The following is a 57,671-nucleotide window of genomic DNA, read 5'->3' on the forward strand; positions in this document are numbered from 1 at the left end:
AAGTGACCTAAAATTAAATGACCTTTTGACCTAATTTTCAGTTGACAAATACAACAGCTCTATTTATTGACTAAAAGTAATTTTTGTTTCTCCGCTGGTCTCCATTTACCTGTATAAAAAATATATAAAATTCTTACTATTCGTTTTTTGAGTAGACCTGGAGGTGAGTAAATTTTTCTTGACATTAGTCTCATAGGACTATATACTGTAATGAATAGTCTTATAGGACTAAATAAGAAGGGAGAAAAAAATATGAGTAAAGGTATTAAAGTAAACAAGGAATTTGAAAGAGAAGTTATCAAAATGGAATTGCAGATTAATTTTAAAAATAAGCCTTTAGGGGTTAATTCTGATTATCTTATTCCTTTTGTTGATGATTGTCTTAGTGATTATGGAAGAGGTTTATTGATAGATTTGATTTGCGGGTTGTCTGTTGCTGGTGTTATTGATTATGCCGAATACAATCGTTTGTGTTCTGTTGTAGACCGTTTGTAAATAATTATGCGATTATATGGAGATTGTAATGTATATTATTATCCAAATAAGGCACAAAATCCGTATAAGATTGTATTTCATAAGCAACGGTTTATATCACCTGAGGAACAATTAAAATTTATTGAGAATGAAGAAACTGAAAAAAAAGAAAGTTTATTTGAGTTAACGGAAGGAGAAAAGCTTTTGAATAATATAGCGCGTGTTAAGTCTAAGGTCAGAGATTATGCATTTTGTAACGATTGGGATTATTTTGTTACTTTAACTTTTTCAAAATTTAAAATAGATAGATATGATTTGAAAGAAGTAAAAAAGCGAATGGGTAAATTTTTTAATAATTATAAGAATCGCAAAAATCCGGATTTTTGTTATTTGCTTATTCCTGAGTTCCATAAGGATGGTGCTATTCATTTTCATGGGCTTATTAAGGGTCTCAGAAATGAGGATTTAAAGCTTTTTAGTTTAGATGATGTGATACCTGTTTATATTCAGTCTCAATTACGTAAGGGTTTACCTGTTTTTGATTGGGTTGATTTTCATAGTAGTTTTGGATATACAACTATAGAGCCTATTCGTAATGCTGATGCTGCTTCTAATTATATTTGTAAATACATAACAAAAGATTTGATTTCTCTTCCTCTTGGGACATGCTGTTATTTAAATAGTAAGGGTTTAAAAGTTCCTGATTTAATACATCAAGATTTTGGTGGAATAGTTCCTCAATGTGATTATGAGAATGATTTTATAGCTATAAAGTGGATTGATTCACTTGATTCTTATAATAGTGTTATTTTTAATCTTTAAAGTCTCATGAGACTATTTCGACGGAAAAGTAGTTATTTTGCGACATAAAATAAATATATCACAGTGGGGTTTTTATCTACTCCCCACTGTAATTACATGTCGATTAAAGTGAAACTTGCAATAATTACTTTTAGTTATGAAAATATGTAATTAAGCTCGAAAATATTAAAGTAAAACATTTATATATTGAAAAAATATCTTTATCAAAAGTTACTATATATTGAGGAAGCTTAATTTTATATGGCTATTCGCTGCGATTAAATCCATCTCCTTCATGCCATTGTTCTTTAATTTGTTTATGTACAATGCCTGAAATTCTACGTGCTATTACGGTTGAAATATACTGATAATAAAAGCCATCATGAGTATAACTTTCATTTTCTAATGGTTGCAAATAAACATAATGTGGTTTTCTCATATGAAGTTTTTTAGCAGATGGCCATATAGATTTAAGCTTAAAAAACATCTCATCTTCAAATATTGCAAGTAAACAACTACTGGTAATCATAGATATATACTTATCTTTATCATTTAAATTAATATCTTGTTCATATCTAAGATTATAACTTAATCTATGTATTTCACTTTCCCCCAAAACTCCTAATATTTTCTGAACATAATCTCAGTTGAACTACAATTTTCAATTATATCTTCATAATCATCATCTGTTATTCCTATATAGTCAGATATTTCATCAAAATTTGTATATTCAAATAATTCTTTTTCCTTATATTTTTTTAATAACATTGTATTATAAGAATTTCTTACTATAGAGACCATATAAGAATCCATTTTGCAACAATTTATTTTTTTGACTGCATCAATATATTTTATTATCTTTTCAAAAGAAATTTGAATCAATTCATCTGCTTCAAATGTGTCTTTTGTTAAAAACATTGCATATTTCCACATAGTTTTTCCATGCTTAATATAGAGATCTTCAACAAAACTTCTTTCTTCCTCATTTTGTATTGCTGTAATAATTGCTAAAATATGAATCCCCTCTCTGACTATTGCATTTTATTGTTAATAATGTTAGTTGCAAAAAATGTCTGTAATTAATTTTTTATCAATTTATATTATTTAAGACAATAAAAATCATATTAAATAAACATAATACACTTAACACAGAAAACAATGCTTTATTAAAACTCCAAAATCATATCATACCACTCAGCTCCGCCGTGTTCGGATTTTGATATACCTTTATTTTTGAACCCAAACTTTGAATAGTAATTAACGAGATATTCTTTACATGTTAAAATAACTCCTTTTCGCCCATTTAATTTTGACACATCTATCATATGATCCATTAATTGCGCTGCGATTCCTTTATTACGATATCCAGGAATCACATCCAGACCGAATATAGCCTGGTATTCCCCATTCGGAATGTGTAAAGCAGCATCACTGAATAATTCATCATATATAGTAGTTTCATTGGTTATGCACCCGTTAATAAAACCAATTATTTTTCCACCATCTTCTGCTATAAAAAAACTTTCCGGAAATGTTTTGATTCGTTGTTTGAATGATGCTTTAGTAGCTGCTTCTGCCTCCGGAAAACATACTGCTTCAGCTTCTGATACTGCATCTAAATCTTCTGTCATTACTTTTCTTATATTGATTTCCATTAGATTTCTCCTCCTTTATTTATAGATAACTATTCAATATACTTTATTGATACTAACTCGGCTGTATCAACAGCCTCTGTTGCAGCAAAATGTATATTAAAATCTTTAATTGTTATTTCGCATTCCTTAATGAAAGGTGCTTCGCCTAAAATTTCCTTTAAATTTTCATTAATAAATCTAAATCCTCCCTGCCCCCTTGTATCCTCAATATGAAGAGGAATTTTTTCTATACTTTCTTTATCTGCAACAAAATATACTTGGTATCCAAAATCATCATCTACACTTACATATATTTTTCCTGTCAATGTTACTTCTCCAGTAAATTGTATTCTAATTCTTGCTAATTCTTCCGGTAAGTTTTCACTACAGTGATAAAGGACGGAAATATCTTCAGCAGCCATGCCTAAATATGTATCACCTTCAAATATTTCAACAGTATTTTCTCTATCCTTAAAAACCCCATAATTTACATCCTTCGTTAACAAATCACTACTACCGGTATTTTCTTTACTAAAATATCTAAAACCTAAAACATGAGATTTTTCATTATCTGGTGAATAACTATATATACGACTTGACAATTTAAAATGCGTACCATTTTTATCTGACATATCATCATAAGATTTTTCAAATAAATATCCGAATTTATCATCCGAAGATGCAATTAGTATCTTTGAAGGTTTTCTTCTGTTAACAAAATAGTATTTACTTTCAACTGTTTGAAAGCCATCCGTTTTATTTTCAACTACAATTAAATAGTCCTCATCAAATCCCGTTATTCCTATGTTAGAATTTCCCCAGGTCCTGGGCCAATGCCATAGTTGTAAATTATATAGTAATTAGATGTTTTAAATTTTCCCCTTCCTATAGCTGAAAAATTAGCAAGTTCATCATATAATTTGTTTGTTTCAGTAAACCAAACAGAAAAAATATTGCTGGTTCCTTTATATGTAGGGAAATTATTTTTATATTCATTATCCACTATTATTTTCCCAATTTTTCTGTATTGAAATACATCTCCTCCGGGATAAACATTATAAAAACCTTCGCTTTCAATTTCACCTTCAAAACTGATTATCACGCCGCCATCATTGTATCTGCGTACATTTTCTACAATTAATCCGCAAACTTTGTCTTTTGGCTGCACATTTTCATCCAAATCATTAGTAGCATAAACCTTACCTTCATATTCAACAGTTCCAATGGTATCTGTCAATTTAACATTTCTTAGATAGGCTGCCTCTGTATTAGCTGTAAAATCTGCTTCAATCTCTACTTTATATATGCCTAATTCTTCAGGTAAATCTTTAACACTATCTAAATTGTTAAATTCCAATGGTATGCTGTTGTCTCCAATTTCAAAGGGATAATAATTGTAAAGAAATTCTCTGGTTTCTTTATCAGGAATAAAATACAAAAAGTATGCACCTGAATTACCGTAAATTCCATCAGTTATAATTTCACCTGATAAAATACCGTTTCTATCTATCTGCACATCTTTTGGCTCTTCTTCAATGCTTTCATTTTCCTTTACGTAACTATCAGAATTATTATCACTTACGTTATTTGCGCATGCGGTTGACAATGTTAATATTAAGATTATAGTTAATAAGTTAATTATTTTCATATATCCCCCTGAAATTAAATAACATTTGCACAATATTCATTGCCTTATTATACCATATATGAGTATATATTCTCAAGTCAGCTGTTCATGTTTTTGTAATTTTGACATTAAGAATATTATTGCCGGTATATAGATTAATGCAATTACTCCAAAAGTTAATGTAAGCCCTATTTTCTCTGCTATAAATCCGAACAACGGAAACACTCCTATCATAAATATGCTGAACCACAAGCTTTCAAATGACAATATGGTTGCTCTTGATTCTGATGGTATTCTTCCGTTAATGTAATCACTTAATATTGTAAATGCTAATCCCCCTGTTAAATTTGTTAACAGGTAAAAACCTATAGAAAATTCAACTATAAATGCCAATCCTGCTAATGCAATCATGTTCAATACGGATAAACTGATTAATATTTCCCTGATATTCAATCTGTTTTCTATTTTATATGCATACTTTGAGCTAAATGCTTCTATGACGCTTCCTATGGCACAAATAACAGCAATTATGGTCTTTGTATAACCCATGTCTGAAAAAAACTTCTGACTGTAGAAAAATACCGTTGTTTGCAAGCTTCCCAGCAATGCTGAAAACATAATAATATATAAAACAACTTTTCTGTATTTAAGTACATTGATACTTATTTTTAACTGATTAATAAATATATTTTCTTTTTGTCTTTTTAAATTGCCGATGTTAAACTCTCTATTATTAACTCTTGGCTCTGTAAAACTTAAAGACACTAACAAAGCTAAAAGCTGTATAATTGCACCAACCATATAAGCGTACAGGAATTTAACATCAGCTAATATTCCTCCCAGTAAAACTGCTATACCTTGGGAAATCGACATAACAAAAGCCATCTGTCCCCATATTTTTTTATATTTTCCCTCTTCGCCTGATTCTTTTAAGCTGTCGTAAATCAATGCTTCTGCAGCACCTGAGTTCAGGTTCATTGCTGCACTGCTTAAAATAAAGGAGATAGCAAATTCAAGAAAACTATTTGCTGTAATCATCAGGATGCATGAAATTAAATTCACCACCCTCCCTACTATTACACTAAATTTCCTTCCGTATAAATCTGCAATTGCACCGGAAGGAATTTCTAAAATCAACCCTGTGATATGATAGATTGATTCAAGGATACCTATTTCAATTAATGACATCCCTTTAAATGCAAGATAAAGTACCCATATAGCCGATGTCATATTCAATTGCAAGAAAAAGTTATATATATAACCTATAGATATATTTCGTTTTAATTTAATACTCATTGTTCCTCCAAAATATTATGTTTTAAAATTCAAAAAATAAAATAAGCTCTCTTAATGAAAGCCGTATGGAAGAATGAGTATCCTTAATAAATAAAAAAACTCAAGTAAAACCCGAGTCAGAATTCATAATTTAAAAGAACCAGAACATGGATTTATACATTTGCTGTTTTCATACTAAAAATGGATACACTTCTCCCGTAAAATTGAGAAATTCCATTTTTTGAAACAGAACTGCTGAATTTACATTGCTTATTCAAAGTAAGATTTGCAGTATCAAATGTTATTACCATTATATCCTCCTAAAAAATTATGGTTAAATTATATAATAATTATTAATAAATTACAACCTTTATTTATATTATCGCGAATTGTTTATTAAATGAATATAATTTAAATTAACCTACGCAATAATCACTTTGTTTTGTTGTCAGAATATTATATTAAATAATAAAAGAAAGGAGGATTTGATATGATTCAGGTTATTTATACGGTACAACCCGGAGATACACTTTATAAAATAGCTCGTCTGTATGGCAGCACAATAGAAGAAATTGTAAATGCAAATAATATAACAGATCCTGACTTGATTTATCCCGGTTCTGTTATATTAATACCTGTTAAGGAAGAAGATTTAGAAACACCGCCCGGCAGCATTATATATACAGTGCAGCCCGGAGATACTCTATATATTATTTCACTGCTTTTTAAAGTCAGTATACAAGATATTCTGTCATTAAACAATATTACTAACCCATCATTAATTCATCCGGGTATGAAAATTATATTGCCAAGGGATGCCGTAAACCCCTTTGTGCCTGTCGAACCCGGAATTATACATTATACGGTACTACCCGGAGATACTATATATAAAATTGCAAGCAGATTCGGAACTACTGCTCAGTCAATTTTAAATGTTAACCCGGGATTAGAACCACGACAATTAAGACCAGGTATGACCATAACAATTGCACTTCCGGAAAATGCTGTTGCCATATATATTGGGAATCCATCCAGAAAAATGGTCGCTTTAACCTTTGATGCAACCTACGGTGATAATCAAACATATGAATTGTTAGAAATATTAAGAAATAATGACATAAAAGCAACGTTCTTCCTGACGGGTATCTGGTTAATCAATTTTCCTGAGCTTGCAAGAGCTATAGCAAATGAAGGTCATGAAATAGCAAATCATAGCTATACTCATCCTCATATGCCTCTGATATCATTACCGGAAGTCAGAAACCAGATAGTCAGGACCCATGCTCTTATAAATAATGTTACCGGCTTAGGTTCATATTTATTCAGACCGCCACACGGTGAATACACTCAGGCAATTCTTAACGAATTAGCCTCTCTTGGTTATATAACTATCATGTGGACTATAGACTCATTGGACTGGAAGAATCCGGGAGCTGATGCAATAGTCACTCGAGTAGTTGAAAATGTCGAACCGGGCGCTATTATTTTAATGCACCAGTCTGCACCTGATACACTTAAAGCACTTCAAACGATGATAACAAAATTAAGAGAAAAAGGTTACGATTTTGGAACAGTCACTCAAGTTATAGATCCTCTATAATCTAAAAAAGGGATATACCAGCTTGTTGGTATATCCCATATAATATAAACCCCTTAATAATTCATATTTCTTTCGTATCTTATGGTTTCATTGTTAACTACTAATTTAAAATAGTCTAAAACTCCTGTTTCCATTAAACCATATAATCCAATGTTCACAACTAAAATAATCGTCACAATAAAAATTGAAAATAAATCATATTTTATAATTATGTTTTCCGTGCCCTTTTTTTGCAATTTCACATAATAAAGTATTTCTGCACCTATTAATATCAGTATTGCCGGCCATAGCTTGATTGCTATTTCAGTAGCTGATAGCATACTGAATTGTGCAACAAATATGATAATTCCAAAACCAATCAGAATTATAGCCATAGATATGGTGCCTACTCTTTTAGTCTTCAGTATAATCACTCTCCTCCTCTATCACTATCTCATTATCTTCCTGAAAAGTATTCTTTTCTGAATCATTTTCCATAATATTCTTTGACTCTTTCTTGTTACTCTTTAACAATACTAATCCCATAACAATAAATATTAATGATACTATGGATGTTTGTATATATCTTCTTAATTCATAAGGTATAAGCGGGTATAGTATTCTTTCAAGTATTATTACTATACCTATTCCAATTAATCCATAACCAATCCATTCATGTTTTATATTCGGCAGTTCTATCTCTTGTTCCTTAATATTATTTTTAAAACCTTCTGCTATATGCATTGCATCAAAAAAACTATAAAACCATATTAGCGGTAATAAAAATAACAGTAACGATATGCCTAACCAGCCCATGAAAAATATAGAGAAGAAAAATGAGCCCATTAACATCAATCCTTTTTTCTGGTACCCTATATACATATGACCTGCTCCGGGAACAATCGATAAAGCCATTGTTATGCTTTTTTTGCTGCTTATTATTTCCTCTTTATTTATATAAGTTTTTTCCTGACTGCCTGTTGCCGTGTTTTCATAAAATCTTCTTTCTGCTAATCGCCATGATGAAAACAAATCCAATACAGCTATCAGCCATAATACTGAGTACCCAAACATAAATAATAATATAATTTGACTTGTACTATATGTTATAAATTCAAGGAAAATTGTCGCCAAAACACCTGCTCCAAGCATTCCTAAAAATATAATCCCTCTCTCTCTCAATCCTATATACAAATGAGCCAACCCCGGTATAAAGGATAATATAAATCCTATAAATTTACTCTTTTCTATCAACATTATTCCTCCTCAATCATATTTTTTTCATTATTCTCAATACTTAACAACAAGCTTGATGTTGAATCTATTATTCTGTCAGAAAAATTAGCTATTAAATTCTGCCGAACCTGAACTTCCTGTATAGATGATGTTATCTTAGGAACTGAATCTACCAAATTAGTGTAAAATCCGCCTAATGTTAAAAATATCGTTACGGAAGCTACTGCAGCATAGTAACCTAATTGATATTTTATGGATTTATTAACCTTATTGGCATTAAGCTTTACAATCCTGGATTTAGATATATTTTCTAATACCCTTGACGTAAAGTTTGATGGAACCATGTCTCCGACATAATCTTCCTCTTGTTCATTTATTAAAGAGAGAAAGATATCCAAACAAGTTTGACAATTATATAAATGCTCTTCCATTTCATTCATTTTTTCATTTGATATTGCTTTATTTTTATAAAGCAACCACTCAACATAGTCATAATGATTCATCTTCGTACCTCCACTTCTCTCTTAATAACATCTTTGCCCTATACAATCTGGATGCAATTGTTTTTATAGTTACATCTTCCTCTTCAGCTATTGTTTCATATGATTTTTCTCGAAAATAAAATTTTTCTAATGTAACTCTATAAATATCCGGGATACTGTCTAATGCTTTTTTTAACTTATCATGTTTATATTTCTCTAATAATATCATTTCCGGATTAGCGTTTAAATCAACATTATTATCGAGCTCCTCAATTGCTTCATCCTTGAATTTAGCTCTTTTCTTCCGCAACCAGTCTATTGATTTATTAGTTGCTATACGACCTATCCAAGCCTTAAAATTATTTTGATCATATTTGGGAAGAGAGACATAAATTTGGAAAAATACTTCTTGTGCAACATTTTCTGCTTCATCATAATCTTTAATAAAATTCAGAATAATAGCAAATACATAATTCTTGTAATTGTTAATTAATATTGAAAATGAATCTTCATCTCCCAAAGCCGCTTTTTCAATTAAAAGACTTTCATTTTTCATGCCTCCCCTCCTCTCTACATAATAATAACGAATAATATTGATAAAGTACTGCAAAAATAATAAATATTTTTTCAACATTTACTTTGAATATATCATCATTACAACAAAAAAGCACCAATTAATGGTGCTGATATACGAGACGACCCAAATCTATGATTTGGTGTCGGTCGCTTATACTGTAAGTGCAACTATATTTTTATTTCTCTATAATCCTTTACACTCGGCCTTATTTTTGTACATTCGTTTATCAGCCAATGACAGTAAATCATTTATTTTATTTGAATTTATTTCGTGTAAAAAAGCAACTCCAACAGCATAGCTTATTTGAATTTCATTTTTTAATGTATTATATTTATTAACTTTTTCTTGTAAAAAATTCAAATAGTCATTTAAATTTTCTTTTGTACAATTTTCAAAGATTCCGACGAATTCATCTCCGCCGTTCCGGCAAATAAAACCATACGGTTCACTGACATCCTTTAATATTTTGCTGAAATCCTGTATTAATTTATCCCCTGCTTCATGCCCAAACAAATCATTAGTATCTTTAAGATTGTTTAAATCAACATAAACGCATACTAAATCAGGTCTATTATTAATTTTATTGTACTTTTTTACAATTTCATTGCAATATGCTCTGTTAAATAAACCTGTCAATGCATCTATATATACAACATTATTTAATTCGATATTTTCTTTTTGTATTACCAATTTGCTGAAATATTGATATATGCCGAAAATCAATATAAGTATTATGCTTGAAAATAATTTTTTACGTATTGAAGCCAATTTTATTTCCTTTTTATAAATATATTCTTGAGTTTCAATAACTAATTTATCAGTTAACACAAAAAAATCTTCACTCAAATAGTATAGTTTTTTTGAATCGGAACCCAATCTATGATTATATAATTCATTCTTTAATACTAACCAATCTGTTTCAATAATAATAAGTAATTTCTTAAGTTCTATTTCTTCATGAATTACAAGTTGATTATTATTATTTAGCTGAAATATTACTCCGTCTAATTTTTCTATCAATTCATTGTTTTGAATTCCTTCTAATTCCTGCTTTATTAACCTTTGGGTCTCTCCCCTTAATATGCCGGCATAATAAATAGATTTATCGTCCTCATGCATTATTTCTAAAGTAAAATCAACAGAGAAAATACTGATAATCAATGATATAATCATTAAAATCATTGAAATTTGTATTATCAGTTTAATAAAGTTATTTTTTATAAATAATACTATATTCATAACTGTTATCCTATTTATTCTTAATATTTATATTAACTTTCTTAACATATGCATTTGATCAATCAATTTATTTTGTGTGCATCCGTAAACATTCCTGCTTCACTCATAACTTATCTGCAAATTTTTATGTTTGGAATAGTATTTAACGTCTCAACATCCATAATAAATACAACCTTTCCGATAGATTTGGCATATTTATTTATGGCATTTATTTTACTTGTATTATTGGTATACAATATGATATATTTAGATTTATTTATCATATATAAATTGCGCTTTATCATGCAGTCATGTGAGAAATTATGTTGAAGCATAACTTCTTTGTCAATATTTTGCATAATAGAATAATACTTGTCCCTCTGAGTTTCAGTCCAATCTGTTGCATAATTTTCATACGGTATTACTCCCTCTAAAGTAACACCGGAAAATTTAGTTTTTAATTCAAGAATAATTTCGGCAGAAATTTGTTCTAACCCAAATTTCATTCCGCTTATAAAATGATTTACTGAAAAATCTTCAACTAAGCTTCCAAGTATTTCTTTAAGCTTTAATTCTAATTTAATATAATCGGGATTATTATGGTTTAATTCTATAAAACAATCTTGCGAGTAATAATCGATAAAACAGCATGTCTTATTTTTTTTCAATTTACACCTCGTATTCTGATATTAATAAAATTAATACGCTGTATGCTTACCATTACAATTATAGCTTATTTAATACGCTGAAAGCAATAGTTAATATATAATAGAGGTGATAGAATTGAAAGAAAATATGATTCTAATTGGTAAAAGATTACGTAAGCAGCGGGAAAAATTAGATATGACTCGTGAAGAATTTGCTGAAAAAGCCTGTATCTCTCCTCAATTTCTCGCTGAAATTGAGAATGGAAAAAAAGGAATGTCAGTGACAACACTTTATAAAATATGTAATAACTATAATTTATCTGCAGATTATCTCTTATTTGGTCGTTTATCAAATGATGTTTACCCGGATAATAAAAGTTTAACTGAGCCATACCTTTCTTATACTGAGGATATCCTTGAAATTGTAAATAATATAATTTTGGAAACACAAAATAATTATAAATCAACACAAAAAAAAGACAGCTAAAAATTGCCATATGCTGTAATACAAAACTCTCCTCAGAATAATATTCTGAGGAGAGTTTTTATTATTGATTCCAACAATGATTTAAAGGACCTCTGCCTTTTCCTATATTCAAATTGGCTTTTAAAGCTCCTGTTATATAATTTTTTGCGTTTAATATGCTTGTCTTTACATCATGTCCCTCTGCTAAATTACATGCAATTGCCGATGACAGGGTGCAGCCCGTTCCATGTGTATTAGGATTATCTATTCTTTCCTGCTTATACCACATAAAATCTCCGTCATTATAAAGCAAATCATCGCTACAGGAAGTTAAATGCCCTCCCTTAATAAGTATATAACCGGAATAATTTTCGGATATTTTAACTGTTGCTCTTTGCATATCTTCTTTGTTTTCTATTTCAAAGCCACAGAGTACCTGAGCCTCCTGTATATTAGGTGTTATCACTGTTGCCAGTGGCATCAATTTATTTATAAGCATTTCAACGGAATCATCCTTGCAAAGACTACCACCGCTCGTAGCCACCATTACAGGATCAAGAACTATTTTCTTTGCTTTGTATTCAATAAGCTTATCTGCTATAACTGATATTATTTCTTTATTTGAAACCATTCCGATTTTTACAGCATCGGGATAAATATCGGTAAAAACCGAATCCATCTGCTGCGCCACAAATTCCGGTGAAGCTTCTGATATACCATACACACCTATAGTATTTTCAGCTACTAATGCTGTTATGACACTCATACCGTATATTTTATGACAGGTCATTGTTTTCAAATCTGCCTGAATACCTGCACCGCCGATTGGATCGGAGCCAGCTATAGTTAATACTTTTTTCATTTTTGTCTCCTTCATTTGATTATTTGTTTTGTTAGATTTAATAGTTCTAAGGTTGCATTTTTAATATTATCCTGTGCAAAGATCGCTGATACGACTGAAATTCCTGCAATGCCTGTGTCTATTAGTTCAAGAACATTATCTTTAGATATGCCTCCGATTGCAACAACAGGTATACTTACTGCATCGCATATTTCCTTTAATGTTTCAAATGAAACTGTATCAGCATCAAGCTTTGTAGACGTATTAAAAATTGCACCTGCACCTATATAATCTGCACCGCTTTGTTCTGCTTTAACAGCTTCTTCAACTGTTACGGCTGAAAGACCTATTATTTTATTAAACCCAAGTTTTTCTCTGACTGTTTTAATTTCTTCATCGCTTTGCCCTATATGTACTCCGTCAGCATCAATTGAAGCTGCTACATCCACATTATCATTTATTACGAAAGGAATATTGTATTTGTCAGTTACTGCTTTTACCTCTCCAGCAGTTTTTAAAAACTCTTCATAGTCTAAGTTTTTTTCTCTTAGCTGAATAAATGTTGCTCCCCCCAATATTGCCTCTTCAACTGCTTCGGGAAGTGTTTTTTCTTTTAACCAGGTACGGTCGGTAATTGCATAAAGCAGAAGTGCTTTATTATCTAATTTCAATCTTAGCACCTTCTTTCAGCATCTCAGCATCAATTTTACTCATAAAATCAATTAAATGACATTTAAGTGAGGATGTTCCGTCATCATTTTTTTTCATTTTTTCATAAGCAAGTTCACCGCATAATCCCATAGCACATACTGCAGCAGCAGTTGCGCCGGAAAAATTATCCTTATTAACACCGCAAAAAGCACCTATAATTGAACTAAGCATGCAGCCTGTTCCGGATATTTTGCTCATAAATGGGTGGCCATTTCTAATAACGTATGCTCTTGTCCCATCTGCAACAATGTCTATGGCACCTGTAACTGCCACAACAGCAGATAGTCTCTCTGACAATGAGTTTATATATTTAACAGTTTCATCGATATTTTCTTCGGTGATAGTATCATCCACACTGGCATCTACACCTCTTGTTCCACTTGTACTATCTTTGCCCACTGTTTTTATTTCAGACATGTTGCCTCTAATCACAGCAAATTTTACTGCTTTCAGCAATCTGAAAGCAGTATCCGTTCTGAATTTTGAAGCCCCTGCCCCTACAGGGTCAAGTATGACAGGTATATTAAGTTCATTTGCCTTTTTACCTGCTTTTAGCATTGATTCCACAGTTCTTGAATTTAATGTACCTATGTTTATTACCAAAGCATTGCATATTGATGTAATTTCTTCAACCTCATCTATATCATCCGCCATTATGGGTGAGCCACCACAAGCTAACAATATATTTGCACAATCATTCACTGTTACATAATTTGTTATATTATGTACTAATGGTGTATTACTTTTAACATTTTTAATAATTTCTGAAAACATGTTTAATCTCCTTTTGTTTTATTTTTAAATAAAATATTTTAATCCTTTTCTTCCATACTGAAAACTGACAGTAAGTATATCTTTATTGAATTTTTATATTTTTCTAAAAATTATACATTCAAAAAAGTTTTATTTTTAATTTTGTCTGTAATCACACAGATAATTAAGGTAATAAACATTACAGGTATAGTGCTTCCCATAACCATATCCACATATAAAAGCACTCTGTAAATTGCAAATCCTACAAGCCAAATAATAAAGTTTACCTTATCTACAGATTTATTAAGGTTGTCTTTTTTTAGAATAAAATAATCTGCTATCAATATAGAAATCATAGGGGTAAAAACAGAGCCTATTAATAATAAAAAGCTTTCAAATTGTTCAACAGGCATTAAAATTGCTGTAACAGTACCTATAATACATACCAGAATCGACATGGTTTTTTCAGAGAAGTTGCTGTTAATTGTTTTTAAGCTGACTCCCGCAGAATAAACATCCAAATAAGTTGTTGTCACTGTTGAAAATAATATTATTAACACTCCCAAAATACCAAATCCTGCTTTATACATTATTACGGCAATATCGCTTTCTCCGGTGAATATGGCAGCTCCTAAGCCGATTGTATACATGAAGACACTGCCCGCAAAATATGTAACTACACTGACACGGGATGCGGTTAAAGGGTGTTTTGCATCCTTGGTGTAATCGGAAATAAGAGGAAGCCATGATAACGGCATTGCAATTGACAGTTCTATTGCAGCTCCGAAGCTCAATTCTCCGCTTATGTTTGTCTGTGAACCTCCTTTAAAAATCATAGAGCTCAAAAGAATTGTCAGTATAAACAGACTTCCCACAGCAACAATATTGACTTTCTCCAAGTTTTTAGGTCCCATAATAACCCACACAAGAATAGTAGCTCCGATAATAACACACCACAACAAATTGGCCTGCATACCGATGCCTGTACTTAACATAATTCCTATCGCTCTTGAACCTTGTATTATCATTATGGCACTCCATCCTACAAGCTGTAGAACATTAAGAAGCGCAAAAAAATTTCTTCCCTTGTTTCCAAATGATAATCCCACGGATTCCATGGATGATTTGCCGCTTTTAGCACCTATAATTCCCGCATAGTACAAAAGAATACATCCGATTATATGCCCTGCTATTATTGCAAAGAATCCTCTTGCAAAGCCGAGCGGCACAAATAATGTTCCTGTAAAAATTTCTGCAATAGACACGGATGCACCAAACCACAATAATCCATTGCTCAACGTTGATGTTTTGTAACTTTCCATAACTCAAGTCCTTTCTATAAGCAGACGACCCAAATCTTTGATTTGGTGTCAGTCACTTATACTGTAAGTGTAAAAAATGGGATTTACCAACATGTGGTATATCCCATTCATTTTCACAAACAGTTCCCTACGTTGGCATTATCCAAATCAGGTTCGGTCGAAACTAACAGTTTCCTCTCAGCCTATTAATAAGCTCCCGATATTTAGTTAAATTAATTATAAAACATATTTATTTATAAGACAATGGTTTTTTTAATTTTATTTATACATATGGTAGTAATTTACTCCGGCTGTAAATACAACTTCTCTGTATTCGGATAATTCGTCTATTGTCACAAGCTGAAATCCTCTTTGAATTAATTCCGGAATTACTATTTTGGATGCCTTAACAGTACTGTCATATAAATCATGCATCAGTATAATATCTCCGTCCTTTACATCTTTAAGAATATTCTCAACAATTATTCCGGCATTTCTGCTTTCCCAGTCACGTGTATCGATCGACCATTGAATTATCGGCTTTTGTATTTTTTTATTTAACTCTTCACTTGTAGTTCCATATGGCGGTCGCACAACTGTTGGTGTATAACCCGTAGCTATATAAATTAAATCATCTGTTCCTTGAATTTGCTTGTATAATTCTTCGTCACTTATTGTTGTTAGATTTTTATGATTATAGGTATGATTACCTATTTGATTACCTTCACCTATCATTCGGTTCAATATATCCTTGTTGCCATGTACCTGAGATCCTAATACAAAGAATGTTGCAACCGAATTGTTTTCTTTTAATGTATTCAATATTTCAGGCGTATATTTAGATGGTCCATCATCATACGTTATAGCGATCATTGGTTTATTTGGATCTATTGCTCTTTTATTTATACTTTCATCAACAACAATAGGTCCTTGGGCTTCAGTTATTGTGTATTGTACCTTGCCCGGTGTATTTTGCTCATTTATTTTAATACTTTCTTTAGTATCAGAATATACTTCATCATCGTTATAAATATTTGCTTGAGCTACATTCATATCTGTACTCATTAACAATATCATCATTAAAGCAAACATTAAAGTTAAAATTCTTTTTGTCATAATATATCCCCCTATATGCATTCGTATATTAATATCATATATCTCCCGATATAAAACATCAATATTAACAAATAGGATATACAACCATATATATCATAGTAATGACAATTATTTTAATGAGTACCATTTTGTGTATTTGATATCCCGAAGCCCCTTAAAGCAACTGTATTTTATTCACCACCCAAAAATTTTTTAACATGATTTCCTCCGTTTAATTATATATTTTCTATTTATAAGCTTATTGTTTTTGAAGTATAAGAACAACAAAGTGCAAACCCGTCACACATGCACCTATTAAAGTAAATGTATTAAATACTGTCCATGATAACAATGAGGATGTCAAGCAAATTAGAATTCAGTTACCATATCCAAATGAAATCAAATTAAAATATGGAAATTTGATGTATGATGTCAAATCTCCACTATTTCCGCTTAAATATTTTTTATTCTTTATTTAGCAGCGTTTTTTTATACTCTGCTTTATTTTCATACATACGTTTATCTGCTAATGACAAAAGGTCATTCATTTGGTTTGAACTTATCTCATGTGAAAAGGCAACACCGATAGCATAGCTGATTTTTATTTCACTTTCTTTAGAATTATATATACGAGTTTTCTCATTTAAATAGTTCATATAATCATTTATATTCTTTTGTGAACAATTTTCAAAAATAGCTACAAATTCGTCTCCGCCGTTGCGGCATACAAATCCGTAGGGACTGCTTGCTTCTTTTAGAATTGCAGCAAAATCTTTTATGAATTTATCTCCTGCTTCATGTCCAAGTAAATCGTTAGTAACTTTTAAATTATTTAAGTCTATATACACACATGCTAAGTCCGGTAAAATTTCCATTTCATTGCATTTTAGAATAATCTCATTACAATGTGCTCTGTTAGGCAAACCGGTCAAATTATCAATATATGCGACTTGATTTAATGCAACATTTTTATTCTGTACCAAAATTTTACTAATAAATTGCTGTATGCTGAAAATTAATATCAAAATTACACTTATAAACAATCTTGATCTCATGGAAGCCAATTTTTCTACTTTACTTTCAACATATGCTTGAGTTTCAAATACTAAATTATTAGTCAGTTCATAATATTCATCACTTAAATTATAAAGCTTCAGAGGATCAGCCCCGGATCGATAATTATAAATTTCTTCTTTCAATTCTATCCATTTTATTTCTATAATAGAAAGTAATTCTTGAAGTTTTTTATCTTCATGTATCGCAAAATGATTATTTTTATCATGTGTTTTTAACTGATTAATTATACCGTCTAATTCTTCTATCAGTTCATTGCTTGGTCTGTTTGCTAATTCCTGCTTTACTAATAGCTGTGTTCCTCCTCTTATAATCCCCACATAATTAACAGACTTACCGTCATCACGCAGTATTCCAATTGAGAATTCAATAGAAAAAATACTTATTATCAATATTACTATAAATAAACTCTGAATTAATAATTTAACAAGATTATGTTTAATAAATATCAGCATATTCATATATGAGTAATTATCCTTTTAGGGCTTGATTGAGAAAACGTTTTAATCATCTATTCTCTCTGCCTTTTCTTACAATATATTACAATACATTGCATATTAAAACAAGAATTATTTACAGTAAAAAAATTTTATTATATGCAAAAGACAATTACTGTTATTTATACTCCGTAAGTTTCCCTGCTTCATATTTGTACATTGTGGGTTCATGATCTTGTAAACCTGTTATAACAATCCATTCGCCATCTATTATGTCTAAGTATGCATATAAATTTCCGGTAGCTTCGGTTATTTCAACTTTCTCAAAATGATCATTATTCCATTTGTATATATCTGCATAGGGCGGTAAGCTTCCTGCAGAACCGGCAATTAACTCCTCCTGACCGTCTCTGTCTAAATCTGCGACAGTGGGAGTACCCATAGTTAATAAATTTTCCCATTCATTACTATCTTCATTATAAGCAATTATTTTCATTTCTATATAGGTTGCACCCATGTCGCCAACAATATTAATTTCTTTGATACCATCAAAGGTCCTGTCTGCTAAATCTACATCTATATCATGAAATCCATAACCGCTAACAACTCCAAGTTCATATATTTTATTATCATGCTCTAAAAATCCATATATTGTTCCCTCACCAGGTCTTAACTCAGGGTTTTCGTTACTGTCTATATACAAATGTATTGTTGATTCTATCTGATTAGGCAAATCACCAAAATAAATGCTTTTTCCGTTAATCCATCCTTCTTTCGGTAATCCTTCTTTTAATGATGTCTTTGGTACAGGTGTAAAATCTAAATCAATTACATTTTTAACTGTATTGTCACCATTTTCAATGACATCATTATCGTTCTGTATTAAATCATCATTATTATTTGTACATGCTGTAAGCATCAGAATGATTGTCAAAAAAATTAGTTTTACTTTCACATTAATTCCTTCCATATATTTAATTATACTATTTTTTAATATAATTTATATTTTATACTTAGATAATGCATTTTCAACACAATATTCGAAGCTTTCTGATGCTCCCCAGAAAAAAGCCTTCGTCTCTGCCGACTGTATAAGATGTAAACTTATCTCATATCCAACGCCATATTTTAACTCCATATTTATTATTTATTCTCTGATATGCAGTGATTCGGCTATTTTAATAATTTCTTCTCTGCTTTCATATCCGGAAATCATATGCACATAATTATTGTCATTAATTATTATGGTGGTTAAACCGTTTTTGGTATATATTATTCCGCTCTTCTCCTTAATTGTTATTTCTTCTGAGGTTATTCCCTCTGTGTCTACTGCCATGCTCACGCCTAATGTATATTGGTCAACCATAATTAGCTGTCCTTTTTCATTAGAGTAAACCAGAAAATGCATCAGCTTCATATCTTTGCTTTCTTCAACTAATTCATATCCTTCAGGCATGTATGAAGGTACGTAGACAGCTTCAATCATTTTAGGAACCTCAATATCTTCTTCATTATCAAATAAAATCTCCGAAAATTCGGCATATATTTTTTCAGTCAATTTTATTACCGGTAACCTTAAAGCTTCAACACTCATGGAGGCGGCTGCAATAATTATTACTAACGATGCAGCAACAATACTTCTTCTGACTCTGAATTTATCTATATTTACATATTTGATATTTGCTTTCTTTATTAAACGGTTCATTTTTTTATTGAATTCAGCAGAAAAGCTATGGTATTCTTTTAAATCTATACTTGAAGGAATGGTATTTATCTCATTTTCCATTGAAATTACCAATGCATTTTTTAATATTTCATTAACCATATAAATTTACCTTTCTTATTAATCCAATTGACTCATACTAATATGTTCTTTAAGCTCTTTTCTGCCATATATGAGTTCCCTGTGCAATTCTCCGTATGAACCTGAAACAGGTGTATTATCTGATATCTTAAATCCCAGTATATCTTTCCAAATTACTAATGCTCTGTTTATCGGTTTAAGCTTTAATAATGCACTCTGAATTCCCTTTATGTTATCATTACATCTTGATTTCGGCATAATCAAATAAATTTTAAATAATTCTAAAATAGTTAATTTAAACATACTTGCATTTACTTCATAATCTTCATTAAAATCTCTAATCGTATTAATTATTGCCTTTGTCGATATTTCTTCAGCAATTTCTTCATCACCTGTTAACTTAAAAGCAATCGCATATATCCTATTAAAATAAAATTCAGTATTCATAAACTCTACCTACCTAATATGCTATAAAAATTCTCTATACTATATAAACAATTTTAAGCTGCATATGGGGACAAAAAATTATAAAAAAAAGCAGAAATTTTTTTCTGTTTCAATTACAGCATAAGCGACTGACACCAAATCAGAGATTTGGGTCGTCTTGCTTTCACTTCCAGCATAAGCGACCGACACCAAATCGGAGATTTGGGTCGTCTGCTTACATTGCTTCGCCGATACTTTCAACTAATTTTTTTCTTCCTCTTTGTAATCTTTTCTTGACTGCCTCATTGGAAATATTTATTAATTTCGATATCTCCTGAGTACTGAGATCCTCTACGTACGATAAGTACAACACATCCTTATATATCACCGGTAAATTCATAATTTCTTCTATAATGAAATCAAAAGATAATTTCGACAATATCTCATCCTCTAAGCTTATATCGTATGAAACATTTTCATCAAAATCTTCAATTTCAGCAATTGGTTTTTGTTTTTTCAGTATATTCAAAGAAATGTTCCTGACTATAATTACAACATAACCCTTTGTTCTGGGACTTATAACATCTGATATGTTGTCCATGCTTTTAGCTATGTTTATAAATGCATCATGAACGGCATCTTCAGATAAATAATCATCTTTTAAGATGCTTTTGGCCACATAAAACATTGTAAGCTTGTAATAGTTGTAAATTTGTTCGAACTTACTTTTTTCTTCTTCAGTATCCAATAAATTTAAATAAATTAACATTACTTACCCCTTTTATTGTTTAATACTCATTGATAATCACCATACTGCTATATGTCCGTCCGTTCTATGTTCTGTTCCGCCGCACAGTGTTCCTTCTTCAGATCTTAATATCATTTGCCCGCGTCCGAATGAATTCAAATTCGGTTGAATTTTTACTTCATGCCCTCTTTTTATCAAATCATTTACTATATGGTATGGAACTGTTGGCTCAATTTCAATTTGTTTACCTTTTATCCACTGCCATCTCGGAGCATCTAAAGCTTCCTGAGGATTCATATGAAAATCAATTAAATTTGTAATTACTTGAACATGACCCTGAGGTTGCATAAAGCCGCCCATTACACCAAAAGGTCCCACAGCTTTTCCGTCCTTCATCAAAAATCCCGGTATTATCGTATGATACGTTTTTTTATTCGGCATGAGACAATTATCATGATTATTGTCATAACTAAAATTATGTAACCTATTCGCAAAAGCTATTCCGGTTTCTGGTACGACTATACCGGAGCCAAACCCCATGTAATTGCTTTGTATATAGGAAACCATGTTGCCATCACCATCAGCAGTACATAAATAAACTGTTCCTCCGCTGTTTGGATCACCTGATTCAGGCATTAGAGCCATATCTGTTATAGTTTTTCTTCTTTTCTCGCTATAATCATCAGACAATAACTTATTTATATTTATTTTCATATAATTTGAATCCGTAATATATTTTTGTCCGTCTGCAAATGCAAGCTTTATAGCTTCAATTTGTTTATGATACGTATCGCTGTTGTCTTTATATGAAAAATCGAAACCCTTTATAATATTTAATGCCATCAAAGCAACTAAGCCCTGACCGTTAGGAGGTATTTCATAAACATCGTAACCTCTGTAATTTACAGTAATCGGCTCTACCCATTCCGGCTTATAATTTGCTAAATCTTCTTTTGATAAATAACCGTTATATTTTTTGAAGAATTCATCTATTTTGTCGGCTATGTAACCTTTGTAGAATGATGAACCATTAGTATCTGCAATTGATTCAAGGGTATAGGCATGGTGCGGCAGCTTCCAAAGCTCACCAAATTCTGGAGTCTTATTGTTCTTAGTAAATGTAGAAAACCAATATTTAAACTCTTCTCCCTGCTGTTTCTTATATATATTATAGCTTGTATCCCATGCTTTCTTAACATTTACTGAAACTGTAAATCCGTTTTTAGCATAGTTTATTGCCGGATTTAATACTTCTTTCAACGAAAGCTTTCCAAATTTTTCTGATAATTCTACCCATGCTGCAGGAGCACCTGGCACCATGACAGGTATCACCCCGTATTTAGGGATTTCATTAAATCCTCTATCTTTAAGCTTATCCATAGAAATACTGCTTGGCGAATACCCGCTGGCATTTAAACCATGAAGCTTATCCTTAATCCATACTAATGCAAATGCATCACTTCCTAAACCGTTTGATGTTGGTTCCACAACCGTCAGGCAGGCAGCAGTTGCAATAGCTGCATCTACTGCATTACCGCCTTTCTTTAACATTTCTAAGCCGGTCTGTGAGGCTAATGGTTGCGAAGTAGCTACCATGCCTCTATGACCGTAAACAACATTTCTTCTGGATGAGTATTTGTATTCTTCAGGATTAAATTTCATTCTTATCTCCCTATAGTATATATTAATGTAATTTATCGTTACCACGGGCGCAAGCTTCCCAGCCATCCCTGCGCTTTCCAGTATTCTACATCAGTTTTATTGAACCCACCTCTTTTCTGAGCTATACGCATTGCATAAAACAGTGCCTTTACCTTTATGTTCGGTGTCACATTTTTGGATTTCTTTATTATTTTTGCGGATATTTTATCCACATCCTTATAAATAACAGCTTTTTTATCATCACTTACGTCATTCCAGTTGATTGCGGCGACACCTTTGCCGTATTTGAATATTCTTGCAATCCCCCAGAAGGTAAGGCTGTCTGCAATATCCTTGTTTGTTGACTTCATACCTGCTCCTGCGGCTGTAGAAATTACGAGAGCAATTTTTCCGAACATTGTTTTATTTGGCCGGTGAACCATCCATTGATATCCGAAATGGTCAAGCAACGTTTTCATCTGTCCTGTGGTGTGATATACATATACGGGACTGGCAAAAATCAGCAAATCAGCTTTTTCAAGTGCAATTCTAACCTTATTAACCTGTTCATAATCAGGACAATATTCCTCTCCCTTCATGAAGCATAGACTGCAGCCTTTGCAAAAATGAGGCATGTCTCTTGGAAGAAAAATTTCCGTCACTTCAGATTTTTCATCTCTCAGTTTGTTTAAAAACAATTGCGCAATGTTATATGTACTTCCTTTGCGCTCAGTTCCGTAAACCAGTGTTATATTCATATCTTCCCCCACAGAAAGCACTACACTTTAAGCTCAATATCAACCCCGAGCAAATTACGGTTTTCTTCAAGAAGAGGCTTTATCACCTCATTGTAGAATTCCTCTACCTGCTGCGGTGCCCTTCCTGTGTAATTTGCCGGATTTATTGTGGCTTCAATCTCTTCCCTTGACATATTTATTACCTTGCTCTTTGACATCCTCTCAATCAGGTCGTTCTGCATTCCGAATTTTTTAACCTGCTCTGCTGCTTCCATTGAAAGAACTCTTATTTCTTCGTGGAGATCCTGCCTGTTTCCTCCACGCCTAACTGCTTCCATAATTATATTTTCCGTCGTCATAAAAGGAATCTCGTCACTTATATGCTTTTCTATTACTTTTTCATTTACAACCATTCCACTGAATATATTGATTGCAATACTCAAAATTGCATCTGCTGCTAAAAATCCCTGCGGCATAGCTAATCTTTTAATAGCCGAATCATCCAATGTTCTTTCTAACCACTGCGTAGTAACGGTATTAGCCATATTGGCTTCATTAGAAATAATAAAACGTGCCAATGATGCAATTCTTTCGCTTCTCATAGGATTTCTTTTATATGCCATTGCAGAAGAACCGATTTGATTTTTTTCAAAAGGTTCTTCTATTTCTTTTTGACTTTGAAGTATTCTGATATCATTAGTCATCTTATGTAAGCTTTGAGCTATGCCGCTTAGGGTTGACAATACATAAAAATCAACCTTTCGTGTATATGTCTGTCCGGTCAGCCTATATGCATCATGAAAGTCCATTTTCTCAACCACTAATTCTTCAAGCTTTTTAACCTTTTCTCCGTCGTTGTCAAACAGGCTCATAAAGCTTGCCTGTGTACCGGTGGTTCCTTTTACGCCTCTCAGTTTAACCAACGTCAAGACATGATTAATTTCTTCGTAATCTAAATATAAATCCTGAAGCCACAGTGAAGCTCTTTTACCGACTGTCGTAAGCTGTGCCGGCTGATAATGAGTGTATCCTAATGTTGGTATATCCTTATACTCTAAACAAAAATCTGATAAAACCTTTATTAAATTCACTAATTTCTTTTTTATTAACAATAATGCTTCCTTCATTAGGATGGCATCCGTATTGTCAACCACATACATGCTGGTTGCTCCCAGATGTATTATGGGCATTGCCTTAGGGCATGCAGTTCCGAATGTATGTACATGAGCCATTACATCATGTCTGAACTCTCTTTCTTTTTGAGCCGCCATATCGTAATCGATGTTGTAAATATTGGCTCTCATTTCGTCTATTTGTTCATCTGTTATGTTTAAGCCCAGTTCTTTTTCTGCTTCTGCCAATGCGACCCAAAGCTTTCTCCATGTTGAAAATTTCTTTTCATCGGAAAAGATATAGCTCATTTCCTTGCTTGCGTATCTTGTTATTAACGGATTTTCATATGTATCTCTTGACATTTCATAACCTCTTTTAATATATATTTTAATTCTTAACTCTTTCCTTTGATTCCCACACAGCGTATAAAATTAGTCCTAACCCGCAGAATAAAGCCCCTGATACCATTGCATACCGGATATTGATATCTGCCATTTTACCCAGAATAAGATTTATCATAATGGCGGTAATATTCATTATGGCTGAATAAACTGACAGCATGGTTGCACGGCTTGATGTTGTTATACGTCGGTTTTTTATATTAATGGATATGGGAATAAAAACCGATGCGGATATTCTCATCAAAACAATGCAAAGCACGGAAGAAACCGGATTTAAAACCACTGACATTGAAATACAGGATATGGCGGCCGTGCAAAATAACATCTTTATTGTCCTTCCTTCTCCTATCCTGTCTGTAATTATATGAGAATACGCCGAGAGCATTCCCGATACAGTTACAAGTATATAGATATATCCCATATATTTCGGAAGAATCCCGGACTGAAGGTACTGTACCTGACTTAAAAATACCGTGATTATCTGGTTGCTTTCCATCAGCAACGAAGCAGCCAGCAAAAACATGATAAATGCTTTATCCTTCATGAAAGACTCTGCGATTGCTTTTATTCTGACCTCTGCATTTGTGTATCCGTTCGTCTCCGGTCTTACTTCAATAAGAAACAATGAAGACAGCATTGCCGCGCCGTAAGAAACTACCGTCAAAAATGCAGCCGTTTCATAATTGTCATTTACATAGACAGAAAAAATTAATGAAGCAAATATCAATCCGGCAGTACTCATAGCTTCATAGATGCCGAACACGCTTTGAGTGTTTTCTTTATCTGCCGATAAATACAAATAAGCCGAATCGCATCCCGAAATGCCTGCCAAAACCACCGAAAGAATAAGCCTTTCCGCGGCAAACATAAAAAAATTATCAGCCTTCCAGAATACTATCTTGGATATAAAATATAGTATATTGCATACTACGATTGTCTTTTTATAGCCTATTTTGTCCGAAACATAACCCCATGGCAGCTCAAGCAATATCATAACCGTCAGTGATATGCTTTCTATAAGCGTAATGTCATACATCGAAAGCCCCTGTGCACGGCGGTACAGCGTTGCTATGGGACCGTAAAAAATCATGCCCTGAAGCAAGGCTATAGCATATAATAAATAAATATTAAGTTTTTTGTTTTCCAATTTAAAATCCTCCAATTATTTTTTTGCACAATAAAAGATGGTTATTGCATTAAAATAATTGAGTTTTTTAAATCGGATTGTTCATAGTTATTAGTTCCTTTATATATATTTATATTGTTTATTTTATATCTAAATTAAAAAGAAGTAAACAATAAACTTGTTTACTTCCATATATTTCTTTCTAATTATGCTATTTTGCGTATTCTGTTGCTCTTGTTTCTCTGATTACATTAACTTTAATCTGACCCGGATATTCCATTTCTTCTTCTATCTTCTTAACTATGTCTTTTGCAATCAAAATTATGCTTGAATCGCTTGTAACTTCCGGTTTAACGATAATTCGCACTTCTCTTCCTGCCTGAATAGCAAAAGATTTTTCTACCCCTTCAAATGAGTTTGATATTTCTTCAAGTTTTTCTAATCTCTTAATATAAGTTTCAAGTGTTTCTCTTCTTGCACCCGGTCTTGCCGCCGATATAGCATCAGCCGCCTGAACTAAAACTGCTTCAACAGTTTGTGGTTCAATATCTCCATGATGTGCAGCAATTCCATGAATTACTGCCTTGCTTTCTTTATATTTCCTTGCCAAATCCTCGCCTATAGTAACATGAGGACCTTCAACCTCATGATCAACTGCCTTGCCTATATCGTGTAATAAGCCGGCACGCTTCGCGATTTTAACATCTACTCCTAATTCTGCTGCCATTATACCAGCCAAATATGATACTTCCATAGAATGCTTCAATACATTTTGTCCGTAGCTTGTTCTAAACTTTAATCTACCTAAAAGTCTTACAAGCTCAGGATGAAGTCCATGTATACCGGTATCAAGTGTTGCCTGTTCACCTTCGTCTTTAATTTGCTGTTCAACTTCTTTTTTAGATTTTTCAACCATCTCTTCAATTCTTGCAGGATGTATTCTACCATCTGCAATTAATTTTTCAAGTGCTAATCTTGCAACTTCTCTTCTAATAGGATCAAATCCGGAAATTACTACTGCTTCCGGTGTATCATCTATTATAATATCTATACCCGTTAATTGTTCAAGAGCTCTGATATTTCTTCCTTCTCTTCCTATTATTCTACCCTTCATTTCGTCATTAGGCAGATCAACTACAGATACAGTGGTTTCCGCTACATGATCTGCAGAACATTTTTGAATCGCATATGTAATTATTTCACGTGCTTTTCTCTCTGCAGTTTCCTTTGCTTCTTTTTCTATTTCTTTCACTGCAATTGAAGCCTCTTGTTCTGCTTCCTTTTTAATGTTGTCAATTAAAATGCTTTTTGCTTCATCAGTTGAAAGTCCGGAAATTCTTTCCAGCTCTTCTAATTGTTGGTCATGGATTGCTTCTAATTTACTTTGCTTGGTTTCAACTTCTTTTAATTTCTTTTGAAGAGTTTCTTCTTTCTTTTCAACCTGCATGCTTTTAGTATCGAGCATTTCTTCTTTTTTGATTAGTCTTTTTTCTGATCTTTGTAATTCGCTTCGTCTTTCTTTGTTTTCTCTTTCATATTCATTTCTCATTCTATGAGCTTCATCTTTTGCTTCAACAAGAATTTCTTTTTTCTTTGTTTCTGCATCTTTTGTTGCATCATCGACTATCCTTTTAGCTTCTTCTTCAGCACTACCAATTTTGCTTTCAGATATATTTTTACGAATTATAAATCCTACTACTATACCTATTATTGCGCAGATAATACCTACTGTTACTTCTATTAACAATTCAGCACCTCCCGTTATTAAATTTTCAAGCTGCGAAATATTTACATTTAACTAAATGTTTATTAAATGATAATTTCTAAATTATATGAAATATTAAGTTATTTCTTGATACTTGAATATAATATATTCTATAATTTTTTATACATTATGTCAAGATAAATAGCAAAAAAACAGAACAGCAATGAGCCGTTCTGACTATTTTAATCAATTCTAACAAAATTCATTGTATTAATCATTTAAATCGCCTGATTTGTCCGAATCATCTGAACTTAACACTGCATCGCCAAGTTCAAATTTATCTCTTACCTTTTTTTCTATTTCACTCATCAGCTCAGGATTTGAAGTCAAGTAATCCTTGGAATTTTCTCTTCCTTGCCCTATTCTTGAGCTTTCATATGAATACCATGCACCTGATTTATTTACCACTCCTGCTTCAACTGCCATGTCTAATATACAGCCTTCTTTGGATATTCCTTTGCCATATATAATATCGAATTCTGCCTGCTTAAACGGCGGAGCAACTTTATTTTTAACAACCTTTACTCTCGTTCTGTTACCGTAAACATCATCGCCTTTTTTAAGCGATTCTATTCTTCTTACATCTAATCTCATTGACGAATAGAATTTAAGAGCTCTACCCCCTGTGGTAGTTTCAGGATTACCGAACATTACTCCCACCTTTTCACGCAATTGGTTTATAAATATGGCAACAGTATTGGACTTGTTAATTGCACCTGCTAACTTTCTAAGTGCTTGTGACATCAATCTTGCCTGCAAGCCCACATGAGAATCTCCCATTTCACCGTCTATTTCGGCCTTTGGAACTAATGCTGCAACAGAGTCCACAACAATAACATCAACTGCACCGCTTCTAACCAAGGCTTCAGCTATTTCCAATCCTTGTTCTCCTGTGTCAGGCTGAGAAATTATTAAATCTTCAATTGATACTCCAAGCTTTTTAGCATATCCCGGATCAAGTGCGTGCTCAGCATCAATGAACGCTGCAATACCGCCTCTTTTCTGTGATTCTGCAACTATATGTAATGCTACGGTTGTTTTACCGGATGATTCAGGTCCAAAAATTTCTACGATTCTGCCTTTAGGAACTCCTCCTATGCCTGTTGCAATATCAAGCGGCAAAGCTCCTGTTGATATTGATTCTATATTCAATTTTGCATTTTCTCCAAGCTTCATTATAGAACCTTTACCGAATTGCTTTTCAATTTGAGCTAACGCCAGCTCAAGTGCCTTATCTTTTTCCATCTCACAACTCCTTTGCGAACAATTGTTCTCTTTTGTTTATTATACAAAATAACAAACTCATTGTCAATAAATATATTAAAATAATACTATATTTTTAATTGTATTATTTTAATAACTTGAAATTTTTATTATATTCCATGCTTATATTTAATTAAAAAATTATACCATATTTTTCTACCTTTTTATAAAGAAGGCTTCTGTGAATTCCAAGCTCTGATGCAGTTAACTGAATATTATTGTTGTTTCTTTTTAAAGCTTCTTTAATTAATAATAATTCATACTTATTGACTAACGTCTTTAACTTCTTATCCGGACTGTCTTCGTTTTTAAATTTAGTGTAAGATATCATTTTAGAAGGCAAATCGTTTACCTGAATAACTAAATCTTCACATGACGCATAAGCACTCTTTATTACATTTTCTAATTCTCTTATATTTCCGGGCCAGTTATAATTTATTAAACACTTAACAACTTCATCGCTTATTGAAATTAAGGTTTTATATCTGCAATTTAAGCTTCTTAAGAAATAATCAGCAAAGAGTACGATATCATCTTTTCTTTCTCTTAATGGTGTAACTTCTATATTGACCACATTAAGTCTATAGTATAAGTCTTCACGGAATGTTCCGTTTAAAACCATTTCATTTAAATTTTGACGTGTGGCCGCTATTACCCTAACATCAATTGGTATGGTCTTAGTTGCACCAATTTTTTCCACTTCGTTTTCCTGAAGTACTCTTAATAATTTTGACTGCATATCATACGGCATATCACCGATTTCATCAAGAAATATTGTTCCTTCATTTGCAAGCTCAAATTTACCGGGCTTTCCTCCTTTTTTAGCACCGGTAAAGGATCCTTCTTCATATCCAAACAACTCTGATTCAATGAGGTCATGAGGAATAGCTGCACAATTTATGCTTATCATAGGTTTATTTTGCCTTATACTGTTTTTATGAATTGATTGTGCAAATACTTCCTTGCCTGTTCCTGTTTCTCCCGTTATCAAAATAGGAAAATCTGTCTTTGCGAATTTCATTGCACGTTTCTTTATACTGATAAAATTCTTATTTTTGCCAATCATTACATCAAAAGAATGGCTATTTGACCGAATTTTATTGTATTCTTCCTTATAATATTGCAACTCGGAATATTCTCTCATTAATTTTTGTGCTGAATCTAAGGTTTGAAGTCTAAATTTTACCTGAGCTACACCTGCTATAACTTTACCTTTTTCGTCAGTCACACAAGAGCGGTTCACTAATAAAAAATCATTTTCAACTTCTTTTGTTTCTCCCTTGCAAAATTTGTGTATCATTCCAAATTCATGATATTTCTTATTAACAATATCCACCATCTTAGAATTTGATATAATATTCAAAATAGATGAACCGATTGCCTCTTCCTTTGTTCTTCCAAGAAAGTCGCAATATTGATTGTTAATATCTACAATTATGCCATCCTCATCAACAACTATAAATCCATCATCTGTCATTTTTAGTATTTCGTCGAAAATATATTTATATTTTTCATTTCCTAATTTCATAAATTTACTCCAAAAAAAATATATTATTTATTGAATTAAATATTATGTCGTATTATAACACATTGTTATAAACTTATCAAACAAAAACCAAAAAGCTCCCGACAGGAACTTTTTAGTTGTAAATTGAATCAACCACCTATAGAGGCGAGGACGTCTAATTTAGTTATATTTCTAAGAAATTCTTTTCCCTTATGGCTTCTATCATTGCCGGAATGACTTCATATAAATCCCCGACAATTCCAAAGTCGCATATTTCAAATATAGGTGCTCTTGGATCTTTATTAATTGCCACAATATATTCAGATTCATGCATACCGGCCTGATGCTGAATTGCTCCTGAAATTCCACAAGCCACGTATAAATCAGGTCTTACCGTGGTACCTGTTTGACCAACCTGATGTGGACTCTCTATCCATCCGGCATCGACTGCAGCTCTTGATGAACCTACTTCCCCGCCTAATGCATCAGCTAATTCTTGTATCAATTTAAAACCTGCAGATTCTTTTAGACCTCTTCCTCCTGATACAACAACTTTCGCTTCTATAAGATTTACTCTCTTCTTTACGCTTGTAATCTTATCAATTAACTTAACCCTTAAATCCTCTTCATTTAATATGGGCATGATAACTTCCACTACACCTGTAATTTTATCAATTTGTTTTGCCTTTGCCATAACACCCGGTCTTACAGTTGACATCTGCGGTCTGTTCTTTGGACAAATAATAGTGGCCATTAAATTTCCGCCAAATGCGGGTCTTGTCTGAAGCAGCTTCCCGTCTGTTTCATCTATTTCCAATTTAGTGCAATCTGCTGTCAGTCCGGTACCAATCTTTGCAGCAAGTCTTGGTCCAATATCTCTGCCTATAGAAGTTGCACCTAACAAAACAATTTCCGGCTTTCTTTCATTTATCAGATTAGAAATAGTAATTGAATAGCCTTCTGTATTGAAATCTTTCAGTAATTCGTGTTCAACATATAAAACCTTATCCACACCATAATTCAGCAATTTTTCAGCTGCTTCCTTAACTTGGTAACCAACAACCACTACATTTAATTTCTTATTTATTGAATCAGATAATTTTCTGCCTTCACCTATTAATTCAATGGTTACAGGATGTATCTTACCACCAATAAGTTCTCCTATAACCCAGACATCATTATAATTATTTAAATTAATTTCTTGATTAACTTTTGCTCTTTCCATTATGCTCCTCCTCTCACTATATTAAATTTAATTCTGATAGCTTCCTTACTAATGTATCAGCTTTCTCTTTTGAATTCTGTCCCTCAATTATTTCTGAATGCTTGTCTTTCACAGGTACAAATGATTTGTATACATTAGTAGGTGAACCTTTTAATCCAATTTGAGTAGGATCAACAACTAAATCATTAAAGCTGAATATTTTAATTTTTTCCTCACCTTTATCTCCATAAGCTTTAAAAATACCTTTAATTGATGGATATCTCGGAGTATTTAATTCTTTTATAGCAGTTAATAATACCGGAGCAGCAACCTCAAAAACATATTCTCCGTATTCAGTAAATCTTGTAACTACAAGCTTGTCGCCTTTAACCTTTACTTCTTTTACATATGTTACTTGCGGAATATTCAAAAATTCAGCAATCTCAGGTCCTACCTGTGCCGTATCGCCATCTATAGCCTGTCTTCCACAGAATACTATGTCATAGCTTCCGATTTTCTCTATAGCAGCTGCAATAATTGTTGCAGTAGCCCATGTGTCAGACCCTCCAAAAGCCCTGTCACTTATTAATATTCCTTCATCTGCTCCCATAGCCAACGCCTCTTTAAGAACATCCTTGGCTTGTGGCGGCCCCATACTTATTACTATTAATTCAGCACCATGTTCATCTTTTAATTTCAGTGCTTCTTCAAGTGCATTTTTATCATCCGGATTCATAATACTTGGAACCCCGTCTCTTATCAATGTTCCGGTTTCCTGATTAATTCTTACTTCATTTGTGTCGGGAACTTGTTTTAGACATACAATAATTCTCATAATACCCTCCTAACCAAGTACTGCTCTTGAAATTACAACTTTGTGAATTTCAGAAGTACCCTCATAAATTTCAGTTATCTTTGCATCTCTTACCATTCTTTCTAATGAGTAATCCTTCATATAACCATACCCACCATGAATTTGTAACGCTTTATTGGCAACAAAGCTTGCTGTCTCGGATGCAAATAACTTTGCCATAGCAGCTTCTTTAGAGAATGGTTGTCCATTAATTTTCAGTGTTGCAGCTCTATATATCATCCATTTTGCACATTCAATTTTAGTAGCCATTTCTGCTATATACCATTGTAACCCTTGAAATTCAGCTATTGGTTTTCCGAATTGAACCCTTTCCTTCATATAAGAAGCAGCTTCTTCTAAAGCACCTTCGGCTATACCTAAAGCCTGTGCAGCTATACCAATACGTGCTCCATCAAGTAAAATCATAGCTATTTTAAATCCCTGTCCTTCTTTTCCAACAAGATTTTCTTTTGGAACACGGCAGTTATCAAATATTAATTCAGCCGTATTAGAAGCTCTTATTCCCATTTTATTTTCAATTTTTCCTATTGAAAAACCAGGTGTTCCTTTTGGAACTACTATTGCAGACAATCCTTTTACTCCTTTAGAGGTATCGGTAGATGCGAACAATACAACATAATCTGCTAAATTACCACCTGTAATGAAACATTTTGTTCCGTTGATTACGTACTCATTACCATCAAGAACTGCAGTCGTCTGAACTTTGGCAGCATCTGATCCTGCATTTGGTTCTGTTAAAGCAAATGCAGTTTTCATTCCACCGCTTGTTACAAAAGGTAAGTATTTTTGTTTTTGTTCTTCTGTTCCAAACTTCAATATACATTGTACAAACACATGATGAATTGATAATATGGCAGCTGTAGCACCGCATTTTTTAGCTATTTCAGATACTACAATTGCCTTTGTTACATCATCTCCGCCAGATCCGCCATATTCTTCAGGAACGCCTATTCCTGTATAACCCATTTTAGCCATTTTATCGAATGTTTCAAATGGGTATTTTCCTTCCTTATCTATTTCCTCTGCTAAAGGTGCAACTTCTTTTTCAGCAAACTCTCTGGCTACTTTTTGTATAACTTCTTCAGATATAGAGAATTTAAATTCCATCTTATTTCCTCCTATTATTTCATATTTTTACGATAACAAATGAAAAATTCATTTGTTATCGTAATCTATTTCAGGCATTTATAAAAACGCTATAATTAAGGGTGCTTTTATTTAAGTTTCTTTTACATACGGAACACTTAATATTATCTTTTCTTCAGTAAACTGTTTTATTTCTTCTTCCGAATAACCTATTTCCTTCAATATTTCTTCATTGTTTTCACCTATTAATGGAGCATCGTTCTTAACATGAACATCAATAGTGTTGAACTTAATAGGAGGCATTGCCATAAAGCATTTAGAACCATCCCTATTTTCAACTTCATATAAATAGTTGTTGGCAATAGCTTGTGGATCCTTAATAACATCATTAACACCTTGAATCTTCTCATGCGCTATATCAGCAGCAATTAATTTTTTATCCATTTCATCTTGTGTCCATTTTTCAAACTGCTTTGATATAATTTCAATAAATTCGGAAGAATTTACTTTTGCAGCTAATGTAGTTGAATATTTTTCATTACCTATTAAATCTTCTCTTTCGATTACCTTACATAAAGAATCATAATATCTTTCATGTTCTAATATACTTAAAAATATCCAACCGCCGTCTTTACATTTATAAGAATTAATTACCGGTGAGTTAGCTTCAGTTCTTGTTTTTGGATATATATCTCCATATTGGGTGGAGGCAACGAGCGAACTTAAATTCCATATTGCTTGTGCAAATAATGATACCATGACTTTTGCACCAATACCTGTTTTCTGCTGTTGATAGAGAGCTGCAGCTATACCTCCTGATAAGCTGCAAGAAGTAGTTGCATCTCCAAAGCCTATAGGAGGATTAACTGTAGTGCCCTTTTCTGCAGAATCAAGCATAGCACCACTCCTTGCCCAGAAAGCTACAGTATCAAATCCCGGATTATCCTTAGCCGGTCCGTAATCACCGAATCCATTTATTTGTGCCCACACAATTCTTGGATATTTTTCATGAACAGATTCATAATCTAATCCTAATTTCTGAAGTGCTTTTGTTCTGTAGCTTGTTACAAATACATCTGCTGTTGCTAATATTTTATGAAGTATTTCCATTCCTTTTTCTGATTTTAAATCTACAGATATACCCCTTTTTTCTGAATTATAGCAACTATACAACGGATTAACTCCGAAAGTTGTAGGTGCCCCCATTCCTGCACCTGTTGTTCTCCCCGGATCACCCCAAAACGGTTCGACCTTTATTACATCAGCTCCCCAATCAGCAAGTATTCTTGCTGTACCCGGTCCGGCAATAAAATAAGTTAAATCAACTACCTTGACTCCTGTTAATGGTTTAAACATATGATACCTCCTAAGCATTTTTTAATTAAATAATATTATTTTTCTATTTATGGCCAATTAGGAAACAGTGAGAACAATATTACCGCTAATATTGAAGCAATCGCCGGTACTACAACCGTTAACCAAAATACAAGACCGTATGCATCTTTATGCGATTCATTACACAAACCGTTTGTTACCGTAACTATATATCCATTATGCGGCAATGAATCTAATGCTGCTGACGATATAGTCATAACCCTATGTATTGAAGCTGCCGGTACTCCGAGAGCTAAATATGCCGGTCCCAATAAAGGCGCCGCTATACCTAAACCTCCGGAAGCTGAACCGCAAATACCTGCTATAACAGTTGTACCAATAGCAACCCCTGCCAGTGGTGGACCAGGTATACCTAACATAGCGTCAATTATAACCGGAAATGCTACAGACGCTTTTACAACAGCTCCAAATCCTACAACTGCACATGTATTAGAAATAGAAACTACAGATTGCTTACAAGCTTCCCCTAAATTATAGAAAATTTTACTGTTATCCTGATATTTATTTAACAACAATATTACTATTAAGGATCCTAAAAATACTCCAAATTCTAATGGAACTAAAACCTTTCCATCTATTTTCATATTTATAACAAAAATTGTTATAAATAATGGTACAAGAGCTGTTAAACCACCAGGATACTGTGCATCATCATGAAAGACATCAATTGACTTCGCTACAAAGGTTTCTCCTTTAGCTTTCGCTCTGTTTACTACTTTTATAAGTATTGTACAGCCTAATATCAATATAAATAATATGCTTATGAAACCGTTGACTGTTCCAGCCATTAAATCTGTCCCTAACGCTGATGCCGGAACGGCATTATGAATTTGTGGTGCACCCGGTGCAACCATTGCCCAAGTAGAACACCCAAATGTTAATGCCGCAGGAATAAATCTTCTTGGATATCCGGCCTGTTTAAATACCTCTAATGCTATGGGAAAAACTGCAAAACTTGCTACAAAGACGCTAACACCGCCATAGGATATTATGCCGCATGCCAAAGGTATAGAAATAAGTGCCATACTTGGACCAAATTTATTAATTATCATTTTTGCTATAGCTTTTGCACCGTTAGTAATTTCGTAAGCTTTACCCATTATGGTACCCGTTAGAAATATTAAGAAATTTGCTTTAAAGAAGCCCACAAAACCTCCCATATAGCTTTCCTTTAATCCATCATAAAGATTAATACCACCGGTTAAAGCCACTATTGAAGAGCACAACAAGGCAACAACATATATATTTATACCTCTCATAATAAGCACTACCAGCAATCCAAGTGATACAAGAATTCCAAGTATACTTAATAAAACAGATCCATTCATACTTTCACCTCTCGTTTTTTATTTTTAGTTAAATATCTTCAAAGATTATTTATTTTTAAAAACTGCTGGTCTTTTCTCAATAAATGCTGACATTCCTTCATCCTTGTCTTCTGTAGCAAAAGATAAAGCTGCAATATCCTTTTCAAATTCTAAACCATTAGCAATATCCATCTCCATTCCTCTGTTTATAGCAACTTTTGCAAATCCAATTGCTAATGACGCATTTTTTAGAATCATCTTCATCATTTTTTTAGCTTCATCAATTAATATTTCATGTTCTACAATTTTATTTATAAGTCCGATTTCTAAAGCCTCATCTGCTTTAACTTGTCTTCCTGTATAAATAAGCTCTTTAGCAAGTCCTGAACCAATTAATCTTGGTAATCTTTGAGTACCGCCAAAGCATGGTATAACTCCTAACCCTACCTCCGGCTGTCCAAATATTGCTTTAGTTGAAGCAATTCTTATATCACAGCTTAAGGATAGTTCGCATCCTCCGCCTAATGCATATCCATTTACAGCGGCAATGACCGGTTTTTCTATGTTTTCAATTTTATTAAAAACATTTTGTGCATTTTCAGCATAAGCCCTGCCTTCAAAACTTTTATAATTTTTCATTTGCACTATATCAGCACCTGCAACAAATCCTTTGCCTTCTCCGGTTATAATAATACCTCTGATTGAAGATTCCTTTTTTATACAATCAAAGATATTGTTAAGTTCGGTTAATGTTAAATCATTTAGTGCATTTAGAGCTTTTGGCCTATTCATCTTTACAATTGCAATATCATCTTCAATTGTTAATTGAATATTTTCCAAATTAGAAATAAGGTCCGACAATAACATTTTTCCTCCTGATTTACTTGCATTTTATATTTATCTACCAAGGCCTCGTTAGATACTTAACTAACAAGCAATACTTATGCCAAATATTCATAAACAATTATCGCAAAATATTGTCTTAGTTGTTATACGTTGAAAAATTAACGAATTTATCACTGTTTTAAAAATTAAAAACAGTTATTCATCTGCCTTTGTTAATAAATTTACATTTGAAAAAACATTTATATTTTGGTAAATTAATAATTATAATGTCTCAAACTTGATACTTTTGTATATGTTTTGAGACATTATTCGACTTATATTATGCCATAACTCGACATTATAGCTATGATACAATGAAAATTCAACATATATACATATTTTCAAGGAATCTCATTAATCTATAGAAACTTATAGGCAAAACACACCCAATTGTTAATGCATTAACAATTGGGTGTGTTTTTGTTGTATCAAATTTAAGACAATTTATTATCTAAAGAAGGAGTTGTTCGTTCCCTTCTTTAGATAATCACTTCTATATTTTCATAGATATAAGTTGCTCCTGAAGTAACCGTTAAAAGTACAACTACAGCAACCAATGGACCGATCCAAAGGTTTGTAAATTCAAAATAACCTGTATAGTTTAATAAAATAACAACTATCAGTATCATCTGAAAAACTGTTTTTATTTTACCCCAAGGGTTTGCAGCTATTTTTACTCCCTTTGAAGCTGCCAAGGTTCTGAACCCGGATACTAAAAATTCTCTTGAAATAATTATAATAACAACCCAAGAGCTCAAATAACCAATCTCCACAAACGCAATAAAAGCCGCACATGTTAAAAGCTTATCTGCAAGAGGATCCATAAATTTTCCGAAATCGGTAATTAAATTATCTCTCCTTGCTATATATCCATCAATTGCATCGGTTACTGCCGCAGCTGCAAAAACCAAAAGAGGCAGAAAACGAAATACTCCTTTGCTTATGTACAAAAATATCAGAAAAAGGGGTATTGCCAATATCCTTATAACAGTAAGCTTATTTGGTAAATTCATGTTCTTAAACCAGTTCATCAACCTCATCTCCCATCAAATCATATTCTAAAGCATCATTTATTTTAACCTTATAAATATTGCCTAAATCTAATTTCTTGTCTGATGTTACATAAACAACACCGTCTATATCTATAGAATCCATATAAGTTCTTCCGACGTATATATTCTCAACATCCTTTTCTTCAATTAAAACATCATAAGTTTTGCCTATTTTAGCTAAGTTGTTTTCATATGATATGCCGACCTGCAGCTCCATCAACTCATCCTGTCTTCTTTGTTTAATATCATCATCTACTTGGTCAGGAAGCTTGTAAGCAGGAGTATGTTCCTCCCTTGAATATTGGAAAACACCAACTCTGTCAAGTTTATATTCCTCTAAAAATTTTAACAGCTCCTCGTGCTCTTCCTCTGTTTCTCCGGGAAATCCTGTTATTAAAGAAGTTCTGATTACAGCATCTTCAATTTCATTTCTGATTTTATTTATTAAATCTATTATTTGCTTCTTGTTTGTATTCCTGTGCATCCTTTTTAATATTCTGTCATTAATATGTTGTAACGGTATGTCAAAATAATTAAGAAGCTTATCATTATTTTTAAATTCATTTATAAGTTCATTATAAATATCTTCGGGATACAAATAATGAATTCTAATCCATTGAACTCCGTCAATTTCAGAAACCTTTTTAATTACCTCATGAAGCTTTCTTTCACCATACAAATCAAGTCCATACTTACTTGTATCCTGAGCAATAATTATTATTTCCTTTGCTCCCTGCTTTGCAAGAATTTTTGCCTCTTCAACAATTTTTTCAATTTTCCTGCTTTTATATGGTCCTCTGAGCTGTGGTATAACGCAGTAGGTGCAATTATTGCTGCAGCCTTCCGCTATCTTTAAGTACGCGTACCAATTTTCCGTCAAAGAGTTTCTTGGAAGATTTTCTTCGTCCAACTCCTTCATATTGGTATCAACCACTAATTGCTTACTGTTTTCGTATTTTTCTATATATTCATCTATTTTATCAAACCCGCTTGTACCTACGATTATATCTACTTCCGGAATTTCCTTTGACAGTTCTTCGCCGAATCTTTGAGCTAAACAACCGGTTACTATTATTTTTGCATTTTGGTTTGCCTCATTTTTTACATCTGCAGCAGCCAATATTGCATTGACTGATTCCTGCTGTGCATCACTTATAAACGAGCATGTATTTATAATGATGTAGTCTGCTTTGTCAGCATAATCTGTGGTTTTAAATCCTTTGTTGCGTAAAATACCCAGCATGTTTTCAGAATCAACTAAATTCTTTGAACATCCCAGTGAATGCATATAAATCTTTTTCATTAATTTCCTCTCATTTCGTCTAATTCTTCTTTAGTTATAAGCACTTTTCGAGGCTTGCTTCCTTCATGACCCCCTACTATTCCTCTTTCTTCAAGCTGATCGATTATTCTTGCTGCTCTTGCATATCCAACTTTAAATTTTCTTTGAATGTAAGATGCAGAAGCCTGGCCGTCTGTAACGACCATTTCAACTGCTTGTTCTAAAAGCTCATCTACTTCTTCATCACTGTTTTGTGTTTTTTCTATTTCATTTATTATTTCATTTTGTTTATTTATTTTTATTTCTATTTGTTGTTCCTTAATGTTATCTACAACTCTTTTAATTTCATCGTCTGATATAAATGTTCCCTGGATACGTATCGGCTTAGGCAGACCGATTGGATGATAAAGCATATCACCTCTTCCAAGAAGCTTCTCAGCTCCTCCCGAATCTAAAATTGTCCTTGAGTCAATATGTGAAGATACCGCAAAAGCAATACGTGAAGGTATATTTGCCTTAATAACACCTGTTATAACATCTACAGACGGTCTTTGAGTCGCTATAACAAGGTGCATGCCGCATGCTCTTGCAAGCTGAGCTATTCTTGTTATATATTCTTCAACTTCGGAAGATGCAACAGTCATCAAATCAGCTAATTCATCTATTACGATAACTATCTGAGGCATTTTATCATTACCTTCTTTAACCATCTTTTCATTGTAGGTTGCAATATCTCTTACGCTGTTTTGAGCAAATACCTTGTAACGGCTTGTCATTTCCGAAACAGCCCAATTCAGTGCATTTGCCGCCTTGCGAGGGTCTGTAACAACAGGTATCAATAAATGCGGCAACCCATTGTATACACTTAATTCAACCACCTTGGGATCTATCAGTATAAGCTTGACCTCATCAGGTCTCGCTTTAAATAAAATACTCATGATCAAAGAATTAATGCATACACTTTTACCCGAACCGGTAGCCCCTGCTATTAAAAGGTGAGGCATCTTATCAATGCTTGCTATAATGTTTTTTCCTGCTATATCTTTTCCCAAAGCGAACGGAATATTTGTACCAACAGTCTTATATTCTTTTGATTCTATTAAGCTCCTTAAATATACGCTCGTCTTACTTTTGTTCGGAACTTCTATTCCTATTGCAGCCTTGCCGGGTATGGGTGCTTCCATACGTATATCCGACGTAGCTAACGCAAGAGCTATATCGTTGGATAAGCCGGTTATTCTGCTGACCTTAATACCGGGAGCAGGTTGGATTTCATATCTTGTAATTGTAGGTCCCTTGTTAATCTGAAGAATGTTGCAGGGTATATTAAAATTGTTTAATGTTTCAATCAGCTTTTCCCCATCTTTCTTCAAATCCTCCTTATCTCCTCTGCTCTGCTGCGTCAGCGGATTTAAATGTGTTGTTGACGGTATTTTATACTTATCACTTTTAACACCGGTAATGTTGATTATATCATCGGTAATTGCTTGCGGTTCAAATTTTTCCTTATGATTTGTCTTTTTTTCTTTTTCCGCATATTCTATATCTTCCTGTTTTTTCGTGTCAGCTTGTACTGCATTTGGAAACGGTTTTTTTATGTCATCAATTTTAAGCTGCGTAATTTCCGACTTTTTATTGTTATCTGCCGGATTTAAATAATCATATATTTTAATATCATCTGCTGACTCAATTTGATTTTTATTATGCTTTTCAACTGATTTTTTATTATTATCTTCATCAGTCGATTCTGTAAATACAAAATTATATACTGCATTTAAAAATTTCTTTATGTAACTTGCAAATAATTTGAATATTCCTATGATACTTTGGTTTGTAAACAGTACTATGCTTGAAAATACCAACGCGCCAAGAACTATGTACGTGCCGTTTTTATCTAATAGTTTTACAAATATATATGTTAATATATTTCCTATTATGCCTCCGCCCACTTTTTTTAAGCCTATATCTGCAGAAGCTTTAAATAATTCCTGTAAGTTGTTGTTTCCCTTTAATATAGCAAAAATTGCCGTATCAGATATAGAAACATATACTAAGTAACAAATAAAAAAGCCGATTATTGCGATAATTTGATTATTATCATTTAAAATTACTATGTTTAATAACCTCATTACTCCAATTGTCAATATAAAATAAGGTAATACATCAGCACCCTTACCAAAAATAGAATGAGTAAAAACATTAATTGATTTGCCTATAATACCCGTTTGATTTTCTTTGTTTGTGACTACAATTAAAAATACGGCAAATGCAACAATAAAAATACCCATTATTTCTTTTTTAAGAACATCGGTTTTTTTACTTTGATTTGTGCTTGTACTTTTTTTTCTTGTATTTGTTTTTTTTGACTTGCTTTCAGTTTGTACTTTTGCCATTTTGTACAACGTCCCCCTGTACTATTCTAAAATTTATTCTATCATAAGTGCAAGCCGCTTATCGGTTTGCTTCACACCGATACAATAAATACATAATCAGACAAAGACGTTCGTCTTTGCATCCTTAATAGTATTTATTATATCATAAAGTACTGAATAGCCGCAATAATTATTTAATTATGAACAAAAATCTAATTTTTCTTTTCCATTTCATCTATTAAGTTTCTTAAAACATTCATTGCCGAGCTAAAGCCGCCAATTTCGTCAATAAGCCCTATATCTATTACTTCTTGAGCATTAAGTACCGTTCCCACATCATTAGCAATTTCATCTGTATCATACATGTACCCCAGCAATGCTTTTTTATCCACTCTTGAATTATCGACTATGAAATTAATAATTCTTTCCTGCATTTTCTGAAAATATCTAAAGGTCTGAGGAACTCCTATCACAAACCCGTTTGTACGAATAGGATGAATTGTCATGGTTCCCGTTGGAGCAATAAATGAATATTCGGCTGATACAGCAAGAGCTGTTCCTATACTGTGTCCTCCGCCCAATACTATTGATACTGTTGGCTTAGTTATACTTGCAATTAATTCAGAAATCGCAAGACCCGCCTCCACATCTCCTCCCACTGTGTTTATAAGTAAAAGAACACCTTTGATTTGAGGGTCCATTTCGGCACCTATTATCATAGGAATAATATGTTCATACTTGGTAGTCTTGCTTTGAGGCGGCAAGGAAGTATGGCCTTCTATTTCTCCGATAATACTTATAAAGCAAATATCCTTTACAGGACTTATATCTGTTACACTACCCACCTGTTTTACATTTTCTATGGGTTGGTCAGAATTTTCATCGCCCTTATTACCCTCATTTCCATTAAATAAAAACGGATTTGCCGGCTCAGAATTATTATTACTATTGTTATTTTGATTGTTGTTATAATTCCTGTTTCCATCCATATTGTTGAATGACTGTTGCTGCAAGTTCAGGTTTTGATTGTTGTTTCCCATTTTATCCTCCAAAATAAAAATAATCAGGTTATTCCTGATTATTCTTTGATAAATTAGTTATTTTATGCAACAGTTTTATACGCAGCTTAATCATTTTCTATAATAATCATATCACTACCTATTTTTTTTATGTTCTTCCATAAAATTTCTTTTTTCTTCGGCTCCTTAAAAATATTAAAATGCGAGTTGCTGCCGGATATAAAGCTTATTATTTCTCCGGTCTTTTCTTCAATGACCAGGTCACAGTCACCAAATATCCCCAAATTCTCACCGGTGTCAATATTAATTATTTCTTTGCTGTACAATTCACTTAATTTCATTAATTTCCCCCCTTATATACAATTGATAAGCCATAGATAAACTATCGTATTTTATACTCCTGTATGCCCGAACCCTCCTGCTCCTCTTGCAGTATCACCTAATTCCTCAACTAATTCAAACTCCGGTCTTTCATGCTTAATAAAAACCATTTGAGCAATCCTGTCACCATTATTGATGGTGAAATCTTTATCCCCTAAATTGATTAAAATTACTTTTATTTCACCTCTGTAATCAGAATCAATGGTTCCTATTCCGTTTACGAGGGAAATACCATGCTTTATTGCAAGACCGCTTCTTGCTCTTACCTGTGCTTCATAACCTTCAGGAATTTCAATAAAAATACCTGTCGGAACCAATATTCTTTCCATCGGCTTCAATGTTATGGACTCCTGTACATATGCCTGCAAATCAACTCCTGCAGAACCCCTTGTTTCAAATGCCGGTAAATTAAACAGATTATTTTTGACAATTTTAATTTTCATATTTTTCTCCCAGTACTTTATTAATAATTTCTTCAATTCCTTTATGTTTATTTAAATTTCCCGTAAAAGTAATACTTAATTTGTCAATGTCAAATAATTCATTAGCAACCTTTATAACATCCTCTAATTTAACATTGTTAATACTGTTGATTACTTCTTCAGGATATAAAATTTCATTAAATAAAAGTTCTCTTCGTCCTATTGCAGACATACGGCTTGATGTACTTTCCAAACCTAAAATATAATTACCCTTTATCTGCTGCTTGGCCCTGTTAAATTCCTTCATGGTAATTTCGCTGTTTTTCATACTAACCATCTGTTTTAACACTGTCCTTATTGCTTCCTCAACCTGATCATAGGACATACCTGCATATATGCTAAAGATACCGGAGTTGGAGTAATTTGATACGAATGAATAGATGGAATAAACCAAGCCCCTGTTTTCTCTTACCTCCTGGAAAATACGAGAGCTCATAGTACCACCGAAAATATTGTTTAGCACGAGCAAAGAATGATAATCCTCGTGGTGTCTGCCTATTGTTTTATTACCGATACAAACATGCAGCTGCTCCAAATCTTTATTAATACCTACAACTTTTCGTTCATAACGGCTGTCCTTATCGACATGTTCGACGAATTTATTTTGCCACTTGCTGAATTTTTCTTTAATTAAATTTACGAACAATTCTTCATCAAAGCTTCCGGCTACGGCAATCACAGTATTATGCGGTGAATATTTATCATTCATATAGCTTAAAACCTTTTCTGTAGTAAAGGTTTTTAAATTCTTCTCTGTACCTAAGATATTGTATGCCATAGGGCTTTCATTAAAAATTATTTCCGTTAATTTGTCGTGTACCAAATCCTCCGGAGAATCTTCATACATTTTTATTTCTTCAATTACAACTGAAATTTCCTTATCTATTTCTTCTTGCTTAAACAATGAATTAAAAAACATATCTGAAAGTATATCAACTGCTTCTACTATATTTTCGTCCAATACCTTTACATAAAAGCAAGTACATTCTTTGCTTGTAAAGGCATTCATCTGACCGCCTATATTATCAACTTCTTCAGCAATTTCATTAGCTCTTCTGTTTTTTGTTCCCTTAAAAAGCATGTGTTCTATAAAATGCGACAAACCGTTTGTTTCATCATTTTCGTTGTTAGAACCAACATTAACCCATATACCTATGGATGCAGATTTAACATATCCGATTTTTTCCGTTACTATCCTCAGTCCGTTATCTAAAGTGTACTTATTTATCATTTTTCCTCCGAATTTTGTCAATTTGGGGACATTCCTCCTATCCCCAAGGACTCGCTCTCAAAAAGAGGTGTGTCCCCTTTCATATATATCATTACCAAATTCTGATTAAATTCATAGTGCTGCATCTGCCTGTTACAAGCAGAATAATTATTATTATTAATAAAATAATTACTATCAATTTTTTTATAAAAGCTATATCTTTAAAAAATTTCATAAAAATCCCCCTTATATTAATGTATTAATATAAGAGTCAATTTATGTTATCAAATTTTTACATAAATTACAAGAACTTTAATTCTCGCTGTTCTCCTTGATATAATTTTCCTGATGAGATTATAACCACTCAAACAAAAAAGATTTGAGTAAACCGATGACGGTTTAAAAAACTCTAATGATTTTTGTTTTCAAAAAAATATTTATAGGAATAATTAATATGTTATAATATTTTATGAGGGGGTGGTAAGATGGGACTTGATGATAAGCAAAAAAGTTTTATCGAAGAGATGTATATGGATATGTATTATTTTCTATCGACCTATGCTCAGAGTTCGTTGAATGACTGTGCATTGGCCGAAGAAGCCGTTCAAGATACATTTAGGATTGCTTGTGCTAAAATAGATGATTTCATATCCAGCCCTAATCCAAAGGGGTGGTTGTTAAACACCTTGAAATATGTTATTAAGAATATGGTTCGCAGTAGGGCTTATATCAATAATATTATAATAACCTCCCTTGATAAAAATGAAATCACTCTTGCCAAGAATACAGATGAATTGAATATAGACATTATTTATTCCGATATTGTTGACAGTGAAGATTATAAATTATTAAAAAGAATTGCTCTTGACAAGTATACAATGCTTGAGGCTGCACAAGAGCTTGGGATATCCGTAGAAGCATGTAAAAAACGAGTACAACGTGCAAAGAAAAAATTGAAAAAAATTATAAAAAATAAAAATTAATTCGATGTCCCCAAAACTGCAAATGGATACATATACATAATAGAGAGAGGAGGAACAATATGCCCAACCAGAAAAAAAATCGGAATTATTCCATATATGACACAATGAGCACAGAAATGTTGGAGGAAATTTTAAGGGCAGATTCTCAGATACCTAATAGTAAAGATTCCGATACAGATGTGATTTTATATATTATGGAGGTGATTGTAAAACGGGAAAAAGAACACCCAACAGGAAAATTCACTGACATTCATATCGCATGGGAGTCATTTAGCAAAAATTATTTACCGTACCTCGATGAAGATAAATCTCTTTATGATGATAAAAAAGATATTATAGAAAAAATAAATCAAACACAATTCTTTAAACCTTCTTCACAAAAAAGGAGAAAATTAATGCGTGTTGCTTGTATCACTGCTATTGTAATTGTATCACTTTTCGTAGGAAATGTAACCGCAAACGCATTGGGTTTTGATTTATGGAGATCTGTCGCAAAATGGACTGAGGATATTTTTGGGTTTTCAGTGATTAATAATAAACAGTCGTTACCTGATGATTTACAGGAAACTCTGGATAGGTATAATATCAATACTGAAATTACTCCTATATGGCTGCCAGAAGGATATTTATTTGAAAGTGTGGATGTTGTTGAAAGCCCTTTGCGCACAATTATTAACTCTATTTATTCAAATAATAACGATGAAATTTTAGTTACTATAATTTCATTATCAGATCCATCTGCCAGTATATATGAAAAAGACGATAATGATGTTATCAAATATAGTATTGATGGTGTTGATCATTATATTATGACAAATTTAAAACGAACAACGGTGGTGTGGATGAAAAATAATTATGAATGCTCTATAATTGGGAATTTTTCAGTTGAAGAAGCTGAAAAAATAATAGATTCAATTTATGGGAGGTAATAATGAAAAGAAAAACTTTAAAAATAATTGCTATTGTCTTAATATTGATTCTTTGCACCGTTTCATCTATTTTTGCCAAAGATTTTAATATTCAGGCAAGTGAATATTTAGCTAGGTATTATGCTGAAATTTATTCTGAAGGAGATGGAAATATCTCAATATGGTTTGACATTACTGCCACAGGTAAAATGGATGAAATTGGTGCTTTAAGCATACGCTTACAGCAAAAATCTGATGAATCTTCGACGTGGAAAACTATAAAAACATATAACTACACAGATTATTCAAATATGCTCGCCTATGATAAGAGTCTTTACGGTTCCAGCGTCGATTACTCTGGAATAGAAGGATATTCATACAGAGCATATGTAACAGTTTGGGCGGGTAAAGATGGAGATGGAGATTCACGGGAAATTCTTACAGATACGATTGTTGCAGAATAATTTAATAATTGTTAATTTACAGAAAACATCAGTATTTTCACTAATTTAGTTAATGCAATGCTGATGTTTTTTCGTACGTGATAATATAAAGGTAAAATAAATTTTTCAAAATTTTACTAAACAAATTAAAAATTGTCCCTTTTTAAGCTTATCATTACATATATAAAGTAAAAGTACATATTAAACACCTCAGATATTTAGAGAAATAGATATTATAAACTAGGATTAATATTAATATTAACTGAACATTGAAAAGAATTTATTGAAAACAATAAATTAAAAATCTATGAGAGGAAGTGAAGATATGATACACATAAGGTCACCAAATAAGATAAAAGACTCTTTAATACCTCACAATTTGCATACTTAATCCTGAAAAAAGTACATGAGAGGATATTTTAGAGCCTTATAAGTAACATTATATAGCAAAAATAATATTTTTCAATGCTTTTGTTGCTATATAAAAATTTTTCATTCGAGATAAATAGATTGCAAGGCTATTTTCTCAATAGTAAGTAAAAATTATCTTGCAAAATAAAACTATAAGGAGAAAAAATCATGTTGAATTTTAAGAAAATTTATTCATTTGTCTTAGTTGTATTATTAGCTTTGTCTATGAACATGCAAACCTATGCAACTGTCCAGTCAAACCCATTAGATTTTATCGATATAAACGAAGATGACTTTAAAGAAGCAAACGAAGCATTAACTAAAAAAGGAAGCGCTTTAAAAATGCTTAGAGCTTCAAAAACTTTAAGTATGACTCACTACTATCAAGATGATAGTCGTTGGGGAAGCGATGTGATGGAAACTTGTGGATCAACAATTGCTTCTGCAGGTTGTTGCCTTACAAGCTTTACAATGATTCAAAGATATTTAGGTGGAACAGACGATCCGGGTGATGTTAATATTACGTTAGGAGATTATGCTTGCCCATTTTATTATTACGTAGCAGCAGATGAATATGAGTATACTGTGGAATACTTCTCAAGTTCAACTCAAACAGATAGTGATGCAATAAACTTTATAATAGGTTCTATCGATGAAGATAACCCTGTGCTTGTAGGTATGGTACATACTTCTGGTGAAACACATTTTGTTACTGCTTATGGATATAGCGGAGATACTATTTATATTAAAGATCCTTCTTCTTATTACGACCGCTCAACGTTGGATGAATATTTAGATAAAAACTGGACTGTAAACAGACTATGTGTATATGTAGATTAAATTATATTCAATATAAGGTTATATATTTTAAGTGGGCTGTTATATTTATAACAGCTCTTATATAAGAAATATGAGGAGAAGGACTATGATAATAAATAAATTAATTTTATTTTTTACAATTGTTTTAACTGTCTTTACAGGATGTGAAGAAATAGATAAGAATGATGATATAAACGATGAATATGCAACAAAAATAGTGGAAGAGATTCTACCCATATATCATGAAATTAATACAATTTTTAATGGATATATTGAAACAAAAGGCGATGTTATAATGGACGAAAGTGGTAATGCATATATGGAAGTAAATGACGAAAAATATAAATCTATAGATGATATTAGAAATTTATTAGGCTCGGTGTTTACCGCAGAATATATAGATAAAAAATATAATAAAATTATTGAATCTGAGTACCCACCTTTTAAGGAAATGGAAGGTAAGCTGTACGTTGCAGTTGTTTCAGGTGTAATCAAATCACCTTCAGATAATCCCATAGAAAAAATTGATTTGCTTGGAAACAATTCATTTTCAGCTGTTCTAATATTTGGAGAAAACAGTCCGAGCGAAATATTGAAATCAACATTTTACTTTAAAAAAGTAAATGATAATTGGTTAATAGATGAAATCGAAAATTAAAAGATATAGAAATTAATTTGTAGGTCGCATAAAAATTATATAACCTCTAAGCTGATGCAAAAAATATAACTGTTTGGAGGTTCTTTATTTATAAAACCAAATTTAATTCCGCTTTTTACTTGTTTACCTTGATTTTACCATCATCTCATTTGAAATATTGATATAATTCTCCAGATGGATTATAATGATTATTAAGTACATTATAATTAACAAAAGGGGCTTTAAATGAACTACACATGGTTTTTTATATTAATAGGGTTTATCGTAGTGTTTTTACTAATTATATCGCATATAAAAGCAACTAAAAAACTAAAATTATTTCTCATAAATTCCTTCGGCAAAATACCAAATCAAAAAAAATGCGAGTTTGAAAGTATCGAAAGTTATCGTCGCTGTAAGACAGCAGCAACCCATGACGATTTTAATACAATAGATAATATTACATGGGATGATTTAGACATGAACTTGATATTTAAACGAATTAATACTTGTCTGACATCTATAGGAGAAGAATATCTATATGACACACTTCATAATGTTCAAAATGAAGAAACTATTCTTTTAAAAAGAGAGAAACTTATTTCCTATCTGAAAGATAATGATGACGATAGACTGAAGCTGCAAATGAGTTTAGCCAAAGCGGGAAAATATAACTATAACGGCATAGCTTCTTTTATCTTTGATGCAGAAGCAAAATCTTTGAATTATAATTTTATATATAATATTTTAACGCTTATTCCCATCCTATGTATTTTCTTAGCCTTCTTTAACACGCAAGTGGGTATTTTATGTTTCATACTTTCAGCTATATTAAACGGCTTCGTATATTACGGAACAAAAGCAAAAATAGAAAGAGAGCTTTCTGCCATAAAATATTTTTCATCTATTTTGCAATGCTTAAATAAAATATTCAAAACCAAAAATTATGAATCTGTTCCCTTTTTCAGCGAGCTGAAAAAAAGCTATCTTATATTTAAACCTCTAAGAACTAAAATTTCAGATATTTTACAGAAGGATTTTTCTGACATGGCTGTTTTTGCGGAATATATAAAAATCATATTTCTCATCGACATACGAAATTACAACAAGGCCATAAGAATGATTTCAAAATATTCCAATGACTTTCATACATTGTACAAATCCATGGGTGAAATTGACATGGCAATTTGTGTGTTATCATTCAGAAAAAGTCTGCCTTTTTATTGTACTCCAGTTTTTTATAATGAAAACTCCACAGGTTTTGAAGACTTATATCATCCCCTTCTTTCAGATCCTGTACCTAACAGCGGAAAAATAAGCAATGACAGCATCATCACGGGTTCCAATGCTTCAGGAAAATCCACATTTATCAAATCATTAGCTATTAATGGTATTTTAGCTCAGACAATTCACACATGTACTGCAAAGGAATTTAATCTAAGGTTTTCATTAATAATTACTTCTATGGCTGTTCGCGACGACATTTCTGAAGGAGATAGCTACTTTATTAAAGAAATAAAATCATTAAAAAGAATACTCGATAAGGTGCAAGATACAACCTGCATATGTTTTGTAGATGAAATTTTAAAAGGAACAAACACAATTGAACGCATTGCTGCATCGACAGCCGTACTGAAATATCTGCACAATATAGACTGTCTTTGCATAACTGCTTCTCATGATATTGAGCTAACACATATATTAAATAAGGAATATGACAACTATCATTTTCGAGAGCATATTACAGATGATGGTATACATTTTGATTATAAGTTAAAACAAGGTCCGTCACAAACCAGAAACGCCGTTAAGCTGCTTCATTACATGAATTTTGACAGTCAAATAATCGAAGCAGCTGAAACGTTGGTTGAGAAATTTATTAATACAAAGGCATGGTGAATAATAATTTTAAAATAATAAAAAACCCTGTGCCCGCAGGGTAATTATTTTTTGTTCAATTCAAATCCATATTGTAAATTAATCAATTATTATAATATCAAATATAAATGGAAATTCTTCAGCTTTTCTTCTTTCAAAATCAACCTTTTATCCTCCTATTATATGCTATTACTTACTTTACAGCATTTTACCATGATAAATAACTTATCTACAAATTGGAATTTGTCATCGTACCAATGCTCGTTATCAGAATCAAATTGCTCTTATTATAAGATAAATCATAAGCAACCATATTGCCACAATTGGCAAGGCAAAATACCATTTCTCGGGTTTACCGTCTTCCCATAACCCTTCAGCACGAATACGGCATTCCTCAAACATATCAGGTGGAATCAATCGTACTGTCAAAGCAATAAGGCATGGCAATATAATTATGTCATCTAAATACCCTAATACGGGTATAAAATCCGGAATAAGGTCAATTGGAGATAAAGCATATATAACTGTTATTCCTGCAAAAATTTTCGCTATTATAGGTGTTTCTTTTTTTCTTAGTGCTATAAAAACAGCAGGAATATCTATTTTTAATTGTTTAGCTCTATCTTTAAGATTCATAATATGTTACTCTCCTGCATTATAGAAATACCCAAAGGTCAATATACATCAAAGCTCTTTTCCAAGCATGATTAGGTGAAACCCTCTTTCGTAAGCGTTTGGTTGTATTCCAATTACACGGAATCCATTTTCGAGATACCATTTATAGTCAATCCGAACACAGTCCAAATTCGCAATGGCATCTGATATGCTTGCTATTTCTTTGCCATGAATATTATCAAAACCGATTGAACTGATTCCGCTTCTAAATGTCAGATAACCTCTTTCACGGGCATATTTTTCTGCAACATCCAATAACTCTCCAAGTTTATGCTCCAATTTGAATATACCGTTATCATCAAAGCCGCTGCACTCAAGCTCAAGCGCTTTATAGCCTATTAGTTCTCTGCAAAGTATCCAGCCTTTTGGCTCACTTTCACTATCTCCAAGATACCAGCCTATAGTTTTAATCGTTTCATGTACATCACTTAGTTGACCGTAAGCTCCGTCATAGTCCCACCAATCCGGTTTTATAGTGCACATCAGTCTTGCAACATTAGGAATTCGTTCATGTGTTAATTCAAAAACTTTCATGCCTTACCTCCTCTTTCAGCTAATGACACCTCATGAATAATTACATCAAAATCATTTACAAAGTCCATTATTATACCTCCCAGTTTAATAAATGTACAATTAACCGTAACATCATAATGCCACGTCTGTTCCGCTGCAAAGATCAATAGCCATAATTCCCGTTTATAAAAATTACTTTAATTCTGTTCTTAGAAAATTGTCTGGAAATCAAAACAAAGTCATTACAGATGCGCTGTTCGTGTTTGCAATTAATGCATTTACCAAGTTTTACACATGGCGTATTTTTATGAAGCCTTTTTGCGTCTAATGGAGCTGCGATTTGTCTTGCACGGTAAACAGCATCTTCCACGGTATCTACTAACTTATTTACGCCAACGACAACGATAACTTGTTTGGGTCCGTATAGCATAGGGGCAACACGGCTGCCGTTCCCATCAATGTTAAACAACTGTCCATCCGTGGTGATGGCATTTGCGCCTGTAATAAATGTATCAGAATCAAAGTTTTTTATATAAAGTGCTCTTTTTTCCTCTTGTGTCAAATTGGGCTGATGTTTATCGTAAAAAGTAAACTTTCCACTTCGGAGATATTCAAATACTCCAGTTTCCTCTAATGTAACTGAATCTCCGCAGCCAATCTTTTCATCGCTAACAATAAGCGTAGAAAGCAAATAAAGCAATTCTTTTGTATTCTCAACATAATAGCCCGCCATATTGTTCTTCTGTAAATTGTAAATTGTTTTCCTTATTTTCTCATCCATGTGAGCAAAAAACCTCCCTTGTAAAATATAAATACATGTAAACTACCGACCAGCTAAAGCCAGTCGGCTTCCTGTATTTTCGACCTCGCACCGTAAAAAGGCAATTACTGCCTCTGTTGAATATCTATTACTTACTTTACAACATTTTACTATGTGGAAATTGAAATTTATCGTTCTAAATCCTTTGTATTTTCAACGTAAATAGATACTTCGCCACAGGCGGGGCAAATGGCTACTTTCGGCTTTCCAATTCTGTTGGCAAACAAACGCTTATCATCCGTTGCCATTATGATACCATAACCAGCACCTTCAATTTTTATTGAACAATTTTCTACCATCTCAGTTTGACACCTAATGCATTTTCTCATACATATACCTCCAATAAATTCTCAATTATACTGTTTTTAAGTTAAGCAAGATGTCTGAGCATAGTAAGGCAAGGATTTCATTGCCCCACATATCAGTCAACGTAACAAGAGACTCAATTCAAAATGCCTATAGTACAAATGAAACAACTATTACCACAACCGTACTTAGAAGAGTTCCTAACAAATAATATTCTGCGAAGTCTTTTTCCTTTGATATTTTATCATATCTCGCTACAGATTTTGCCGTTAATACCAAGCCAATTGCAGAATATTGCTCAATTGACAAGAATATCAGCATGATTATTCGTTCTACTGTACCTATAAATCTTCCCGCATTATTAAATTCTTCCTTATCACTAATAGGTTTATATATTGCTAATAATTTTTGTATTGCAATATTAGATGGCTTATGTATCAATAATAACATAAACGACCAAGAAACAAACGAAAACGCGGATAAACCTGCAATATTAAAAAACTCTGAAATCATTTTCCATTCATTTATCCTGATATTGTTTTTTGTCTGCCAATATGCAACTCCTATTAAAGAAACAAAATGTAAAATTTGATCTGTAAAAAATAAATTTCTTTCTATTATTTTAGACATTTTACCTTTCTTATTTATTGCAGATATACACATAAATTTTATCATGTCAATCAGTAGATGGAATGCAGATGCTATAACAGCACCCGATACTATTTCATAAGATATAACAGGAACGGCAATCAACAGCATAATACCAAAATAATATGAAGAATGAATAATTACCCATCTTATGCTTTCATCTTTTTTATCGGACATTTTTTCTGTTTGTATATAAAAATCTGCAACAATATGTGCCAAAAGTAATAAAATTAAATATCGTCTAAACATTATTTCCCCTTATTTCAGCCAGTGCTTTTCCTATTGTATCCATAGCATCCCTATATACATAGTATTTTCCTTTTGATAGATTCTTCTGAACTGCAGGCTGTTTTATTTTAAACCTTTTAGCTACATCAACCTGACTATCCTGATGCTGCAGCATATCCCAGATTATTTCTCTTTGTCTGTCACTCCAAGAATCTTTAATTACAGTTAACAATGCCAATATTGTATTAATCATTATTGTTATTGCTTGATTGTCACCTTCAGTCTCAAACCTTACATCCGCTGCATTTGTCTGTTTTTTCCTTTCATTTTCTTTCAAAAATTCAATTGCATCTCTTGCTTTATAATATCCGGGACCATCGGCTCCTATAGACATTTCCTTATTAACGTCTGTGGTTATGGCTCCCGCTCCTACACCGAATCTTATTTTAACCGGATACATTTTTATCTCAATTTCTGTTATTATGCTCATGGTATTTGTGCCGCTGCATAATAACCCTTGAAATTCATCACCTAATGTTATAATAAAATTAGATGCTATTTCTTTATCATATTTTAAATTAATTTCTTCCAAAACTTGTTTTAGCTTTTTTTGCACTTCACTTCTGTTCTCAATTCTTTTTGACTGTCTTATATCACCTATTACTGCAATGTACGAATCATTTTTAAAAGAAAAAAACATATTTTGCCTCCATCGTTAATACATTTATTATATAACCCTACAGATGAATATACAAACATTATTCGTATATAGGGTTATATTTTTATCAAAACTATTATTTACCTTACACTATTTCACTATTGCGAAATTGGAATTTGCCTGCCTCACCGTTTTGCAATTATTATAGTTTCTTGTATAACATATAATAGTCTGTTTCCATATTATCCTGCTGCTCTTGATACCATTTTTTTGCATCATCCAGTGCTTTGTTATAGACAAGTGGTGCAAGATTTTCCAAAAATAAATCCAATAACTGTTCCTTTTCAATAATACCGATTTGCTCATCACGGATGTTCAGATAAAATGTCGATATCTCTTCTCTCAACAGTTCCTTTTCTTTATCATTCAATTTAATTATTTTAAAAGATTCTCTTTTCATTATCCCTCCACAAAATTCCTGATTATAAACTTTTTAAATTACTTTTTCATACAGTTCTGTGAGTACACTTTTTCAGCCGTCTATGGTAGACCGGCATATCTTCATCAGCCGCAGACACAACTGTGAGTTTTCCGGCATGAATCATCTCTTCTATACGAAATGCAACCCATGAATCACTAATTCCAAGCTGGTATTTTCCAAGTACTCGCCCGATAATCATTGCTTCATGAAATTCTTCACTTTCCGCGGCTATTTCACGAGAAATAAAGTCATCATAGATTTCTTCTGACGTACTGACCAACTGTCCGTTCAATACGGCTCGCAAAGGTGCATTTTCTATCTGAAGCTCCTGCCAATGAAACGCGCAACTTTGTATAAATACGGGTGACACCGTCCTTTGTAATTCAAAATATTGATTCCATTCTCCGGGAGACACTTCTCCACAATTACTTTTGCGCACAATATTTCCTTTTTTATCTACTTCCCATTCCGGAAGCTTTACAATACAAACCTGTCCATCCGACACTTTCCACTGATTCAACTGCCACATAAACCAATAAAATCCACACATTTCATCAGGCTGGTTGCTGTACCAGATTCGAAGGGATTCTCCCGCTGCTGTACGTTCTTGAACCGTTTTCAGATTTTCATTTGTACTTTTCAGTATTTCCTGAGCTGCTTCATGCCCCTCATTATTCGGATAAATACTATACAAGCGTTCTAATGTCTGCATACGTTTGATATCCGGTTGATTTTCCGAAATATCTCCAATGCTTAACATTAAGCTGAATCCATAAATATCTGATGAATTTCCGCCTAAAGGAACAGCGCTCTCCCATGCCAAGCGTTCTTTTTCCTCTGCTTCTCGCTTAACAGCTTTAATCTCTCTTTTTGATGGCTTGCTTCCATCCGTATGACTAATTAGAACGTTAATGCATCCACCTTGATATTTTCCTTTTCCATAGCGCTGTGCCACTTTAAGACTACCACAAGCACTATCACCGAATAAAATCTCAATCACAATAATTACACTCCTCCAAGTCCCGGATTTCTCTAATAATAATCTCTATAATCTAAGTTTATCATTTAAAAAATTCCATACTTAACTCATAAAATTCTGTTGTATTTGTAAGCATGGCAGGATGTCCACCTTCATTAAATAAATGAATTTTTCCATGCCCGATTTTTTTAATCATTGCACCATAAACTTTTTCAAAATAATCCGGCGATACCATAGATACAAACTCATCCTTTTTACTGCCAGTCAAAAGTATGTCAGCTTTCAAGAATTGTAAATGCTTATGGAAAAATACACCTATATCTTTGTTGTGCTGAATAATGGCATTTGTGTCATTATCAACAATCTGCTCCCAATCAGAACCGTGCATATAGTAATAGAACATTTTTACATCTTCATTACTCTTGGAAAATTCCCTATCGTTTTTGACGTTTTCCGTAAATGATTTAAGAGGTTTTTCTCCCACGAAACTATCTGCAATGACTTTATTGACAAGGTTCGGAGCTTCTAATGCAACATTGATGGCAACCAATGCCCCGCCACTACTTCCAATAATATTTACTTTTGAATAATTCTTCTCATTTAAAAATGCTATAATCTGTTCAGCTTCGTAAAACCATAAATCAACAGGAAATTTTTGCAATCTGTCCGACTTTCCATGACCTAAAAAATCAATTAGAATAACTTTGAAATTTCTTTTATATTTTTCAGCAATTTCAGAAAACATCTTTGAAGAAGCGGTGTTTCCATGAAGAAATAATAATGGCATTCCTATACCAATTTCATTATAATATACTTGTTTGTTATCAAAAGTAAAATAGCTCATTGAAACCTCCTGTTTTGCATTCTAAAAAATCGCCAAGTAAAAAAGACCTCATTTTATTACATTAACTGCTTCAATCGCATAATCAATATCACCTGAAAACTTTCACCTTAATACCACCTAATATAAATAATC

The 57,671-nt window shown here is 32.5% G+C and carries 63 protein-coding genes and 1 riboswitch; of the genes, 10 read left to right on the forward strand and 53 right to left on the reverse strand.

Annotated elements, in window-relative coordinates; genetic code table 11:
• Nucleotides 1-252 precede the first annotated feature (252 nt).
• Entirely contained in the window at nucleotides 253-495 is a 243-nt protein-coding gene (locus RT412_RS09700) for a hypothetical protein (protein ID WP_313342959.1), read from the forward strand.
• A 6-nt stretch (nucleotides 496-501) separates the two neighbouring features.
• Complete coding sequence (locus RT412_RS09705) at nucleotides 502-1,296, forward strand: hypothetical protein (RefSeq protein ID WP_313342961.1); 795 nt, start codon at nucleotides 502-504, stop codon at nucleotides 1,294-1,296.
• A 244-nt stretch (nucleotides 1,297-1,540) separates the two neighbouring features.
• Here the strand turns inward: RT412_RS09705 and RT412_RS09710 are convergent, their stop codons facing one another.
• From RT412_RS09710 to RT412_RS09740, 7 genes are all read right to left on the reverse strand, one after another.
• Complete coding sequence (locus RT412_RS09710; RefSeq protein ID WP_313342964.1) at nucleotides 1,541-1,891, reverse strand: hypothetical protein; 351 nt, start codon at nucleotides 1,889-1,891, stop codon at nucleotides 1,541-1,543.
• Nucleotides 1,892-1,896: 5 nt separating this feature from the next.
• A complete protein-coding gene (locus RT412_RS09715; RefSeq protein WP_398439307.1) occupies nucleotides 1,897-2,310 on the reverse strand; it encodes an RNA polymerase sigma factor in 414 nt (137 codons plus the stop codon).
• 131 nt (nucleotides 2,311-2,441) lie between these two features.
• A complete protein-coding gene (locus tag RT412_RS09720) occupies nucleotides 2,442-2,930 on the reverse strand; it encodes a GNAT family N-acetyltransferase (RefSeq protein WP_313342968.1) in 489 nt (162 codons plus the stop codon).
• Nucleotides 2,931-2,959: 29 nt separating this feature from the next.
• The gene (locus RT412_RS09725) at nucleotides 2,960-3,541 is read right to left on the reverse strand and encodes a hypothetical protein (protein ID WP_313342971.1); all 582 of its coding nucleotides are present in this window, start codon (nucleotides 3,539-3,541) and stop codon (nucleotides 2,960-2,962) included.
• 170 nt (nucleotides 3,542-3,711) lie between these two features.
• Complete coding sequence (locus tag RT412_RS09730; protein WP_313342974.1) at nucleotides 3,712-4,557, reverse strand: hypothetical protein; 846 nt, start codon at nucleotides 4,555-4,557, stop codon at nucleotides 3,712-3,714.
• Nucleotides 4,558-4,629: 72 nt separating this feature from the next.
• Nucleotides 4,630-5,832 (reverse strand): MFS transporter, encoded by a 1,203-nt coding sequence (locus RT412_RS09735; RefSeq protein WP_313342977.1) that lies wholly within the window; start codon nucleotides 5,830-5,832, stop codon nucleotides 4,630-4,632.
• 152 nt (nucleotides 5,833-5,984) lie between these two features.
• Nucleotides 5,985-6,122 (reverse strand): hypothetical protein, encoded by a 138-nt coding sequence (locus RT412_RS09740; protein WP_313342980.1) that lies wholly within the window; start codon nucleotides 6,120-6,122, stop codon nucleotides 5,985-5,987.
• A 179-nt stretch (nucleotides 6,123-6,301) separates the two neighbouring features.
• Between RT412_RS09740 and RT412_RS09745 the strand changes: the two genes are divergently transcribed.
• A complete protein-coding gene (locus tag RT412_RS09745) occupies nucleotides 6,302-7,411 on the forward strand; it encodes a LysM peptidoglycan-binding domain-containing protein (protein ID WP_313342983.1) in 1,110 nt (369 codons plus the stop codon).
• A 53-nt stretch (nucleotides 7,412-7,464) separates the two neighbouring features.
• Here the strand turns inward: RT412_RS09745 and RT412_RS09750 are convergent, their stop codons facing one another.
• The 6 genes from RT412_RS09750 to RT412_RS09775 all read right to left on the reverse strand — a co-directional run bounded on the left by RT412_RS09750 (nucleotide 7,465) and on the right by RT412_RS09775 (nucleotide 11,571).
• Nucleotides 7,465-7,824 (reverse strand): LiaI-LiaF-like domain-containing protein, encoded by a 360-nt coding sequence (locus tag RT412_RS09750; RefSeq protein WP_313342986.1) that lies wholly within the window; start codon nucleotides 7,822-7,824, stop codon nucleotides 7,465-7,467.
• Nucleotides 7,805-8,647 (reverse strand): hypothetical protein, encoded by an 843-nt coding sequence (locus RT412_RS09755; RefSeq protein WP_313342989.1) that lies wholly within the window; start codon nucleotides 8,645-8,647, stop codon nucleotides 7,805-7,807. The genes RT412_RS09750 and RT412_RS09755 overlap by 20 nt, the downstream gene beginning before the upstream one ends.
• Nucleotides 8,647-9,129: a hypothetical protein gene (locus RT412_RS09760; RefSeq protein ID WP_313342991.1), complete on the reverse strand. Its 483-nt coding sequence runs from the start codon at nucleotides 9,127-9,129 to the stop codon at nucleotides 8,647-8,649. The genes RT412_RS09755 and RT412_RS09760 overlap by 1 nt, the downstream gene beginning before the upstream one ends.
• Nucleotides 9,116-9,664, reverse strand: coding sequence for a sigma-70 family RNA polymerase sigma factor (locus tag RT412_RS09765; RefSeq protein ID WP_313342994.1), 549 nt, complete (start codon nucleotides 9,662-9,664; stop codon nucleotides 9,116-9,118). The genes RT412_RS09760 and RT412_RS09765 overlap by 14 nt, the downstream gene beginning before the upstream one ends.
• 204 nt (nucleotides 9,665-9,868) lie before the next feature.
• Nucleotides 9,869-10,924, reverse strand: coding sequence for a GGDEF domain-containing protein (locus RT412_RS09770; RefSeq protein ID WP_313342997.1), 1,056 nt, complete (start codon nucleotides 10,922-10,924; stop codon nucleotides 9,869-9,871).
• 110 nt (nucleotides 10,925-11,034) lie between these two features.
• Entirely contained in the window at nucleotides 11,035-11,571 is a 537-nt protein-coding gene (locus RT412_RS09775) for an SLOG family protein (RefSeq protein ID WP_313343000.1), read from the reverse strand.
• Between the two features lie 115 nt (nucleotides 11,572-11,686).
• Here RT412_RS09775 and RT412_RS09780 point away from each other — a divergent pair, with 115 nt between their 5' ends.
• Entirely contained in the window at nucleotides 11,687-12,037 is a 351-nt protein-coding gene (locus RT412_RS09780; protein ID WP_313343002.1) for a helix-turn-helix transcriptional regulator, read from the forward strand.
• A gap of 61 nt (nucleotides 12,038-12,098) precedes the next feature.
• On the opposite strand, the gene thiD is transcribed toward RT412_RS09780, so the two are convergent.
• From thiD to RT412_RS09935, 31 genes are all read right to left on the reverse strand, one after another.
• Nucleotides 12,099-12,878 (reverse strand): bifunctional hydroxymethylpyrimidine kinase/phosphomethylpyrimidine kinase, encoded by a 780-nt coding sequence (gene thiD, locus RT412_RS09785; protein WP_313343004.1) that lies wholly within the window; start codon nucleotides 12,876-12,878, stop codon nucleotides 12,099-12,101.
• 11 nt (nucleotides 12,879-12,889) lie between these two features.
• Nucleotides 12,890-13,528 (reverse strand): thiamine phosphate synthase, encoded by a 639-nt coding sequence (gene thiE / locus RT412_RS09790; protein WP_313343006.1) that lies wholly within the window; start codon nucleotides 13,526-13,528, stop codon nucleotides 12,890-12,892.
• Nucleotides 13,515-14,342 carry a hydroxyethylthiazole kinase gene (gene thiM, locus RT412_RS09795; protein WP_313343009.1) on the reverse strand — a complete coding sequence of 276 codons (828 nt, stop codon included), beginning with the start codon at nucleotides 14,340-14,342 and terminating at the stop codon, nucleotides 13,515-13,517. The genes thiE and thiM overlap by 14 nt, the downstream gene beginning before the upstream one ends.
• A gap of 110 nt (nucleotides 14,343-14,452) precedes the next feature.
• Nucleotides 14,453-15,643: a putative hydroxymethylpyrimidine transporter CytX gene (gene cytX / locus RT412_RS09800; RefSeq protein WP_313343012.1), complete on the reverse strand. Its 1,191-nt coding sequence runs from the start codon at nucleotides 15,641-15,643 to the stop codon at nucleotides 14,453-14,455.
• A gap of 105 nt (nucleotides 15,644-15,748) precedes the next feature.
• A riboswitch (TPP riboswitch) is annotated at nucleotides 15,749-15,853 on the reverse strand.
• Nucleotides 15,854-15,901: 48 nt separating this feature from the next.
• Nucleotides 15,902-16,738, reverse strand: coding sequence for a polysaccharide deacetylase family protein (locus tag RT412_RS09805; protein WP_313343015.1), 837 nt, complete (start codon nucleotides 16,736-16,738; stop codon nucleotides 15,902-15,904).
• A 443-nt stretch (nucleotides 16,739-17,181) separates the two neighbouring features.
• Entirely contained in the window at nucleotides 17,182-18,252 is a 1,071-nt protein-coding gene (locus tag RT412_RS09810) for a GGDEF domain-containing protein (protein WP_313370781.1), read from the reverse strand.
• Between the two features lie 154 nt (nucleotides 18,253-18,406).
• A complete protein-coding gene (locus RT412_RS09815; protein ID WP_313343020.1) occupies nucleotides 18,407-19,183 on the reverse strand; it encodes a hypothetical protein in 777 nt (258 codons plus the stop codon).
• A gap of 192 nt (nucleotides 19,184-19,375) precedes the next feature.
• Nucleotides 19,376-20,053: a DUF4367 domain-containing protein gene (locus RT412_RS09820; RefSeq protein ID WP_313343026.1), complete on the reverse strand. Its 678-nt coding sequence runs from the start codon at nucleotides 20,051-20,053 to the stop codon at nucleotides 19,376-19,378.
• Between the two features lie 18 nt (nucleotides 20,054-20,071).
• A complete protein-coding gene (locus RT412_RS09825; protein ID WP_313343029.1) occupies nucleotides 20,072-20,479 on the reverse strand; it encodes a hypothetical protein in 408 nt (135 codons plus the stop codon).
• A gap of 214 nt (nucleotides 20,480-20,693) precedes the next feature.
• Nucleotides 20,694-21,227 carry an RNA polymerase sigma factor gene (locus RT412_RS09830; RefSeq protein ID WP_313343031.1) on the reverse strand — a complete coding sequence of 178 codons (534 nt, stop codon included), beginning with the start codon at nucleotides 21,225-21,227 and terminating at the stop codon, nucleotides 20,694-20,696.
• A gap of 36 nt (nucleotides 21,228-21,263) precedes the next feature.
• Nucleotides 21,264-22,868 carry a gamma-glutamyltransferase gene (ggt, locus tag RT412_RS09835; protein WP_313343033.1) on the reverse strand — a complete coding sequence of 535 codons (1,605 nt, stop codon included), beginning with the start codon at nucleotides 22,866-22,868 and terminating at the stop codon, nucleotides 21,264-21,266.
• A gap of 38 nt (nucleotides 22,869-22,906) precedes the next feature.
• Nucleotides 22,907-23,605, reverse strand: a complete 699-nt coding sequence (locus RT412_RS09840; RefSeq protein ID WP_313343036.1) for an NAD(P)H-dependent oxidoreductase — start codon at nucleotides 23,603-23,605, stop codon at nucleotides 22,907-22,909.
• Between the two features lie 20 nt (nucleotides 23,606-23,625).
• The gene (gene purB / locus RT412_RS09845) at nucleotides 23,626-25,059 is read right to left on the reverse strand and encodes an adenylosuccinate lyase (RefSeq protein WP_313343038.1); all 1,434 of its coding nucleotides are present in this window, start codon (nucleotides 25,057-25,059) and stop codon (nucleotides 23,626-23,628) included.
• Nucleotides 25,060-25,084: 25 nt separating this feature from the next.
• Entirely contained in the window at nucleotides 25,085-26,245 is a 1,161-nt protein-coding gene (locus tag RT412_RS09850; protein ID WP_313343041.1) for an MFS transporter, read from the reverse strand.
• Nucleotides 26,246-26,435: 190 nt separating this feature from the next.
• Nucleotides 26,436-27,971: a ribonuclease Y gene (rny, locus tag RT412_RS09855; protein ID WP_398439258.1), complete on the reverse strand. Its 1,536-nt coding sequence runs from the start codon at nucleotides 27,969-27,971 to the stop codon at nucleotides 26,436-26,438.
• A gap of 228 nt (nucleotides 27,972-28,199) precedes the next feature.
• The gene (gene recA, locus RT412_RS09860) at nucleotides 28,200-29,234 is read right to left on the reverse strand and encodes a recombinase RecA (RefSeq protein WP_313343043.1); all 1,035 of its coding nucleotides are present in this window, start codon (nucleotides 29,232-29,234) and stop codon (nucleotides 28,200-28,202) included.
• A 151-nt stretch (nucleotides 29,235-29,385) separates the two neighbouring features.
• Nucleotides 29,386-30,780, reverse strand: coding sequence for a sigma 54-interacting transcriptional regulator (locus RT412_RS09865; RefSeq protein ID WP_313343045.1), 1,395 nt, complete (start codon nucleotides 30,778-30,780; stop codon nucleotides 29,386-29,388).
• Between the two features lie 163 nt (nucleotides 30,781-30,943).
• Nucleotides 30,944-31,984, reverse strand: a complete 1,041-nt coding sequence (locus RT412_RS09870; RefSeq protein ID WP_313343048.1) for an electron transfer flavoprotein subunit alpha/FixB family protein — start codon at nucleotides 31,982-31,984, stop codon at nucleotides 30,944-30,946.
• Nucleotides 31,985-32,000: 16 nt separating this feature from the next.
• Nucleotides 32,001-32,798 carry an electron transfer flavoprotein subunit beta/FixA family protein gene (locus tag RT412_RS09875; protein WP_313343050.1) on the reverse strand — a complete coding sequence of 266 codons (798 nt, stop codon included), beginning with the start codon at nucleotides 32,796-32,798 and terminating at the stop codon, nucleotides 32,001-32,003.
• 9 nt (nucleotides 32,799-32,807) lie between these two features.
• The gene (acrC, locus tag RT412_RS09880; RefSeq protein ID WP_313343052.1) at nucleotides 32,808-33,944 is read right to left on the reverse strand and encodes an acryloyl-CoA reductase; all 1,137 of its coding nucleotides are present in this window, start codon (nucleotides 33,942-33,944) and stop codon (nucleotides 32,808-32,810) included.
• A 111-nt stretch (nucleotides 33,945-34,055) separates the two neighbouring features.
• Nucleotides 34,056-35,279, reverse strand: coding sequence for a CaiB/BaiF CoA-transferase family protein (locus tag RT412_RS09885; RefSeq protein ID WP_313343054.1), 1,224 nt, complete (start codon nucleotides 35,277-35,279; stop codon nucleotides 34,056-34,058).
• A 47-nt stretch (nucleotides 35,280-35,326) separates the two neighbouring features.
• The gene (locus tag RT412_RS09890) at nucleotides 35,327-36,646 is read right to left on the reverse strand and encodes a GntP family permease (RefSeq protein ID WP_313343057.1); all 1,320 of its coding nucleotides are present in this window, start codon (nucleotides 36,644-36,646) and stop codon (nucleotides 35,327-35,329) included.
• A gap of 45 nt (nucleotides 36,647-36,691) precedes the next feature.
• Nucleotides 36,692-37,492, reverse strand: coding sequence for an enoyl-CoA hydratase-related protein (locus tag RT412_RS09895; RefSeq protein ID WP_313343060.1), 801 nt, complete (start codon nucleotides 37,490-37,492; stop codon nucleotides 36,692-36,694).
• Between the two features lie 497 nt (nucleotides 37,493-37,989).
• Nucleotides 37,990-38,541: a CDP-diacylglycerol--glycerol-3-phosphate 3-phosphatidyltransferase gene (gene pgsA, locus RT412_RS09900; RefSeq protein ID WP_313343063.1), complete on the reverse strand. Its 552-nt coding sequence runs from the start codon at nucleotides 38,539-38,541 to the stop codon at nucleotides 37,990-37,992.
• The gene (gene rimO / locus RT412_RS09905; protein ID WP_313343066.1) at nucleotides 38,528-39,865 is read right to left on the reverse strand and encodes a 30S ribosomal protein S12 methylthiotransferase RimO; all 1,338 of its coding nucleotides are present in this window, start codon (nucleotides 39,863-39,865) and stop codon (nucleotides 38,528-38,530) included. Before rimO ends, pgsA begins: the two co-directional genes overlap by 14 nt.
• Nucleotides 39,865-42,237 (reverse strand): DNA translocase FtsK 4TM domain-containing protein, encoded by a 2,373-nt coding sequence (locus RT412_RS09910; protein WP_313343070.1) that lies wholly within the window; start codon nucleotides 42,235-42,237, stop codon nucleotides 39,865-39,867. The genes rimO and RT412_RS09910 overlap by 1 nt, the downstream gene beginning before the upstream one ends.
• Nucleotides 42,238-42,428: 191 nt before the next feature.
• Nucleotides 42,429-43,256: an ATP-dependent Clp protease proteolytic subunit gene (locus RT412_RS09915; protein ID WP_313343072.1), complete on the reverse strand. Its 828-nt coding sequence runs from the start codon at nucleotides 43,254-43,256 to the stop codon at nucleotides 42,429-42,431.
• 86 nt (nucleotides 43,257-43,342) lie between these two features.
• Nucleotides 43,343-43,576, reverse strand: a complete 234-nt coding sequence (locus RT412_RS09920; protein WP_179237295.1) for a YlmC/YmxH family sporulation protein — start codon at nucleotides 43,574-43,576, stop codon at nucleotides 43,343-43,345.
• A gap of 51 nt (nucleotides 43,577-43,627) precedes the next feature.
• Nucleotides 43,628-44,059 carry a dUTP diphosphatase gene (gene dut, locus RT412_RS09925; protein ID WP_313343074.1) on the reverse strand — a complete coding sequence of 144 codons (432 nt, stop codon included), beginning with the start codon at nucleotides 44,057-44,059 and terminating at the stop codon, nucleotides 43,628-43,630.
• A complete protein-coding gene (locus RT412_RS09930; RefSeq protein ID WP_313343077.1) occupies nucleotides 44,049-45,329 on the reverse strand; it encodes a pitrilysin family protein in 1,281 nt (426 codons plus the stop codon). Before RT412_RS09930 ends, dut begins: the two co-directional genes overlap by 11 nt.
• Before the next feature lie 91 nt (nucleotides 45,330-45,420).
• Nucleotides 45,421-45,543, reverse strand: coding sequence for a hypothetical protein (locus RT412_RS09935; RefSeq protein ID WP_313343080.1), 123 nt, complete (start codon nucleotides 45,541-45,543; stop codon nucleotides 45,421-45,423).
• A gap of 250 nt (nucleotides 45,544-45,793) precedes the next feature.
• On the opposite strand from RT412_RS09935, the gene RT412_RS09940 reads away from it, so the two are divergent.
• The 6 genes from RT412_RS09940 (at nucleotide 45,794) to RT412_RS09965 (ending at nucleotide 51,408) form a co-directional block, all read left to right on the forward strand.
• Nucleotides 45,794-46,291, forward strand: a complete 498-nt coding sequence (locus RT412_RS09940) for a sigma-70 family RNA polymerase sigma factor (RefSeq protein WP_313343083.1) — start codon at nucleotides 45,794-45,796, stop codon at nucleotides 46,289-46,291.
• A 116-nt stretch (nucleotides 46,292-46,407) separates the two neighbouring features.
• The gene (locus tag RT412_RS09945; RefSeq protein ID WP_313343085.1) at nucleotides 46,408-47,220 is read left to right on the forward strand and encodes a DUF4367 domain-containing protein; all 813 of its coding nucleotides are present in this window, start codon (nucleotides 46,408-46,410) and stop codon (nucleotides 47,218-47,220) included.
• Nucleotides 47,221-47,222: 2 nt separating this feature from the next.
• The gene (locus RT412_RS09950; protein WP_313343088.1) at nucleotides 47,223-47,663 is read left to right on the forward strand and encodes a hypothetical protein; all 441 of its coding nucleotides are present in this window, start codon (nucleotides 47,223-47,225) and stop codon (nucleotides 47,661-47,663) included.
• Nucleotides 47,664-48,221: 558 nt separating this feature from the next.
• Entirely contained in the window at nucleotides 48,222-48,893 is a 672-nt protein-coding gene (locus RT412_RS09955; RefSeq protein ID WP_313343091.1) for a C39 family peptidase, read from the forward strand.
• Nucleotides 48,894-48,978: 85 nt separating this feature from the next.
• The gene (locus RT412_RS09960; protein ID WP_313343094.1) at nucleotides 48,979-49,530 is read left to right on the forward strand and encodes a hypothetical protein; all 552 of its coding nucleotides are present in this window, start codon (nucleotides 48,979-48,981) and stop codon (nucleotides 49,528-49,530) included.
• A gap of 225 nt (nucleotides 49,531-49,755) precedes the next feature.
• Nucleotides 49,756-51,408, forward strand: coding sequence for a MutS-related protein (locus RT412_RS09965; protein WP_313343097.1), 1,653 nt, complete (start codon nucleotides 49,756-49,758; stop codon nucleotides 51,406-51,408).
• Nucleotides 51,409-51,660: 252 nt separating this feature from the next.
• On the opposite strand, the gene RT412_RS09970 is transcribed toward RT412_RS09965, so the two are convergent.
• From RT412_RS09970 to RT412_RS10010, 9 genes are all read right to left on the reverse strand, one after another.
• Nucleotides 51,661-52,023, reverse strand: a complete 363-nt coding sequence (locus RT412_RS09970) for a DUF1232 domain-containing protein (protein ID WP_313343099.1) — start codon at nucleotides 52,021-52,023, stop codon at nucleotides 51,661-51,663.
• A gap of 48 nt (nucleotides 52,024-52,071) precedes the next feature.
• Nucleotides 52,072-52,596, reverse strand: coding sequence for a hypothetical protein (locus tag RT412_RS09975; RefSeq protein WP_313343101.1), 525 nt, complete (start codon nucleotides 52,594-52,596; stop codon nucleotides 52,072-52,074).
• A 142-nt stretch (nucleotides 52,597-52,738) separates the two neighbouring features.
• Nucleotides 52,739-53,356, reverse strand: a complete 618-nt coding sequence (locus tag RT412_RS09980) for a lactate utilization protein (RefSeq protein WP_313343104.1) — start codon at nucleotides 53,354-53,356, stop codon at nucleotides 52,739-52,741.
• Nucleotides 53,357-53,523: 167 nt separating this feature from the next.
• Nucleotides 53,524-53,724, reverse strand: a complete 201-nt coding sequence (locus RT412_RS09985; RefSeq protein ID WP_313343107.1) for a nucleic acid-binding protein — start codon at nucleotides 53,722-53,724, stop codon at nucleotides 53,524-53,526.
• Nucleotides 53,725-53,851: 127 nt separating this feature from the next.
• On the reverse strand, nucleotides 53,852-54,598 hold the full coding sequence (locus RT412_RS09990; protein ID WP_313343109.1) for a DUF3307 domain-containing protein: 747 nt from the start codon (nucleotides 54,596-54,598) through the stop codon (nucleotides 53,852-53,854).
• Nucleotides 54,591-55,277, reverse strand: coding sequence for a SatD family protein (locus RT412_RS09995; RefSeq protein ID WP_313343111.1), 687 nt, complete (start codon nucleotides 55,275-55,277; stop codon nucleotides 54,591-54,593). Before RT412_RS09995 ends, RT412_RS09990 begins: the two co-directional genes overlap by 8 nt.
• Before the next feature lie 160 nt (nucleotides 55,278-55,437).
• A complete protein-coding gene (locus RT412_RS10000) occupies nucleotides 55,438-55,695 on the reverse strand; it encodes a DUF2164 family protein (protein WP_313343114.1) in 258 nt (85 codons plus the stop codon).
• 46 nt (nucleotides 55,696-55,741) lie between these two features.
• Entirely contained in the window at nucleotides 55,742-56,671 is a 930-nt protein-coding gene (locus RT412_RS10005; RefSeq protein ID WP_313343117.1) for a DUF3658 domain-containing protein, read from the reverse strand.
• 106 nt (nucleotides 56,672-56,777) lie between these two features.
• The gene (locus RT412_RS10010; RefSeq protein WP_313343120.1) at nucleotides 56,778-57,539 is read right to left on the reverse strand and encodes an alpha/beta hydrolase; all 762 of its coding nucleotides are present in this window, start codon (nucleotides 57,537-57,539) and stop codon (nucleotides 56,778-56,780) included.
• Between the last annotated feature and the right edge of the window lie 132 nt (nucleotides 57,540-57,671).

The sequence above is a fragment of the Sedimentibacter sp. genome, from assembly GCF_032080165.1.
Lineage (GTDB): Bacteria > Bacillota > Clostridia > Tissierellales > Sedimentibacteraceae > Sedimentibacter.

What these genes read in the sequence shown, in the direction of transcription:
- RT412_RS09935 (WP_313343080.1), bottom strand. Translation starts at nt 45,543, where the DNA reads ATGAAATTTTTTAAAGATATAGCTTTTATAAAAAAATTGATAGTAATT.
- RT412_RS09940 (WP_313343083.1), top strand. Translation starts at nt 45,794, where the DNA reads ATGGGACTTGATGATAAGCAAAAAAGTTTTATCGAAGAGATGTATATG.
- RT412_RS09740 (WP_313342980.1), bottom strand. Translation starts at nt 6,122, where the DNA reads ATGGTAATAACATTTGATACTGCAAATCTTACTTTGAATAAGCAATGT.
- RT412_RS09805 (WP_313343015.1), bottom strand. Translation starts at nt 16,738, where the DNA reads ATGACAAAAAGAATTTTAACTTTAATGTTTGCTTTAATGATGATATTG.
- RT412_RS09990 (WP_313343109.1), bottom strand. Translation starts at nt 54,598, where the DNA reads ATGTTTAGACGATATTTAATTTTATTACTTTTGGCACATATTGTTGCA.
- RT412_RS09970 (WP_313343099.1), bottom strand. Translation starts at nt 52,023, where the DNA reads ATGAATCTTAAAGATAGAGCTAAACAATTAAAAATAGATATTCCTGCT.
- RT412_RS09720 (WP_313342968.1), bottom strand. Translation starts at nt 2,930, where the DNA reads ATGGAAATCAATATAAGAAAAGTAATGACAGAAGATTTAGATGCAGTA.
- RT412_RS10010 (WP_313343120.1), bottom strand. Translation starts at nt 57,539, where the DNA reads ATGAGCTATTTTACTTTTGATAACAAACAAGTATATTATAATGAAATT.
- RT412_RS09895 (WP_313343060.1), bottom strand. Translation starts at nt 37,492, where the DNA reads ATGTTATTGTCGGACCTTATTTCTAATTTGGAAAATATTCAATTAACA.
- thiM (WP_313343009.1), bottom strand. Translation starts at nt 14,342, where the DNA reads ATGTTTTCAGAAATTATTAAAAATGTTAAAAGTAATACACCATTAGTA.
- RT412_RS09915 (WP_313343072.1), bottom strand. Translation starts at nt 43,256, where the DNA reads ATGGGAAACAACAATCAAAACCTGAACTTGCAGCAACAGTCATTCAAC.
- pgsA (WP_313343063.1), bottom strand. Translation starts at nt 38,541, where the DNA reads ATGAACTGGTTTAAGAACATGAATTTACCAAATAAGCTTACTGTTATA.
- RT412_RS09950 (WP_313343088.1), top strand. Translation starts at nt 47,223, where the DNA reads ATGAAAAGAAAAACTTTAAAAATAATTGCTATTGTCTTAATATTGATT.
- RT412_RS09700 (WP_313342959.1), top strand. Translation starts at nt 253, where the DNA reads ATGAGTAAAGGTATTAAAGTAAACAAGGAATTTGAAAGAGAAGTTATC.
- RT412_RS09870 (WP_313343048.1), bottom strand. Translation starts at nt 31,984, where the DNA reads ATGGAAAGAGCAAAAGTTAATCAAGAAATTAATTTAAATAATTATAAT.
- acrC (WP_313343052.1), bottom strand. Translation starts at nt 33,944, where the DNA reads ATGGAATTTAAATTCTCTATATCTGAAGAAGTTATACAAAAAGTAGCC.
- cytX (WP_313343012.1), bottom strand. Translation starts at nt 15,643, where the DNA reads ATGGAAAGTTACAAAACATCAACGTTGAGCAATGGATTATTGTGGTTT.
- RT412_RS09735 (WP_313342977.1), bottom strand. Translation starts at nt 5,832, where the DNA reads ATGAGTATTAAATTAAAACGAAATATATCTATAGGTTATATATATAAC.
- RT412_RS09760 (WP_313342991.1), bottom strand. Translation starts at nt 9,129, where the DNA reads ATGAATCATTATGACTATGTTGAGTGGTTGCTTTATAAAAATAAAGCA.
- RT412_RS09770 (WP_313342997.1), bottom strand. Translation starts at nt 10,924, where the DNA reads ATGAATATAGTATTATTTATAAAAAATAACTTTATTAAACTGATAATA.
- rimO (WP_313343066.1), bottom strand. Translation starts at nt 39,865, where the DNA reads ATGAAAAAGATTTATATGCATTCACTGGGATGTTCAAAGAATTTAGTT.
- RT412_RS09825 (WP_313343029.1), bottom strand. Translation starts at nt 20,479, where the DNA reads ATGAATACTGAATTTTATTTTAATAGGATATATGCGATTGCTTTTAAG.
- RT412_RS09885 (WP_313343054.1), bottom strand. Translation starts at nt 35,279, where the DNA reads ATGTTTAAACCATTAACAGGAGTCAAGGTAGTTGATTTAACTTATTTT.
- purB (WP_313343038.1), bottom strand. Translation starts at nt 25,059, where the DNA reads ATGTCAAGAGATACATATGAAAATCCGTTAATAACAAGATACGCAAGC.
- RT412_RS09705 (WP_313342961.1), top strand. Translation starts at nt 502, where the DNA reads ATGCGATTATATGGAGATTGTAATGTATATTATTATCCAAATAAGGCA.
- thiD (WP_313343004.1), bottom strand. Translation starts at nt 12,878, where the DNA reads ATGAAAAAAGTATTAACTATAGCTGGCTCCGATCCAATCGGCGGTGCA.
- RT412_RS09975 (WP_313343101.1), bottom strand. Translation starts at nt 52,596, where the DNA reads ATGAAAGTTTTTGAATTAACACATGAACGAATTCCTAATGTTGCAAGA.
- RT412_RS09920 (WP_179237295.1), bottom strand. Translation starts at nt 43,576, where the DNA reads ATGAAATTAAGTGAATTGTACAGCAAAGAAATAATTAATATTGACACC.
- RT412_RS10000 (WP_313343114.1), bottom strand. Translation starts at nt 55,695, where the DNA reads ATGAAAAGAGAATCTTTTAAAATAATTAAATTGAATGATAAAGAAAAG.
- RT412_RS09810 (WP_313370781.1), bottom strand. Translation starts at nt 18,252, where the DNA reads ATGAATATGCTGATATTTATTAAACATAATCTTGTTAAATTATTAATT.
- ggt (WP_313343033.1), bottom strand. Translation starts at nt 22,868, where the DNA reads ATGAAATTTAATCCTGAAGAATACAAATACTCATCCAGAAGAAATGTT.
- RT412_RS09865 (WP_313343045.1), bottom strand. Translation starts at nt 30,780, where the DNA reads ATGAAATTAGGAAATGAAAAATATAAATATATTTTCGACGAAATACTA.
- RT412_RS09930 (WP_313343077.1), bottom strand. Translation starts at nt 45,329, where the DNA reads ATGATAAATAAGTACACTTTAGATAACGGACTGAGGATAGTAACGGAA.
- RT412_RS09755 (WP_313342989.1), bottom strand. Translation starts at nt 8,647, where the DNA reads ATGTTGATAGAAAAGAGTAAATTTATAGGATTTATATTATCCTTTATA.
- RT412_RS09945 (WP_313343085.1), top strand. Translation starts at nt 46,408, where the DNA reads ATGTTGGAGGAAATTTTAAGGGCAGATTCTCAGATACCTAATAGTAAA.
- RT412_RS09725 (WP_313342971.1), bottom strand. Translation starts at nt 3,541, where the DNA reads ATGTCAGATAAAAATGGTACGCATTTTAAATTGTCAAGTCGTATATAT.
- RT412_RS09910 (WP_313343070.1), bottom strand. Translation starts at nt 42,237, where the DNA reads ATGGCAAAAGTACAAACTGAAAGCAAGTCAAAAAAAACAAATACAAGA.
- RT412_RS09890 (WP_313343057.1), bottom strand. Translation starts at nt 36,646, where the DNA reads ATGAATGGATCTGTTTTATTAAGTATACTTGGAATTCTTGTATCACTT.
- RT412_RS09960 (WP_313343094.1), top strand. Translation starts at nt 48,979, where the DNA reads ATGATAATAAATAAATTAATTTTATTTTTTACAATTGTTTTAACTGTC.
- dut (WP_313343074.1), bottom strand. Translation starts at nt 44,059, where the DNA reads ATGAAAATTAAAATTGTCAAAAATAATCTGTTTAATTTACCGGCATTT.
- RT412_RS09830 (WP_313343031.1), bottom strand. Translation starts at nt 21,227, where the DNA reads ATGTTAATTTATTTAAATTTATTGGATACTGAAGAAGAAAAAAGTAAG.
- RT412_RS09840 (WP_313343036.1), bottom strand. Translation starts at nt 23,605, where the DNA reads ATGAATATAACACTGGTTTACGGAACTGAGCGCAAAGGAAGTACATAT.
- RT412_RS09745 (WP_313342983.1), top strand. Translation starts at nt 6,302, where the DNA reads ATGATTCAGGTTATTTATACGGTACAACCCGGAGATACACTTTATAAA.
- RT412_RS09765 (WP_313342994.1), bottom strand. Translation starts at nt 9,664, where the DNA reads ATGAAAAATGAAAGTCTTTTAATTGAAAAAGCGGCTTTGGGAGATGAA.
- RT412_RS09985 (WP_313343107.1), bottom strand. Translation starts at nt 53,724, where the DNA reads ATGAGAAAATGCATTAGGTGTCAAACTGAGATGGTAGAAAATTGTTCA.
- RT412_RS09980 (WP_313343104.1), bottom strand. Translation starts at nt 53,356, where the DNA reads ATGGATGAGAAAATAAGGAAAACAATTTACAATTTACAGAAGAACAAT.
- RT412_RS09820 (WP_313343026.1), bottom strand. Translation starts at nt 20,053, where the DNA reads ATGGTTAATGAAATATTAAAAAATGCATTGGTAATTTCAATGGAAAAT.
- RT412_RS09965 (WP_313343097.1), top strand. Translation starts at nt 49,756, where the DNA reads ATGAACTACACATGGTTTTTTATATTAATAGGGTTTATCGTAGTGTTT.
- RT412_RS09955 (WP_313343091.1), top strand. Translation starts at nt 48,222, where the DNA reads ATGTTGAATTTTAAGAAAATTTATTCATTTGTCTTAGTTGTATTATTA.
- RT412_RS09995 (WP_313343111.1), bottom strand. Translation starts at nt 55,277, where the DNA reads ATGTTTTTTTCTTTTAAAAATGATTCGTACATTGCAGTAATAGGTGAT.
- RT412_RS09875 (WP_313343050.1), bottom strand. Translation starts at nt 32,798, where the DNA reads ATGAGAATTATTGTATGTCTAAAACAAGTTCCCGACACAAATGAAGTA.
- RT412_RS09730 (WP_313342974.1), bottom strand. Translation starts at nt 4,557, where the DNA reads ATGAAAATAATTAACTTATTAACTATAATCTTAATATTAACATTGTCA.
- recA (WP_313343043.1), bottom strand. Translation starts at nt 29,234, where the DNA reads ATGGAAAAAGATAAGGCACTTGAGCTGGCGTTAGCTCAAATTGAAAAG.